The organism is Streptomyces sp. NPDC050388 (assembly GCF_040655635.1).
Classification (GTDB): domain Bacteria; phylum Actinomycetota; class Actinomycetes; order Streptomycetales; family Streptomycetaceae; genus Streptomyces.
In genome coordinates this window covers 1-54,118 of the sequence record NZ_JBFAKH010000056.1, presented here as the reverse complement: position 1 = coordinate 54,118, position 54,118 = coordinate 1, and the positions used below count along the sequence as shown (strand labels likewise).

50 protein-coding genes and 1 pseudogene are annotated in these 54,118 nt (G+C 71.2%); 23 read left to right on the top strand and 28 right to left on the bottom strand.

The genetic code is table 11. The annotated features are described in order from the left end of the window. Nucleotides 1-166: 166 nt before the first annotated feature. Together AB0I73_RS27780 and AB0I73_RS27775 are read right to left on the bottom strand one after the other, a co-directional pair. Nucleotides 167-1,129 (bottom strand): DeoR/GlpR family DNA-binding transcription regulator, encoded by a 963-nt coding sequence (locus AB0I73_RS27780; protein WP_363041755.1) that lies wholly within the window; start codon nt 1,127-1,129, stop codon nt 167-169. Nucleotides 1,130-1,327: 198 nt separating this feature from the next. Further along, complete coding sequence (locus AB0I73_RS27775) at nt 1,328-2,776, bottom strand: NAD(P)H-quinone dehydrogenase (protein WP_363041753.1); 1,449 nt, start codon at nt 2,774-2,776, stop codon at nt 1,328-1,330. A gap of 98 nt (nt 2,777-2,874) precedes the next feature. Here AB0I73_RS27775 and AB0I73_RS27770 point away from each other — a divergent pair, with 98 nt between their 5' ends. The 3 genes from AB0I73_RS27770 (at nt 2,875) to AB0I73_RS27760 (ending at nt 6,436) form a co-directional block, all read left to right on the top strand. After that, entirely contained in the window at nt 2,875-3,366 is a 492-nt protein-coding gene (locus tag AB0I73_RS27770) for a gamma-glutamylcyclotransferase (protein ID WP_363041751.1), read from the top strand. Between the two features lie 482 nt (nt 3,367-3,848). After that, nucleotides 3,849-4,673, top strand: a complete 825-nt coding sequence (locus AB0I73_RS27765; protein WP_363041749.1) for a purine-nucleoside phosphorylase — start codon at nt 3,849-3,851, stop codon at nt 4,671-4,673. 71 nt (nt 4,674-4,744) lie between these two features. Beyond that, nucleotides 4,745-6,436: a phospho-sugar mutase gene (locus AB0I73_RS27760; RefSeq protein WP_363041747.1), complete on the top strand. Its 1,692-nt coding sequence runs from the start codon at nt 4,745-4,747 to the stop codon at nt 6,434-6,436. A 67-nt stretch (nt 6,437-6,503) separates the two neighbouring features. On the opposite strand, the gene AB0I73_RS27755 is transcribed toward AB0I73_RS27760, so the two are convergent. Beyond that, the gene (locus AB0I73_RS27755) at nt 6,504-7,229 is read right to left on the bottom strand and encodes a PH domain-containing protein (protein ID WP_363041745.1); all 726 of its coding nucleotides are present in this window, start codon (nt 7,227-7,229) and stop codon (nt 6,504-6,506) included. Between the two features lie 112 nt (nt 7,230-7,341). On the opposite strand from AB0I73_RS27755, the gene deoC reads away from it, so the two are divergent. Genes deoC through AB0I73_RS27740 form a run of 3 tightly spaced genes read left to right on the top strand, consistent with a single transcriptional unit; the run spans nt 7,342 to nt 10,692 of the window. Further along, nucleotides 7,342-8,295 (top strand): deoxyribose-phosphate aldolase, encoded by a 954-nt coding sequence (deoC, locus tag AB0I73_RS27750; RefSeq protein WP_109377872.1) that lies wholly within the window; start codon nt 7,342-7,344, stop codon nt 8,293-8,295. A 5-nt stretch (nt 8,296-8,300) separates the two neighbouring features. After that, entirely contained in the window at nt 8,301-9,737 is a 1,437-nt protein-coding gene (locus tag AB0I73_RS27745; RefSeq protein WP_363041743.1) for an aldehyde dehydrogenase family protein, read from the top strand. Then, nucleotides 9,730-10,692: an aldehyde dehydrogenase family protein gene (locus AB0I73_RS27740; RefSeq protein ID WP_363041741.1), complete on the top strand. Its 963-nt coding sequence runs from the start codon at nt 9,730-9,732 to the stop codon at nt 10,690-10,692. The genes AB0I73_RS27745 and AB0I73_RS27740 overlap by 8 nt, the downstream gene beginning before the upstream one ends. A gap of 83 nt (nt 10,693-10,775) precedes the next feature. Here AB0I73_RS27740 and AB0I73_RS27735 read toward each other — a convergent pair whose 3' ends face one another. Beyond that, nucleotides 10,776-11,120 (bottom strand): hypothetical protein, encoded by a 345-nt coding sequence (locus AB0I73_RS27735; protein WP_363041739.1) that lies wholly within the window; start codon nt 11,118-11,120, stop codon nt 10,776-10,778. 128 nt (nt 11,121-11,248) lie between these two features. On the opposite strand from AB0I73_RS27735, the gene AB0I73_RS27730 reads away from it, so the two are divergent. After that, a complete protein-coding gene (locus AB0I73_RS27730; RefSeq protein ID WP_363041737.1) occupies nt 11,249-11,938 on the top strand; it encodes a uridine kinase in 690 nt (229 codons plus the stop codon). Between the two features lie 203 nt (nt 11,939-12,141). On the opposite strand, the gene AB0I73_RS27725 is transcribed toward AB0I73_RS27730, so the two are convergent. Next, nucleotides 12,142-12,891: a SigE family RNA polymerase sigma factor gene (locus AB0I73_RS27725; protein ID WP_363041765.1), complete on the bottom strand. Its 750-nt coding sequence runs from the start codon at nt 12,889-12,891 to the stop codon at nt 12,142-12,144. Nucleotides 12,892-13,144: 253 nt separating this feature from the next. On the opposite strand from AB0I73_RS27725, the gene afsQ1 reads away from it, so the two are divergent. The 5 genes from afsQ1 (at nt 13,145) to AB0I73_RS27700 (ending at nt 17,267) form a co-directional block, all read left to right on the top strand. Beyond that, nucleotides 13,145-13,822 (top strand): two-component system response regulator AfsQ1, encoded by a 678-nt coding sequence (afsQ1, locus tag AB0I73_RS27720; RefSeq protein WP_158101933.1) that lies wholly within the window; start codon nt 13,145-13,147, stop codon nt 13,820-13,822. Then, the gene (locus AB0I73_RS27715) at nt 13,819-15,633 is read left to right on the top strand and encodes a HAMP domain-containing sensor histidine kinase (protein WP_363041734.1); all 1,815 of its coding nucleotides are present in this window, start codon (nt 13,819-13,821) and stop codon (nt 15,631-15,633) included. Before afsQ1 ends, AB0I73_RS27715 begins: the two co-directional genes overlap by 4 nt. After that, complete coding sequence (locus tag AB0I73_RS27710) at nt 15,630-16,301, top strand: hypothetical protein (RefSeq protein ID WP_258308308.1); 672 nt, start codon at nt 15,630-15,632, stop codon at nt 16,299-16,301. The genes AB0I73_RS27715 and AB0I73_RS27710 overlap by 4 nt, the downstream gene beginning before the upstream one ends. 113 nt (nt 16,302-16,414) lie before the next feature. Beyond that, nucleotides 16,415-16,984: a VanZ family protein gene (locus AB0I73_RS27705; RefSeq protein WP_363041732.1), complete on the top strand. Its 570-nt coding sequence runs from the start codon at nt 16,415-16,417 to the stop codon at nt 16,982-16,984. Nucleotides 16,985-17,066: 82 nt separating this feature from the next. Continuing rightward, nucleotides 17,067-17,267, top strand: coding sequence for a PspC domain-containing protein (locus AB0I73_RS27700; protein WP_363041730.1), 201 nt, complete (start codon nt 17,067-17,069; stop codon nt 17,265-17,267). A 99-nt stretch (nt 17,268-17,366) separates the two neighbouring features. On the opposite strand, the gene AB0I73_RS27695 is transcribed toward AB0I73_RS27700, so the two are convergent. Both AB0I73_RS27695 and AB0I73_RS27690 read right to left on the bottom strand, forming a co-directional pair. Further along, on the bottom strand, nt 17,367-17,729 hold the full coding sequence (locus AB0I73_RS27695) for an ATP-binding protein (RefSeq protein WP_363041728.1): 363 nt from the start codon (nt 17,727-17,729) through the stop codon (nt 17,367-17,369). Between the two features lie 136 nt (nt 17,730-17,865). Beyond that, nucleotides 17,866-19,023 carry an adenosine deaminase gene (locus AB0I73_RS27690; RefSeq protein WP_363041726.1) on the bottom strand — a complete coding sequence of 386 codons (1,158 nt, stop codon included), beginning with the start codon at nt 19,021-19,023 and terminating at the stop codon, nt 17,866-17,868. Nucleotides 19,024-19,279: 256 nt separating this feature from the next. Here AB0I73_RS27690 and AB0I73_RS27685 point away from each other — a divergent pair, with 256 nt between their 5' ends. After that, entirely contained in the window at nt 19,280-20,041 is a 762-nt protein-coding gene (locus tag AB0I73_RS27685; RefSeq protein WP_363041724.1) for an alpha/beta hydrolase, read from the top strand. A 32-nt stretch (nt 20,042-20,073) separates the two neighbouring features. Here the strand turns inward: AB0I73_RS27685 and AB0I73_RS27680 are convergent, their stop codons facing one another. Beyond that, nucleotides 20,074-21,027 (bottom strand): LysR family transcriptional regulator, encoded by a 954-nt coding sequence (locus AB0I73_RS27680; RefSeq protein WP_363041722.1) that lies wholly within the window; start codon nt 21,025-21,027, stop codon nt 20,074-20,076. A gap of 63 nt (nt 21,028-21,090) precedes the next feature. On the opposite strand from AB0I73_RS27680, the gene AB0I73_RS27675 reads away from it, so the two are divergent. Then, nucleotides 21,091-22,425, top strand: coding sequence for an MFS transporter (locus AB0I73_RS27675; RefSeq protein ID WP_363041720.1), 1,335 nt, complete (start codon nt 21,091-21,093; stop codon nt 22,423-22,425). A 170-nt stretch (nt 22,426-22,595) separates the two neighbouring features. Further along, complete coding sequence (locus AB0I73_RS27670) at nt 22,596-23,612, top strand: sigma-70 family RNA polymerase sigma factor (protein ID WP_363041718.1); 1,017 nt, start codon at nt 22,596-22,598, stop codon at nt 23,610-23,612. Here the strand turns inward: AB0I73_RS27670 and AB0I73_RS27665 are convergent. Beyond that, nucleotides 23,496-23,906 (bottom strand): STAS domain-containing protein, encoded by a 411-nt coding sequence (locus AB0I73_RS27665; RefSeq protein ID WP_363041716.1) that lies wholly within the window; start codon nt 23,904-23,906, stop codon nt 23,496-23,498. The two genes, AB0I73_RS27670 and AB0I73_RS27665, sit on opposite strands and share 117 nt — an antisense overlap. Nucleotides 23,907-24,044: 138 nt before the next feature. Here AB0I73_RS27665 and AB0I73_RS27660 point away from each other — a divergent pair, with 138 nt between their 5' ends. After that, nucleotides 24,045-24,965: an AEC family transporter gene (locus AB0I73_RS27660; RefSeq protein ID WP_363041714.1), complete on the top strand. Its 921-nt coding sequence runs from the start codon at nt 24,045-24,047 to the stop codon at nt 24,963-24,965. A 1-nt stretch (nt 24,966) separates the two neighbouring features. Here the strand turns inward: AB0I73_RS27660 and AB0I73_RS27655 are convergent, their stop codons facing one another. The 9 genes from AB0I73_RS27655 to AB0I73_RS27615 form a co-directional block, all read right to left on the bottom strand. Further along, on the bottom strand, nt 24,967-25,551 hold the full coding sequence (locus AB0I73_RS27655) for a Uma2 family endonuclease (protein ID WP_363041712.1): 585 nt from the start codon (nt 25,549-25,551) through the stop codon (nt 24,967-24,969). A 96-nt stretch (nt 25,552-25,647) separates the two neighbouring features. Beyond that, complete coding sequence (locus AB0I73_RS27650) at nt 25,648-26,925, bottom strand: thymidine phosphorylase (protein WP_363041763.1); 1,278 nt, start codon at nt 26,923-26,925, stop codon at nt 25,648-25,650. A gap of 93 nt (nt 26,926-27,018) precedes the next feature. Beyond that, nucleotides 27,019-27,432: a cytidine deaminase gene (locus AB0I73_RS27645; RefSeq protein ID WP_363041710.1), complete on the bottom strand. Its 414-nt coding sequence runs from the start codon at nt 27,430-27,432 to the stop codon at nt 27,019-27,021. Then, nucleotides 27,429-28,703 (bottom strand): ABC transporter permease, encoded by a 1,275-nt coding sequence (locus tag AB0I73_RS27640; RefSeq protein WP_363041708.1) that lies wholly within the window; start codon nt 28,701-28,703, stop codon nt 27,429-27,431. Before AB0I73_RS27640 ends, AB0I73_RS27645 begins: the two co-directional genes overlap by 4 nt. Then, nucleotides 28,700-29,833 (bottom strand): ABC transporter permease, encoded by a 1,134-nt coding sequence (locus AB0I73_RS27635; protein ID WP_363041706.1) that lies wholly within the window; start codon nt 29,831-29,833, stop codon nt 28,700-28,702. Before AB0I73_RS27635 ends, AB0I73_RS27640 begins: the two co-directional genes overlap by 4 nt. Further along, entirely contained in the window at nt 29,833-31,401 is a 1,569-nt protein-coding gene (locus AB0I73_RS27630) for an ABC transporter ATP-binding protein (RefSeq protein WP_363041704.1), read from the bottom strand. Before AB0I73_RS27630 ends, AB0I73_RS27635 begins: the two co-directional genes overlap by 1 nt. A 207-nt stretch (nt 31,402-31,608) precedes the next feature. After that, nucleotides 31,609-32,658 carry a BMP family ABC transporter substrate-binding protein gene (locus AB0I73_RS27625; RefSeq protein ID WP_363041702.1) on the bottom strand — a complete coding sequence of 350 codons (1,050 nt, stop codon included), beginning with the start codon at nt 32,656-32,658 and terminating at the stop codon, nt 31,609-31,611. 290 nt (nt 32,659-32,948) lie between these two features. Beyond that, nucleotides 32,949-34,010, bottom strand: coding sequence for a BMP family ABC transporter substrate-binding protein (locus tag AB0I73_RS27620; protein WP_363041700.1), 1,062 nt, complete (start codon nt 34,008-34,010; stop codon nt 32,949-32,951). Nucleotides 34,011-34,226: 216 nt separating this feature from the next. Beyond that, nucleotides 34,227-35,504, bottom strand: coding sequence for a M20 family metallopeptidase (locus AB0I73_RS27615; RefSeq protein WP_363041761.1), 1,278 nt, complete (start codon nt 35,502-35,504; stop codon nt 34,227-34,229). 469 nt (nt 35,505-35,973) lie between these two features. On the opposite strand from AB0I73_RS27615, the gene AB0I73_RS27610 reads away from it, so the two are divergent. Together AB0I73_RS27610 and AB0I73_RS27605 are read left to right on the top strand one after the other, a co-directional pair. Beyond that, a complete protein-coding gene (locus AB0I73_RS27610) occupies nt 35,974-36,192 on the top strand; it encodes a type II toxin-antitoxin system HicB family antitoxin (protein WP_363041698.1) in 219 nt (72 codons plus the stop codon). Nucleotides 36,193-36,311: 119 nt separating this feature from the next. Beyond that, a pseudogene (locus AB0I73_RS27605) lies at nt 36,312-36,413 on the top strand (type II toxin-antitoxin system HicA family toxin); the annotation flags it as partial. A gap of 307 nt (nt 36,414-36,720) precedes the next feature. Here AB0I73_RS27605 and AB0I73_RS27600 read toward each other — a convergent pair. Both AB0I73_RS27600 and AB0I73_RS27595 read right to left on the bottom strand, forming a co-directional pair. Further along, the gene (locus tag AB0I73_RS27600) at nt 36,721-37,350 is read right to left on the bottom strand and encodes an MBL fold metallo-hydrolase (protein WP_363041696.1); all 630 of its coding nucleotides are present in this window, start codon (nt 37,348-37,350) and stop codon (nt 36,721-36,723) included. Continuing rightward, a complete protein-coding gene (locus AB0I73_RS27595; protein ID WP_363041694.1) occupies nt 37,347-38,432 on the bottom strand; it encodes an S-(hydroxymethyl)mycothiol dehydrogenase in 1,086 nt (361 codons plus the stop codon). Before AB0I73_RS27595 ends, AB0I73_RS27600 begins: the two co-directional genes overlap by 4 nt. Nucleotides 38,433-38,586: 154 nt before the next feature. Between AB0I73_RS27595 and AB0I73_RS27590 the strand changes: the two genes are divergently transcribed. Beyond that, a complete protein-coding gene (locus tag AB0I73_RS27590; RefSeq protein WP_363041693.1) occupies nt 38,587-39,876 on the top strand; it encodes a helix-turn-helix transcriptional regulator in 1,290 nt (429 codons plus the stop codon). A gap of 17 nt (nt 39,877-39,893) precedes the next feature. Here the strand turns inward: AB0I73_RS27590 and AB0I73_RS27585 are convergent, their stop codons facing one another. The 4 genes from AB0I73_RS27585 to AB0I73_RS27570 are packed head-to-tail and all read right to left on the bottom strand — an operon-like array spanning nt 39,894 to nt 44,611. Next, the gene (locus AB0I73_RS27585) at nt 39,894-40,958 is read right to left on the bottom strand and encodes a hypothetical protein (RefSeq protein ID WP_363041691.1); all 1,065 of its coding nucleotides are present in this window, start codon (nt 40,956-40,958) and stop codon (nt 39,894-39,896) included. 48 nt (nt 40,959-41,006) lie between these two features. Continuing rightward, a complete protein-coding gene (locus AB0I73_RS27580) occupies nt 41,007-41,945 on the bottom strand; it encodes an N-acetylneuraminate synthase family protein (protein WP_363041759.1) in 939 nt (312 codons plus the stop codon). 21 nt (nt 41,946-41,966) lie between these two features. Next, the gene (locus tag AB0I73_RS27575; RefSeq protein ID WP_363041689.1) at nt 41,967-43,235 is read right to left on the bottom strand and encodes an N-acylneuraminate cytidylyltransferase; all 1,269 of its coding nucleotides are present in this window, start codon (nt 43,233-43,235) and stop codon (nt 41,967-41,969) included. A 32-nt stretch (nt 43,236-43,267) separates the two neighbouring features. After that, on the bottom strand, nt 43,268-44,611 hold the full coding sequence (locus tag AB0I73_RS27570) for a DUF6716 putative glycosyltransferase (RefSeq protein WP_363041687.1): 1,344 nt from the start codon (nt 44,609-44,611) through the stop codon (nt 43,268-43,270). Between the two features lie 198 nt (nt 44,612-44,809). Here AB0I73_RS27570 and AB0I73_RS27565 point away from each other — a divergent pair, with 198 nt between their 5' ends. From AB0I73_RS27565 to AB0I73_RS27555, 3 genes are all read left to right on the top strand, one after another. Next, on the top strand, nt 44,810-45,790 hold the full coding sequence (locus AB0I73_RS27565) for a glycosyltransferase family 2 protein (protein ID WP_363041685.1): 981 nt from the start codon (nt 44,810-44,812) through the stop codon (nt 45,788-45,790). Continuing rightward, nucleotides 45,787-47,124, top strand: coding sequence for an alpha-2,8-polysialyltransferase family protein (locus tag AB0I73_RS27560; protein WP_363041683.1), 1,338 nt, complete (start codon nt 45,787-45,789; stop codon nt 47,122-47,124). Before AB0I73_RS27565 ends, AB0I73_RS27560 begins: the two co-directional genes overlap by 4 nt. A gap of 203 nt (nt 47,125-47,327) precedes the next feature. Beyond that, nucleotides 47,328-48,314 (top strand): class I SAM-dependent methyltransferase, encoded by a 987-nt coding sequence (locus tag AB0I73_RS27555; protein WP_363041681.1) that lies wholly within the window; start codon nt 47,328-47,330, stop codon nt 48,312-48,314. Between the two features lie 94 nt (nt 48,315-48,408). On the opposite strand, the gene AB0I73_RS27550 is transcribed toward AB0I73_RS27555, so the two are convergent. Both AB0I73_RS27550 and AB0I73_RS27545 read right to left on the bottom strand, forming a co-directional pair. Further along, nucleotides 48,409-50,742: a glycosyltransferase gene (locus tag AB0I73_RS27550; protein ID WP_363041679.1), complete on the bottom strand. Its 2,334-nt coding sequence runs from the start codon at nt 50,740-50,742 to the stop codon at nt 48,409-48,411. Then, nucleotides 50,739-52,175, bottom strand: coding sequence for a glycosyltransferase family 29 protein (locus AB0I73_RS27545; protein WP_363041677.1), 1,437 nt, complete (start codon nt 52,173-52,175; stop codon nt 50,739-50,741). The genes AB0I73_RS27550 and AB0I73_RS27545 overlap by 4 nt, the downstream gene beginning before the upstream one ends. A gap of 189 nt (nt 52,176-52,364) precedes the next feature. Between AB0I73_RS27545 and AB0I73_RS27540 the strand changes: the two genes are divergently transcribed. After that, entirely contained in the window at nt 52,365-52,583 is a 219-nt protein-coding gene (locus AB0I73_RS27540; protein ID WP_363041675.1) for a hypothetical protein, read from the top strand. A gap of 43 nt (nt 52,584-52,626) precedes the next feature. On the opposite strand, the gene leuE is transcribed toward AB0I73_RS27540, so the two are convergent. Both leuE and AB0I73_RS27530 read right to left on the bottom strand, forming a co-directional pair. Continuing rightward, on the bottom strand, nt 52,627-53,277 hold the full coding sequence (leuE, locus tag AB0I73_RS27535; protein WP_363041673.1) for a leucine efflux protein LeuE: 651 nt from the start codon (nt 53,275-53,277) through the stop codon (nt 52,627-52,629). A gap of 55 nt (nt 53,278-53,332) precedes the next feature. Continuing rightward, nucleotides 53,333-53,905: a Uma2 family endonuclease gene (locus AB0I73_RS27530; RefSeq protein WP_363041757.1), complete on the bottom strand. Its 573-nt coding sequence runs from the start codon at nt 53,903-53,905 to the stop codon at nt 53,333-53,335. Nucleotides 53,906-54,118: the final 213 nt, after the last annotated feature.

The following is a 54,118-nucleotide window of genomic DNA, read 5'->3' as shown; positions in this document are numbered from 1 at the left end:
ACGCGCACCGCTCGGGCACGGTCAAGGGGCTGAACGCCGAGGTGGGCGCGTCGGTCACCTCCGGCGCGGTGATCTGCGAGATCAAGGACTGACGGCCCGACCGACCCGTACGACACCCCCGGGCGCCCGGCGGAGCCTCGAAGGCTCCGCCGGGCGCCCGGCGTCATCACCGTCTGCGCAGGTCCGCGACGCGTGCCCGCTCCGCACTCTGGGCCTGTTCGGCCGCTCCCAGGGCCACGGCCGAACGCAGCCCCGGCCCCTGTCGACGCGGCCCCGGCAGCGGCATGTCCCGGCGTTGCTGCTGACGTGCCGGGGCCGTGTCACCCCCCGAGCCCGCGGCACCTCCCGGCGCCCCGGCCACGGCGATCTGCACGCCCTGGTCGGCGAGCGCCTGCAACTCGGTGCCGGCGCGGTCGTCGTGCGCGGGCGGCTCGTCCGTCACCAGGCGGGTGATGACGTCCGTGGGCACGGTCTGGAACATGGTGTCCATGCCGAGCTTGCTGTGGTCGGCGAGGACCACCACCTCCGCGGCGGCCTGCACCAGCGCCCGGTCGACGGAGGCCGACAGCATGTTGGACGTGGACAACCCCCGCTCGGCGGTCAGCCCGCTCCCGGAGAGGAACGCCCTGGACACCCGCAGCCCCTGGAGGGACTGCTCGGCTCCGCTGCCGACGAGGGCGTAGTTCGAACCGCGGAGCGTACCGCCGGTCATCACGACCTCCACCCGGTTGGCGTGCGCCAGCGCCTGGGCCACGAGCAGGGAGTTGGTGACGACGGTCAGACCGGGCACCCGGGCCAGCCGGCGGGCCAGCTCCTGCGTGGTGGTGCCCGCACCGACCACGACGGCCTCGCCCTCCTCCACGAAGCCGGCGGCGAGGTCGGCGATGGCGGTCTTCTCGGCGGTCGCGAGATGTGACTTCTGCGGGAAGCCGGACTCCCGCGTGAACCCGCCCGGCAGTACCGCACCGCCGTGCCGGCGGTCGAGGAGTCCTTCTGCCTCCAGCGCGCGCACGTCCCGCCGTACGGTCACTTCGGAGGTCTGGACGACGCGGGCGAGCTCACGGAGCGACACGGCCCCGTTCGCTCGCACCATTTCGAGGATCAATTGGCGACGTTCTGCAGCGAACACGAAACTGACAGTAACGCCGGCGACCGTCTGCTTTCAGCACTTTGCGCTGAATAGCAGAAGTTGTTCGCGCACCCGACCGCCGAGTGGTATAAGCCCTAGTCGCCTCGCATATGCCGAACACCCATCCGGCAACTCCCCGTGACCGACGGGGAGTTGCTTTCAGCCGCCGGGCTGCCGGGCCGTCAGGCCGCCGGGCCGTCAGGCCTCTCCCGCCACCTTGCGCGTGTGCAGCTGCCGTGCCACCTCGGCGATCGATCCCGACAGCGAGGGGTACACGGTGAAGGCGTTCGCGATCTGCTCGACCGTCAGGTTGTTGTCGACCGCGAGCGAGATGGGGTGGATGAGTTCCGAGGCGCGCGGCGCCACGACGACGCCGCCCACCACGATCTCGGTGCCCGGCCGGCAGAAGATCTTGACGAAGCCGTCGCGGATGCCCTGCATCTTCGCGCGGGGGTTGCGCAGCAGCGGCAGCTTCACGACCCGCGCGTCGATCTTCCCGGCGTCGACCTCGGCCTGGCTGTAGCCGACGGTGGCGATCTCGGGGTCGGTGAAGACGTTCGACGAGACGGTCTTCAGGTTCAGCGGAGCCACCGCGTCGCCCAGGAAGTGGTACATGGCGATCCGCCCCTGCATCGCCGCCACCGACGCCAGCGCGAAGACGCCGGTGACGTCGCCGGCCGCGTACACGCCCGGAGCGGTGGTCCGGGAGACCCTGTCGGTCCAGATGTGCCCCGACTCGCGCAGCCTGACCCCGGCCTCCTCGAGCCCCATGCCCTCGGAGTTCGGGATGGCGCCGACGGCCATCAGGCAGTGCGACCCGGTGATGACCCGCCCGTCGGCGAGGGTCACCTCCACCCGGTCCCCGACCCGCTTGGCGGACTGCGCGCGCGAACGCGCCATGACGTTCATGCCGCGCCGGCGGAAGACGTCCTCCAGCACCGCGGCGGCGTCCGGGTCCTCACCCGGCAGCACCCGGTCGCGCGACGACACGAGCGTCACCTTCGACCCCAGCGCCTGGTAGGCACCGGCGAACTCGGCACCGGTCACACCGGAGCCGACCACGATGAGCTCCTCGGGAAGCTCGTTCAGGTCGTACACCTGTGTCCAGTTGAGGATGCGCTCGCCGTCGGGCCGCGCGTCGGGCAGCTCGCGGGGGTGGCCACCGGTGGCGATGAGCACCGCGTCGGCGGTCAGCGTCTCCTCGGACCCGTCGGCGGCCCGGACCACGACCTTGCGCGACCCGTCCAGGGCCTGCATGCCCTCGAGCCGCCCCCGCCCGCGCATCACCCGCGCGCCGGCCCGCGTCACGGACGCGGCGATGTCGTGCGACTGGGCCAGGGCCAGCCGCTTCACCCGGCGGTTCACCTTCCCCAGGTCCACGCCCACGACCCGGGCGGCCTGCTCCACGTGCGGGGTGTCGTCGGCCACGATGATGCCGAGTTCCTCGTAGGAGGAGTCGAAGGTGGTCATCACCTCGGCCGTGGCGATCAGGGTCTTCGAGGGCACGCAGTCGGTGAGCACCGACGCCCCGCCCAGACCGTCGCAGTCGACGACGGTCACCTCCGCGCCGAGCTGCGCGGCGACCAGCGCCGCTTCGTAGCCGCCGGGTCCGCCACCGATGATCACGATCCGAGTCACATGCTCCATTGTCCCGCACACTTCACCGTGCGACCGTCCGGGGGCCACCCCCGTGGCCCCCCTGTTACCGGAGTGGCCCGCGGTACGGCTGCCGTACGCTCTCCCATATGTCGCTCTACGCCGCGTACGCCGGCAACCTCGACGCGCGGCTGATGTCCCGCCGCGCCCCGCACTCGCCGCTGCGCGCCACCGGCTGGCTGAACGGGTGGCGGCTGACCTTCGGGGGCGAGAACCTGGGCGTGCACCGGCCGAGCGGGTCCACCGACCCGGCCGAGCCCACCGACCCGGCCGCGGGAGGCGGCGCGCTCGCGACGATCGTCGAGGACCACTTCGCCCAGGTCTTCGTCGCGCTGTACGACATCGCCCCCATGGACGAGGAGTCCCTGGACCACTGGGAGGGCACGGGTCTGGACATCTACCGGCGCATCCGCGTCCGCGTCCACACCCTGGACGGCGAGGAACCCGCCTGGACCTACGTCCTGAACGCCTACGAGGGCGGCCTCCCCTCGGCCCGCTACCTCGGCGAGATCGCCGACGCGGCGGAATCCGCGGGCGCCCCCCACGACTACGTGATGGAACTGCGCAAACGCCCCTGCTGAACCCGCGCCCGAGCCGGGACGTCGAGACCTGCCCGCCCTGGGGCCTGTCCGGCGGATCATGCCGCGGACGCGGGGGCCGGCACGCGCTGCCCGAAGCTCTTCGAGCAGGGGAACCCCCAGCGGCGTTGTCGTCGGTTGCCGACTCCCCGAGCTCTCGACGAGCTCGAGCAGGGAGGACCCCCGTCGCGTCGACGCCCTCCTCCGCCTCGCGGCTCCACGCTCCCCCACTCTCGACTTCTCCCCCACTCTCGACTTCGCTCGAGCGGGAGGGACCTCCATGAGCGGGAGGGACCCCATGAGCGGGAGGGACCCCCATCGCCCCCGCCCACCCGCGCCGACAAGGCGCCGCCGATTCCCTGCGACCTGATCCGCCGGACAGGCCCGAGCCGGCAAGGCATTCCCGGAAACGACAAGACAACGATCGCGGGCCCGTGAGCTTTGATATCTACGCGCGTAGGCGAAGACCGGCTACCCTCATCCGCGTGAACGCTTCTCTTCTTCCGGACGACATCCAGGGCGACCCCCACGCCGCAGCCGACGCCGCAGCCGCGCGCCTGCGCGAGCTCACGGGCGCCGAGACCCACGACGTCGCCCTCGTGATGGGCTCCGGCTGGGCACCGGCCGTGGACGCCCTCGGCACACCCGACGCCGAGTTCCAGGTCACCGAGCTGCCCGGCTTCCCGCCGCCGGCGGTCGAGGGGCACGGAGGCAAGATCCGCTCGTACCGCCTCGGCGCCAAGCGGGTCCTGGTCTTCCTGGGCCGCACCCACTACTACGAGGGCCGCGGCGTGGCCTCCGTCGCCCACGGCGTGCGCACCGCCGTCGCCGCCGGCGCCAAGACGATCGTCCTGACCAACGGCTGCGGCGGCCTGCGCGAGGGCATGCGCCCCGGCCAGCCGGTCCTGATCAGCGACCACATCAACCTCACGGCCACCTCCCCCATCGTCGGCGCCAACTTCGTCGACCTCACCGACCTCTACTCCCCCCGGCTGCGCGCCCTCTGCAAGGAGATCGACGCGACCCTGGAGGAGGGCGTCTACGCCCAGTTCCCCGGCCCGCACTACGAGACCCCGGCGGAGATCCGCATGGCACGGGTGATCGGGGCGGACCTGGTGGGCATGTCGACGGTGCTCGAGGCCATCGCCGCGCGGGAGGCGGGCGCGGAGGTGCTCGGCATCTCCCTGGTCACCAACCTCGCCGCCGGTATGACCGGTGAACCGCTCAACCACGAGGAGGTCCTCCAGGCGGGCCGGGACTCCGCCTCCCGCATGGGCACCCTCCTGACCCAGGTACTGGGCCGCCTGTAACCGCCCGCGGCCCCCGGCGGCGGGGCAGGGGCGGGACGACTCAACCGACCACTCGAGAGGCTGACCGACACGTGCACGACGACCTGACCGCTCGGGCCCGCACCTGGCTCGCCGAGGACCCCGACCCCGAGACCCGTGCGGAACTCGCGGGCCTTCTCGACAAGCTCGACGGGAACGCCACGGACGGCGCCGGCGCCGGCGCCGAACTCGCCGCCCGCTTCAGCGGCACCCTCCAGTTCGGCACCGCCGGTCTCCGCGGCGAACTGGGCGCCGGCCCGATGCGCATGAACCGCGCCGTCGTCATCCGCGCCGCCGCCGGCCTCGCCGCGTACCTCAGGAAGCAGGGGACCCCCCACGGGGACGAGACAGCCGGCCTCGTCGTGATCGGCTACGACGCCCGGCACAAGTCGGCGGACTTCGCCCGCGACACCGCCGCCGTGATGACCGGCGCCGGTCTCCGGGCGGCCGTCCTCCCCCGCCCCCTCCCCACCCCGGTGCTCGCCTTCGCCATCCGGCACCTCGGCGCGGTCGCCGGGGTCGAGGTCACCGCCAGCCACAACCCGCCCCGCGACAACGGCTACAAGGTGTACCTCGGCGACGGGTCCCAGATCGTCCCCCCCGCCGACGCGGAGATCGCCGCCGAGATCGCGGCCGTCAGGTCCCTGCACGACGTGCCCCGTCCCACCAGCGGCTGGCAGACCCTCGACGACTCCGTCCTGGAGGCCTACCTCGCCCGCACGGACGCGGTCCTGGCCGAGGGCTCCCCCCGCAGTGCCCGCACGGTCTACACCGCGATGCACGGCGTCGGCAAGGACGTCCTGCTCGCCGCGTTCGCCCGGGCCGGCTTCCCGGAGCCGATCCTGGTCGCCGAACAGGCCGAGCCCGACCCGGACTTCCCCACCGTCGCGTTCCCCAACCCGGAGGAGCCCGGCGCGATGGACCTGGCCTTCGCGAAGGCCCGCGAGGCCGAGCCCGACCTGGTCATCGCCAACGACCCGGACGCCGACCGCTGCGCCGCGGCCGTCAAGGACGGCGGGGAGGGCACCGGCGACGGGGGCTGGCGCATGCTGCGCGGTGACGAGGTCGGCGCCCTGCTCGCCGCCCACCTGGTCCGGCGCGGCGCGACCGGCACGTTCGCCGAGTCGATCGTGTCCTCGACCCTCCTCGCCCGCATCGCCGAGCAGGCGGGGCTGCCGCACGAGGAGACCCTGACCGGCTTCAAGTGGATCGCCCGGGTCGAGGGCCTGCGCTACGGCTACGAGGAGGCGCTGGGCTACTGCGTCGATCCGGAGGGCGTGCGCGACAAGGACGGCATCACGGCCGCGCTGCTCCTCGCCGAACTGGCCTCCGAGCTGAAGGCGGAGGGCCGTACCCTCCTGGACCTCCTCGACGACCTCGCCGTGACCCACGGCCTGCACGCGACCGACCAGCTGTCGGCCCGCGTCGAGGACCTGTCGCTCATCGCGGACGCCATGCGCCGCCTGCGCGAGAACCCCCCGACCGCACTGGCCGGCCTGCGCATCACCCGGGCCGAGGACCTGACCCGCGGCACGGACACCCTCCCGCCCACCGACGGCCTGCGCTACACCCTTCAGGGTGCCCGCGTCGTCGTCCGCCCGAGCGGTACGGAGCCGAAGCTGAAGTGCTACCTGGAGGTCGTCGTCCCGGTCACCGCCCGGGCCGACCTGCCCGCGGCCCGCGCCAGGGCGGCCGCCCTGCTGACCGCGATCAAGCAGGACCTGAAGGCGGCGGCCGGTATCTGAGCGGTCGAGAACCGGAGGGGTCCGCGGTTCTGCGGACCGCGGGCCCCTCCGGTCGTCGCCCCCGGGCTCAGGCGACGGCCAGCAGGACCGTCAGCAGGACCACCCCGGCGAGCGTCGGGGCCAGGACCTCGTAGGACCAGCGCACGCTCACCTCGCCCTGCGCGCTCCCCGCGGTCTGCCGGTCCTCGTGCAGCTCGCGCAGTTCGTCCATCGCGCGGTCGCTCGGCGCCCGCTCCGGCCCTTCCGATCCGCCCGGCACGGGCGCGGCACTTCCGCGCCGGGACGCGCCGCCCGCCCTCGGGATCTGCCCCGCGGTGCGGACGTCGACGCCCTGCGCCCGCTCGCCCGCGGCCCGCATCTCCCGCCGCGCGGCCCGCTTGCGGGCCCGCAGGGACACGGGCAGGGCCCACAGCTGGTACTTGGTGCCGACGTCGGAGACGACCTCGTTGGTGTAACCGGCGCGCAGTGCGGCGACCCGGCCCCAGGGCAGCACGATCGTGCGGAAGGGATTGCGGACGCGCAGCCGGTCGTCGTCGGCGTACACGGCGGGCAGCAGGGTGTAGGCGACCACCGGGGGCGCGGTCGCCAGCAGCGTGGCGAGCGCCAGCCACGGGGCCCGGCCCTCACCGGTGACCACGGCGTCGACGCAGAGCCAGCCGACGATCGCCAGCAGCAGCACGCCACCGGCGATGCCCGGGGTCGACCGGTACACCCGGTCCTCGGCCTCGGGGCCTTCGGGCCCGTGCCCGCTCTCGGGCTCCGGGGCGGACGGCTGCTGCGCTGGGGTGTTCATGCCTCCGATTCTGCCCGACGGGTCCGCACGCGCCGGTGGGTGGTGGGCGGGTCGGAAACGGGCAGGAGGACTGTACAGCCGCTACGCGCGTAGATATGCTCGGCTGGTGACCATGTCCTCCACTGCACCACACGCTCTCAGCGACGTCACCGCGTCCGACGGCACGCTGCGTCGCTTCCTGCACGGGCTGCCCGGGGTCGACGCGGTCGGCCTGGAGGCGCGTGCCGCCTCGCTCGGCACCCGCTCGATCAAGACGACCGCGAAGGCGTACGCCATCGACCTCGCCATCTCGATGGTCGACCTGACGACGCTGGAAGGCGCGGACACCCCGGGCAAGGTCCGGGCGCTCGGCGCGAAGGCGGTCCGCCCCGACCCGACCGACCGCACGACCCCCGCCACGGCCGCGGTCTGCGTCTACCCCGACATGGTGGCCACGGCGAAGGAGGCCGTCGCCGGCTCCGCGGTCAAGGTCGCCTCCGTCGCGACCGCCTTCCCGGCAGGCCGCGCCCCGCTCGCGGTCAAGCTGGCCGACGTCCGGGAGGCCGTCGCCGCCGGCGCGGACGAGATCGACATGGTCATCGACCGCGGCGCGTTCCTCGCCGGGAACTACCTGAAGGTGTACGACGAGATCACCGCCGTGAAGGAGGCCTGCGGGGCGAGTGCCCGGCTGAAGGTCATCTTCGAGACGGGCGAGCTGTCGACGTACGACAACATCCGCCGGGCGAGTTGGCTCGGCATGCTGGCCGGCGCGGACTTCATCAAGACCTCGACCGGCAAGGTGGCGGTGAACGCCACGCCCGCGAACACCCTCCTGATGCTGGAGGCGGTCCGCGACTTCCGCGCGCAGACCGGCGTCCAGGTCGGGGTGAAGCCGGCCGGCGGCATCCGTACCAGCAAGGACGCGATCAAGTTCCTCGTCCTGGTCAACGAGACCGTCGGCGAGGACTGGCTGGACAACCACTGGTTCCGCTTCGGCGCCTCCTCCTTGCTGAACGACCTGCTGATGCAGCGCCAGAAGCTGGCCACCGGCCGCTACTCCGGCCCCGACTACGTGACGGTGGACTGATCACCATGGCACCTGTTTTCGACTACGCGCCGGCACCCGAGTCCCGCTCGGTCGTCGACATCGCCTCCTCGTACGGCCTGTTCATCGACGGCGAGTTCACCGAGGCGGCCGACGGCAAGGTCTTCAAGACCGTCTCTCCCTCCACCGAGGAGGTCCTCTCCGAGGTCGCCGAGGCCGGTGAGGCGGACGTCGACCGCGCCGTGAAGGCAGCCCGCAAGGCATTCGAGAAGTGGTCGGCGCTCCCGGGCTCGGAGCGTGCGAAGTACCTCTTCCGCATCGCCCGCATCATCCAGGAACGCAGCCGCGAACTCGCCGTCCTCGAAACCCTCGACAACGGCAAGCCGATCAGGGAGACCCGCGACGCGGACATCCCCCTGGTCGCCGCGTACTTCTTCTACTACGCGGGCTGGGCGGACAAGCTCGACCACGCCGGCTACGGCGCGAACCCGAAGCCGCTGGGCGTCGCGGGCCAGGTCATCCCCTGGAACTTCCCCCTCCTCATGCTGGCGTGGAAGATCGCCCCGGCGCTGGCGACCGGCAACACGGTCGTCCTGAAGCCCGCCGAGACCACCCCCCTCTCGGCGCTCTTCTTCGCGGACATCTGCCGCCAGGCCGGTCTCCCCCAGGGCGTCGTCAACATCCTCACCGGCGACGGCCGCGCCGGAGCCGCGCTGGTCGCCCACCCGGACGTCGACAAGGTCGCCTTCACGGGCTCCACCGCCGTCGGCAAGCAGATCGCGCGCACGGTCGCGGGCACCCGCAAGAAGCTCACCCTCGAACTGGGCGGCAAGGGCGCCAACATCGTCTTCGACGACGCCCCGATCGACCAGGCCGTAGAGGGCATCGTCAACGGCATCTTCTTCAACCAGGGCCAGGTCTGCTGCGCGGGCAGCCGCCTGCTCGTCCAGGAGTCCATCCACGACGAGCTGCTGGACTCCCTCAAGCGCAGGCTCTCCACGCTGCGCCTGGGTGACCCGCTGGACAAGAACACCGACATCGGCGCGATCAACTCCGCGCAGCAGCTCGAACGCATCACCTCGCTCGTCGAGCAGGGCGAGGCGGAGGGCGCCGAGCGCTGGTCGGCGGCCTGCGAACTCCCGGAGAACGGCTACTGGTTCGCGCCGACGCTGTTCACGGGCGTCACCCAGGCGCACACGGTCGCCCGCGACGAGATCTTCGGCCCGGTGCTGTCGGTGCTCACCTTCCGCACCCCGGACGAGGCCGTCGCCAAGGCCAACAACACGCCGTACGGCCTGTCGGCGGGCATCTGGACGGAGAAGGGTTCCCGCATCCTGGCGGTGGCGAACAAGCTCCGCGCGGGTGTCGTCTGGTCCAACACGTTCAACAAGTTCGATCCCACCTCGCCGTTCGGCGGCTACAAGGAGTCGGGCTTCGGCCGCGAGGGCGGTCGCCACGGCCTGGAGGCGTACCTCGATGTCTGAGAAGTCCGAGAAGATCGAAAAGGCAGAGAAGGCAGAGAAGGCCGACAAGCCCCGGAAGGGCGAGAGCACCGAACCGCGGCTCTCGGTCTTCAAGACCTACAAGCTGTACGTCGGCGGGAAGTTCCCGCGTTCCGAGAGCGGCCGGGTGTACGAGGTGTCTGACGCGAAGGGCAACTGGCTGGCCAACGCACCGCTCGCCTCCCGCAAGGACGCCCGGGACGCGGTGGTCGCCGCCCGCAAAGCGTTCGGCGCCTGGTCGGGCGCGACGGCGTACAACCGGGGCCAGATCCTCTACCGCGTCGCGGAGATGCTGGAGGGCCGCAGGGACCAGTACGTCCGTGAGGTCGCCGAGGCCGAGGGACTGTCGAAGTCCAGGGCGGCCGAGCAGGTGGACGCGGCGGTCGACCGCTGGGTCTGGTACGCGGGCTGGACCGACAAGATCGCCCAGGTGGTCGGCGGCGGAAACCCGGTCGCGGGCCCGTACTTCAACCTGTCCTCCCCCGAACCGACCGGCGTGGTCGCCGTCCTGGCGCCCCAGGAGTCGTCCTTCCTGGGGCTGGTCTCGGTGGTCGCCCCGGTGATCGCCACCGGCAACACGGCGGTCGTGATCGCGAGCGAGCGGTCCCCGCTGCCCGCCCTCTCCCTGGGCGAGGTCCTGGCCACCTCCGACCTGCCCGGCGGCGTCGTCAACGTCCTCTCCGGCCGTACGGCGGAGATCGCCGCGCCGCTGGCCGCGCACCAGGACGTCAACGCGATCGACCTGGCCGGCGCCGACGAGGCGCTGGCGAAGGAGCTGGAGATCGCGGCGGCGGACAACCTCAAGCGCGTCCTGCGTCCACAGCCTGTGGACGACTGGTCGGCAACTCCCGGCACGGAGCGCATGACGGCCTTCCTGGAGACGAAGACGGTCTGGCACCCGACGGGCTCCCTGGGAGCCTCGGGCTCCGCCTACTGACCGGGCACCCCCTCCGCACCCCGGAGAGCCGCGCCCCCTCCACCCAAGGGGGCGCGGCTCTCCGCCGTCACCCTGCCCCCGGATCAGCCGCCGAGCGCCCCCGCCGCCCGGCCGACCACCGGGACGCCGTCGACCGAAGGGGCCTGGGCGACCGGGTCGGTCACCGTGCGCGAGTCCACCGGCGCGAGGTCGGCGACCTGGGTACGGACGCCGTTGTCGAGGGGGTCGACGCCGGTTCCGGCGAGCGGGTTGGGCTTGAGGCCGGTGACCGGACCGACGGCGTGCCCGGCTGCGCCGGTCAGGGCCGGCGGGGAGCCGGAGTCAGCCGCTGCCGCCGCCGCGCCCACCCCCAGGACCGCTCCCGCGGCCGCGAGCGTGGCCAGGGCGCGCCGGACGGTCGGCTTCTTGGGTGCGTCGTATCGGGCCATTGCTGATGCCACCCTCTGCTTCTCTCGGTAACCGGATCGACGCGCAGCGTAATGGAAGTGTGACGCGTGCATCAAAGCCGGTCCGCACGGTCGTGGAGCACCCGTTCCATGCCTCAGACTGGTGTCCCGTGAGTTCCCAATCGCCCCTGTCCGCGCGAGTCGTGCTGCTCTGCGGCCCCTCCGGCTCCGGCAAGTCCCTCCTCGCGGCCCGCTCCGGCCTTCCGGTGCTGCGTCTCGACGACTTCTACAAGGAGGGCGACGACCCGACGCTGCCCCTGGTGGCGGGCAGCTCCGACATCGACTGGGACCACCCCGGATCGTGGGACGCGGACGCCGCCGTCGCCGCCATCGGCCGGCTGTGCCGCACGGGTCGTACGGACGTGCCCGTGTACGACATCTCCCTCAGCGCCCGGACCGGTGCGGACACGGTCGACATCGGCGGGGCTCCGCTGTTCATCGCGGAGGGCATCTTCGCCGCGGAGATCGTCACGCGCTGCGGCGAACTGGGCCTGCTGGCCGACGCGCTGTGCCTGAACCGCGGCCCGGTGAAGACCTTCCGCCGCCGCTTCCTGCGGGACCTCAGGGAGGGGCGCAAGTCCATACCCTTCCTGCTGCGGCGCGGCTGGCGGCTGATGCGGCTGGAGCGGACGATCGTCGCCCGCCAGACCTCGCTCGGCGCGTACGCCTGCGACCGCGACGAGGCCCTGAGCCGCCTGGCGGCGGCGGGGGTCGGCGTCGGCAGGCAGGGTGGGGCGGACACGCGCACCGAGGACTCGGGCGTGGACTCGGGTGCGAGTGCGACCGTGCGGTCGGCGTAACCGGGGCGAACCCGGGGCGTATGCACGAAAGCGGGACTGGAAAGGCCCCCCCGGCCATCCAGTCCCGCCTCTTCGTGCTCCCCCGTTGTCCCCCGTGTCCCCGGTTCCCCCTGGGATCCCCCGATCCCCTCGGTTCCCCGTTTTCCCCTTCCCCCTGTTCCCCCGTTCCCCCGTTCTCTGTGTCCCCCGTTCCCCCCGTACCTTCAGGCGACCAGTTCGCCGAAGGCGTCCTCCCGGTCACGGCCGAAGCTGAGGACCTCGTCCTCGCGCAGCCGGCGGAGCGACCGCCAGATGCTGGACTTCACCGTGCCGACACTGATGCCGAGGATGTCCGCGATCTCCGGGTCCGTGCGGCCCTCGTAGTAGCGCAGGACCAGCATGGTGCGCTGGAGTTCGGGCAGCCGGGCCAGCGCCTGCCACAGGACCGCGCGCAGCTCGGTGCCGCGCATCGCGTCCGTGTCGCCGACCGTCTCCGGCAGCTCCTCGGTCGGGTACTCGTTCAGCTTGCGGCGGCGCCACGCGCTGATGTGCAGGTTGGTCATGGTGCGGCGGAGGTATCCGCCGACCGCGGCCTTGTCGCTGATCCGGTCCCACGCCCGGTAGGTCGAGAACAGCGCGCTCTGCAGCAGGTCCTCGGCCTCGAAGCGGTCGCCGGTCAGGTGGTAGGCGGTCGCGTACAGGGAGGCACGTCGTTCCTGGACGTAGGCGGTGAACTCCACCTCCGACAGCGAACGGCGCTCCCCCTCTGCCTCCCCGTACCCGCTTCCCCCGTGTGTTTCCCCCGTGTTGGTTTCCCCCGTGGGCGCGTCGATCACCGTCCTGTAGGCGGTGTGACGCCCGACGCCGCGAGCGCACCCCCGTTTGCCCAGGGCACCGGACTTCTCACCGGCTCGGTGCACGTCGTGCAGACGCGTGACAACCGCGCTGGAGCTGGTGCCGTGCAGCGTGTTCATCTCGCGCCCCCCGTCGTGGACTTCCGGTGTCTTCATGTGCTGTTGTGCTGGTGACGAAAATCCTGCCCGGGCGACTTCATGGCCGTGTCCGCCGACTGTCACAGAGCTGTCACAGGGGCCGCCGCGCCGGGCTCCGGTCGTCGACCGCGGCGCCCTGCCGGATGTCGGCGCACATGGCCGTCCGTGTGCGGGTCCCACGTGCTTCTGTCCCCACGGGTCGAACCGGGAGCCCTCCATGGGACAGAATGAGCCCGTGCCTTCCCTGTTGCTGATCGAGGACGACGACGCCATCCGCACGGCCCTGGAGCTCTCACTCACGCGCCAGGGCCACCGCGTGGCGACCGCTGCCAGCGGTGAGGACGGACTGAAGCTGCTGCGCGAGCAACGGCCCGATCTGATCGTGCTGGACGTGATGCTGCCCGGCATCGACGGATTCGAGGTGTGCCGGCGCATCCGGCGCACCGACCAGTTGCCGATCATCCTGCTGACCGCGCGCAACGACGACATCGACGTGGTGGTCGGCCTGGAGTCCGGTGCCGACGACTACGTGGTCAAACCCGTGCAGGGCAGGGTGCTGGACGCCCGGATCCGGGCGGTGCTGCGCCGCGGGGAGCGGGAGTCCAACGACGCGGCGACCTTCGGCAGCCTGGTCATCGACCGCTCGGCGATGACCGTGACGAAGAACGGCGAGGACCTCCAGCTGACCCCGACCGAGCTGCGGCTGCTGCTCGAACTGAGCCGGCGGCCCGGCCAGGCGCTGTCCCGGCAGCAGTTGCTGCGGCTGGTGTGGGAGCACGACTACCTGGGCGACTCGCGTCTGGTGGACGCCTGTGTCCAGCGGCTGCGCGCCAAGGTCGAGGACGTGCCGTCGTCTCCGACCTTGATCCGTACCGTGCGCGGTGTCGGCTACCGACTGGACCCGCCTCAGTGACACAGGAGCACCAGGAGAGTTCCCGCGGCTGGTCCGCGGCGCGCAAGGGGGTCTGGTCGCGGCTGCGCTTCACCAGTCTGCGGCTTCGGCTGGTGGTCGTGTTCGGGCTGGTCGCGCTCACCGCCGCGGTGTCCGCGTCGGGCATCGCGTACTGGCTCAACCGCGAGGCGGTGCTCACCCGCACCCAGGACGCGGTGCTGGGCGACTTCGAGCAGGAGATGCAGAACCGGGCGGGGGCGCTGCCGGAGCATCCGACGCAGGAGGAACTGCAGCACACCGCGGGCCAGATGGCCAACAGCAGCCAGCGGTTCTCGGTGCTGCTGATCGCCGAGAACCCGCAGGGCCGCACGGTGTACGGCAGTTCGGGCGGGCTGAGCGGCTTCTCGACCCAGGACGTGCCGACCTCGCTGCGCAAGGCGGTGAACGAGCGGCAGAAGATCACCTCGACCAACAAGCACCCCTACCGCCTGTACTGGCAGCGGATCGTCCACGGCGGCACCCCCTATCTGGTGGCGGGCACCCGGACGATCGGCGGCGGGCCGACCGGCTACATGCTCAAGTCGCTGGAGCCGGAGGCCAAGGACCTCAACTCGCTGGCCTGGTCGCTGGGTATCGCCACCGGTCTCGCCCTGATCGGCTCCGCACTGCTGGCGCAGGCCGCGGCGACGACCGTGCTGAAGCCGGTGCAGCGGCTCGGGGTCGCCGCCCGGCGACTCGGCGAGGGCAGGCTGGACACCCGGCTGAGGGTGTCGGGGACGGATGAACTGGCCGATCTGTCCCGGACGTTCAACAAGGCGGCCGAGGCGCTGGAGAAACGGGTGGCCGACATGGCCGCGCGGGACGAGGCGTCCCGCAGGTTCGTGGCGGACATGAGTCACGAACTGCGCACTCCGCTGACCGCGATCACGGCGGTGACGGAAGTCCTCGAGGAGGAGCTGGAGTTCGAGGGCGGTGGCATCGACCCGATGATCGAACCCGCCGTACGGCTCGTGGTCAGTGAGACGCGGCGGCTCAACGACCTGGTCGAGAACCTGATGGAGGTCACCCGCTTCGACGCGGGCACCGCCCGTCTCGTCCTCGACGACGTCGACATCGCCGACCAGATCACCGCCTGCATCGACGCCCGCGCCTGGCTGGACGCGGTGGAGTGGGACGCGGAGCGCGGCATCCACGCCCGGATCGACCCGCGTCGGCTGGACGTGATCCTGGCCAACCTCATAGGCAACGCGCTCAAGCACGGCGGCTCGCCGGTACGGGTGTCGGTGCGCGTGGACCGCGAGGAAGGCGGCGACGGCGCGGCTCCTGTGAGCGGTGAGGCCGGTGGGGGCGGTTCGGAGGGCGGGGAGCGCAAGGACGGCGGGGCCCGCGAGGACGGCGCCGGGGAGGGCACCGGGACGGGCGCCGAGGACGGAGGCGCCGTGGTCGGGGGCACCATGGCCGGAGGCGCCGTGGTCATCGAGGTGCGGGACCAGGGGCCGGGCATCCCCGAGGACGTCCTGCCGCATGTCTTCGACCGCTTCTACAAGGCCAGTGCCTCCCGGCCGCGTTCCGAAGGCAGCGGCCTGGGCCTGTCCATCGCACTGGAGAACGCCCATGCCCACGGTGGCGAGATCACCGCGGCCAACTCCCCCGAGGGCGGCGCGGTGTTCACGCTGCGGCTGCCGCGGGACGTATCCGCCCTGACCGAGCGGGACGACGAACCCGCCGACAACGCCGGCAACGCCGGGAACACCGGGAACACCGACAACGCCCGGCGGGACCAGGGCAGCGCCGGCCCTCGGCGGTCGAGCGCCGGAGGGGACGCCCGATGAACATACGCCGGACGGCTCCGCGCCCGACGGGCATACGCGGCATACGCGGTGCACGAGGCACACGACGGCTGCCGGGACTGCTGGCCGTCACCGCGTTCGGTGTCCTGCTCTCCGGGTGCGGGATCCGGGCCACCGAGGTGCCGACCGACTTCGGTCCGGCGCCCTCCCGGGTGCGCTGCTCGCAGGCCGAGGCGGGCGGGGCGGCGCAGCCCGCGCGGGGCCTGCCGGTGCGGGTGTTCCTGCTCTGCGGCTCGTCGCTGATGGCCGTCGACCGGACGGTACGGGTGCCGGAGGGCGCGGCGGACTCCGGGCAGCGGCGCGCCCTGGTGGCGCAGGGCCTGCTGGACCAGCTCTCGGCGCCGCCGACACCCGCCGAGAAGGAGGCCGGGTACACGACGAACGTACGGGGCGGGATGGCCGTGAGCGGTCCGCGGTCCGACGACCCGGAGGACGCGCTGCGCCTGAGCACCGCGCCGGGGAGCCTGACGTCCTACGCGCTCGCGCAGATCGTCTGCACCTTCTCCGACTCGGCGGCGGCCGAGGGGGACGGCTCGGTGGTCCTGGGCGGCCAGGACGACGGGCCGCCGCGCCGCTACCGGTGCACGGACGAGGTCCGGGCCCGCCCGGGCGGTACGGAGCCCCCGTCCACGGCGGTCACCGAGGGGTGATCCCGGACGGCGGGCGCCACGGACCGGGGCCGGCGGGATTGTGGCGCATGCCTCACCCGGCGAACGGGGCATTTCCCGGAACCGATCCCGTCGGGCGTCGCGTCTAGGGTTTCGTGCAGCGTCAAGGCCCCGTCGGCGGCACCGCCGCGTCCCGTGTCCGTGTGACAGGAGGTCTCCTCCTGGCCGCGTACCTCGTGTTCGTCGCCTGGTGCACGCTGCGCCCCCTGAACGTCCCCTGGGTGATGCCCGCCAACCTGCGGCTCTTCGACGGCATCCGGGCCGACTTCGCGCTGGGCTGGGGGGCCGGGGCCCGCCGGGTCGGCGAGGGGCTCGCGCTGCTCGCTCCGCTGGGTGTGCTGCTGCCGATGGCGGGGGGCAGGCTGACCGTCTCGCCACTGGGTTCGCTGCTCCGCACCATGGCCGCGGCGGCACTGCTGTCGCTGGGCATCGAGATGCTGCAGACCGCGGTGCCCGGCAGGGTCGTGGACGTCGACGCGCTGTTGCTGAACACGGTGGGCGCGGCGCTCGCGCATGTCGCCGTGGTGCCGGCGGGCCGCGCCTGGCTGCGCCGCCGGTCCGGCGCCGGACTTCGCCAGGAGGAGCCGGCTCAGGGTCGGACCCCGACGATTCCCAGGGTCGGGATCGCCCCATGGAGTGATGCTTTGCCCCCTTCGTCTCCGTAGCGTGGAGAGCGGTAGAACAGCCGACGGAAGCCGACGCGGCGCCGTGGGTCACTGAACCGCACACACCACGAAGGAGTCCACGATGTCCCGCCTCGCCCGCCCCACCAACAACCGTGTGATCGGCGGCGTGTGCGCCGCACTGGCCCGGCGCTTCGGCACCTCCGCGACCACGATGCGCGTGATCTTCCTGGTCTCGTGCCTGCTCCCCGGGCCGCAGTTCCTGGTCTACATAGCGCTGTGGATCCTGTTCCCGTCGGAGGACAAGGCGCAGACGGCCTGGTGAGTCCGTGTGCCGTTCCGCGCGAACACCGATGGGGCGCGCCCCGGACTCGGGGCGCGCCCCATCGGCCGGGGTCCGCGCGGGTGGATCAGGGTGAGGGGGTCAGCCGAGCGGGATCCCGTTGACGGCGACACCCTCCGTGGGCAGCCCCTTCGCGGGCAGGCCCCCGAGCAGACCGCCGACCTGATCCTGAGGACCCTCGGAGGTCAGTTGCTCGGCGACCGGCCGCGCGGTCGTCATGCCCGTGCCGACCACGTCCTGTCCCGTCTGCAGGGCCCCGTCCGCGCTCGGCGCCACGCGGGAGACGTCCTCCGCCGGAAGGCTCTGAGCGACGGTGTCCAGCGCGGCCCCGGCGTTCGGGACAGCCGGGGCGGCCGGAGCTGCACTTGCGGCACCCGCGCCGACGGCGGCGAAGGCGGCGCCGAGAACGGCGACACCGAGGGTCTTGGCAGCAGACTGCTTCATGAAATGCGTCCTCGAAATGGAATGGGGGGAACGAGCGGTCCTCGACCGTAAACACCCGGCACCACCCGCCGCAAACCTCGAGATGCGGACGATTAGTGAAGGCCGCCCGTCCTCCCGGAATCCGCGGACGTCCCGGTCAGCTTTCTTCAGTCACAGAACCGCTGGTGGAGGCGGTTTGCCGAAACAGCCATTCGGATTTCAGCTCGGCATATCCGGGCTTGATGACGTCATTGATCATGGCCAGTCGTTCATCGAAAGGAATGAACGCCGACTTCATCGCATTGACGGAAAACCATTGCATGTCGTCGAGCGTGTAACCGAACGCATCGACCAGGTGCTCGAATTCCTGGCTCATGTCGGTGTGCGACATGAGGCGGTTGTCGGTGTTCACCGTGACCCGGAAGTGCAGTCGGCGCAGCAGGCCGATGGGGTGCTCGGCGTACGAGGCCGCCGCCCCGGTCTGCAGGTTGGAGCTGGGGCACAGCTCCAGCGGGATGCGCTTGTCCCGGACGTAGGAGGCGAGCCGGCCGAGTTCGACCGAGCCGTCGTCGTGGACCTGGATGTCGTCGATGATGCGCACCCCGTGTCCGAGCCGGTCGGCGCCGCACCACTGGAGGGCCTGCCAGATGGACGGCAGCCCGAAGGCCTCACCTGCGTGGATGGTGAAGTGGTTGTTCTCCCGCTTGAGGTACTCGAAGGCGTCGAGGTGCCGGGTGGGCGGGTAACCGGCCTCGGCTCCCGCGATGTCGAAGCCGACGACGCCCAGGTCCCGGTAGCGGTTGGCGAGTTCGGCGATCTCCAGGGACCGCGCGGCGTGCCGCATCGCGGTGAGCAGCGCGCCGACGCGGATGCGGTTTCCGTCCTCCCGCGCCCGCCGCTCCCCTTGCCGGAAGCCCTCGTTGACCGCCTCGACGACTTCTTCGAGGGTCAGCCCGCCTTCGAGGTGCTGCTCGGGGGCGTAACGCACCTCGGCGTAGACGACACCGTCCGCGGCGAGGTCCTCGGCGCACTCGGCGGCGACCCGCACCAGGGCGTCACGGGTCTGCATGACCCCGACGGTGTGCGAGAACGTCTCCAGGTACCGCTCCAGGGAACCGGAGTCGGCGGCCTCCCGGAACCAGAGGCCGAGCTTGCCGGGGTCGCTCTGGGGCAGTCCGGAGTAGCCGGCCTCGCGGGCCAGGTCGACGACGGTGCCGGGGCGCAGGCCGCCGTCGAGGTGGTCGTGCAGCAGCACCTTGGGCGCCCGGCGGATCTGGTCCGGGGTCGGGGTGTTCGCAGTGGTCTGGCTCGTCATTTCGGCACTCTAGGGCCTGTCCGGCGGATCAGGTCGCAGGAAGTCGACGGCACCTTGTCGGCGCGGGTGAGCGGCGCGAGGGGGTCCCGCTGCTCGAAGAGCTCGGAAAGGGCGTGTCGGCCCCGCGTCTGCGGCATGGTCCGCCGGGCGGGCTCCAGCACCTACGCGCGTAGACCACCAGGTGCGAATCCGTCGATACGTAACGGTGACCGCACGCGAGGGTGGCGTACACCGGGGCTTCTGACACTCTGCTGCCATGTCACAGCAAGCGACGCCGGCGCGCACGGCCCGGCTGGGGAGGGCGCTCGGCCCGAAGCCGAAAGCGGTGAGCGGCGCGGTGCTGCTGCTCCCCGGCGGCGAGCCGGTCTCCAGCCGCAGGCCCTCCCCCGTGGTGGCGGCCGCCTCCGTACGCGCCCTGGGACACCGTCTCGGCCGTGCGGGCCGGGCCGAGGGTCTCGCCGTCCATGTCGTCCACTACCGCTACCGGGGCTGGAACGGCAGTGAGGCGCATCTCGCGCGTGACGCCACCTGGGCCGTGAGCGAGATCGTGCGGCTCTACGGGGATGTTCCCGTGTGCCTGGCCGGTCTCGGCATGGGCGGCCGGGCGGCGCTGCGCGCGGGCGGCCACGAGGCCGTCAGCTCCGTGCTGGCGCTGGCTCCCTGGCTGCCCGAGGAGGACGTGGCCGCGGTCCCCGAACCGGTGAAGCAGCTGGCCGGGCGGCAGGTGCTGATCGTGCACGGCACCCGTGACGCGCGGGCCGACCCGGAACTGTCCTTCCGGCTGGCGGCGCGGGTCAAAAAGGCGAACCGGAACGTGTGCCGCTTCGAAGTGCACGCCGACGGGCACGGGTTGAACCAGTACCGGGACGAAGTGCTGGCGCTGTGCGAGGACTTCATGATGGGGACGCTGTTCGGGCGGGCGTTCTCCCGTCCGGTGCAGGATGCCCTGGCGGCGCCCCCGCCCCTGGGGCTGCGGATGCCGCTGGCCTCGGGGTTCGGCGCGTCGTTACGCCGGTAGACGGCGGGCGGCGGCTCGCGGACGGCCGTCGTTCAGTCCGGGAGCAGGTGGCCCCTCCTCGACAGCAGGAACTTCTTGAAGGCCGCCACCGGCGGGGTGTCCGGGTGGCCGGCCAGCCAGGCGACGCCGATCTCGCGGGCCGCCCGCGGGGAGGTGACGGTCAGTTCCACCACCCCGGGGCGCGGCACGGCCGGCGGGGGCAGCAGGGCGACGCCCAGACCGGCGGCCACCAGGCCCCGCAGGGTCTCCGCCTCCTCGCCCTCGAAGGCGACCCGGGGCCGGAAACCGGCCTGCGCGCAGAGGTCGTCGGTGATGCGGCGCAGGCCGTATCCGGGCTCCAGGGTCACGAACGTCTCGTCGGCGGCCTCGGCGAGGCGGACACGGCGCCGGCCGGCGAGCCGGTGGTCGGCGGGGACGACCAGGCGCAGTTTCTGCTCGTCCAGGCGGCGGGCGACGAGGTCGGGGGCGTCCGGGACCGGGGAGGTCAGGCACAGGTCCAGCTCGCCCGCACGGAGGCGCTCCAGCATGGCCTCGCCGTAGTTCTGGACGAGGCTGAAGCGGATGCGCGGGTGGTCGGCGCGGAAGGCGTGCAGCAGGCCGGGCACGGTCTCGGCGCCCATGGTGTGCAGGAACCCGAAGGCGACCTTGCCCGTGGCCGGGTCGGCGTCGGCGCGCACCTCGTCGGCGGCCCGCTCGACCTCGGCGAGGGCGCGTTCGACGGAGGCGAGGAAGGTGCGGCCGGCGGGGGTCAGCGAGAGGGTGCGGCCGTGCCGGGCGAACAGGTCGACGCCCAGGTCGTGTTCGAGGCGGACCATGGACCGGGAAAGCGTGGACTGCGGCACCTGCATCTCCTGGGCGGCACGGGTGACGTGCTCCGTGCGGGCGACGCCGGCGAAGTGAACGAGACGTGGCGCGAGCAGCGCGACGATGTCTTCTGTGTCACCGGACGGTGACAGCTGCCTCTGTGACCTCTGCTGATGCACCATGGGAACGATTATCTCGATTTCGTGCATTGGACGGATGAGCGGGGCCGTCCGTAGGTTCGAGGCATGTCTTCCGTCAGTACCGGGGCGTCCACGCGGGTGGACGCCGGCCCGTCCGTCACTTCCTCTCCCTCACCTTCTCCCTCGCCTCCCGCCACGGCGTCCGCCGCCCCGGCCTCCCCGGGCGGCCCCGACTCCCGGATGTCCCCCGGCGGTCCCGGTTACCGGCGGATGAGCCTCGCCCTCTTCCTGGCGGGTGTCGCGACCTTCGCGCTGCTGTACTCCACCCAGGCCCTGCTGCCGCTGATCTCCGGAGACCTCGGGGTGACCGCGGGCGACGCGAGTGGGACGGTGGCGGCGGCCACCGGTGGTCTGGCGCTGTTCGTGCTGCCGATGAGCGCGCTGTCGGAACGCTACGGACGCCGTACGGTCATGACGGCCTCCCTGGCCGTCGCGGTGACCGTCGGGCTGCTGGTCCCCTTCGCCCCGTCACTGGGCGCCCTGGTGGCGCTGCGGGCGCTCCAGGGGGCGGCCCTGGCCGGGGTGCCCGCGTCGGCGACCGCGTACCTCGCGGAGGAGGTCAGGCCCAGGGCACTGGTGACCGCGATCGGACTGTTCGTCGCGGGCAACAGCGTCGGCGGGATGAGCGGCCGGGTCGTCACCGGATGGGTGGCGCAGGAGTGGGGCTGGCGGGTCGCCGTCGGCGTGGTCGGGGTGCTCGCGGTGGCGTGCGCGGTGGCGTTCCGGCTGCTGCTGCCGGCGCCGAGGCACTTCCGGCCGGGTTCGCTGCGCCCGCGCGTGCTGGTCGGCGCGGTCCGGGGCCACCTCGCCAACCCGCTGCTGCGGCGCCTGTACGCGATCGGCGCGCTGTTCATGACGGTGTTCGGCGGGGTCTACACCGTGATCGGCTACCGCCTGAGCGAGGCGCCCTTCTCACTCCCCCAGGGCCTCGTCGGCTCGATCTTCCTGGTCTACCTGGTCGGCACGGTGTCGGCGTCGGCGGCGGGTCGGCTGGTGAACCGGCTGGGCCGTCGGGGCGCGCTGTACGCGGCGGGCGGGACCACCGCGGCGGGTCTGCTGCTGTCCCTGGCCGGCTCGCTGTCCCTGATCCTGCTGGGCCTGGTGCTGATCACCGGGGGCTTCTTCGCGGGCCACGCGGTCGCGTCCTCGGCGGTCGGACGGACGGCCACCGAGGGCCGCGCCCAGGCGTCGGCGCTGTACCAGTCCGCCTACTACATCGGCTCCAGCGTGGGCAGCACGGCCGGCGCGCTCGCCTTCCACTCGGGGGGCTGGGCCGGGACGGTGGGGGTCGGCCTGGTGGCGGTGGCCGGCGTCGTGACCATCACGGTGCTGGGCACCCGGGCGGCCCGGGTGGAGCGGCGGCGGCTCGCCCCCGCGTGAGGCCGCGCACGCCCGGCCCGGCGGGCGGGAAATTTCGTTCCGCCCGTTGAAATCGCCTCTCCGACCTGCACGTTCGTCCACTCGGAGGGCCGTTGTCAGTGGCCTGCGGTAGCTTCCGAAGTGCCGGGTGCGAAGGCGCACCGCAGACAGGCCACAGGGGTGGGTGGACGATGACGAACGGCACGGCGGCGACGACCGATCTCGACGCCAGGCTCGAGGCGCACCGCGTCGAGCTGACCGGGTACTGCTACCGGATGCTCGGTTCCTCCTTCGAGGCGGAGGACGCGGTGCAGGACACGATGATCCGCGCCTGGCGCGGCTTCGACACGTTCGAGGGCCGTTCCAGTCTGCGCTCCTGGCTGTACCGCATCGCGACCAACGTCTGCCTGGACATGCTGACGGCGGGCAACAAGCGCGCCCGGCCGATGGATCTGACGGAGTCGACCCCGCTGGCCCGGGCGGCCCTCTCGCCGCGGCCGGACCACACCTGGCTGGAGCCGATGCCGGACTCCCGGGTGCTGCCCACCGTCGAGGACCCGGCGGAGGCGGCGGTCGCCAAGGAGTCCGTGCGGCTCGCCTTCATGGCCGCGCTCCAGCAGCTGCCGCCCAAGCAGCGGGCGGTGCTGCTGCTGCGGGAGGTGCTGGCCTGGCGGGCGAGCGAGGTGGCCGAGCTGCTCGACACCTCGATGGCGTCCGTCAACAGCGCGTTGCAGCGGGCGCGGGCGACGCTCGCGGAGCGGCGCCGGCCGGGCGCCGACGCGTCCGTCTCCGACCCGCTGGACGAGGAGCAGCAGAAGCTCCTGGAGCGCTATGTGGCGGCGTTCGAGGGGTACGACATGTCGGCGCTGACGGCGTTGCTGCACGAGGACGCCAGCATGACGATGCCGCCGTTCGACCTGTGGCTGACCGGCACCGCCGACATCACGGGCTTCATGACGACGCTGGGCGCCTCCTGCGCGGGTTCGCGGCTGCTGCCTCTCCAGGCCAACGGCCTGCCCGGGTTCGCCCAGTACAAGCCGGACCCGGAGGCGGGTGGTTTCACCCCGTGGGCGGTCCAGGTGCTGGAGATCTCAGAGGGCCGGATCACCGGGTTCCACTGCTTCCTCGACACCGCGCGCTGGTTCCCGCTGTTCGGGCTGCCCCTCCACCTCGAAACGGAGGCCGACCAGGTCGAGCAGGGAGCATAGGGCGGGGTCGGGGTCGCGCAGCCGTATCCGGCCCCCGGTCCGACGGGCCAGGAGCTGGAGACGGGCGAGCAGGTTCACGGCGGCGAGCCCCGGCGGCCCCAGCCCTCCCACGTCACAGACGACGATTCCGTCGTCCGGACCGCCCCCGCCGGCCCCGCCGCCGTCGTCCAGCAGTGCCCGCAGCACTTCGCTCGGTCCGCTCACCCCGTCCCGGGTGACGGGGCCGCGCAGCACGAGTACGGGCGGTGTCTTGGCGTCCACGAGCGGTAGACCGGGCACGGGCGCGTAATTCATCGCGGTCTCTCGCCGGCGTGCGGGCACCGGGAAGATCACATTGACCCGGACATGACTTCCCTCGAGAGTTGGGTGTATGCACCACATACCCTCCCCGTCCGCGATGCCCGGTGCCCGCCGCTCCGGCGAGGAGCCGCTGTGCAGGGGGTGCTGAGCGGTTTCGCGGTGATCGCGGTGGTCATCGGCGTCGGCTATGGGGTCGGCCGCCGGGGGTATCTGGGCCGGCAGGCCCACGAGGTGCTGACGAAGCTCGCCTTCCACGTGGCCTCGCCGGCCCTGCTGTTCACCCTTCTCGCCGAGGCGGACCTCTCGGTGGTCTTCTCCGGCCGGCTGCTGGTCACCGCGCTGAGCACGGCCGCGGTGGCCGGCGTCTTCGTCGCGGTGGGCGTGGCACGCCGTTGGGGCGTGGGCCGCACCACCATCGGCGCCCTGTGCTCCAGCTACGTCAACTCCGGCAACCTCGGCATACCGATCGCCGTGTACGTCCTCGGCGACGCCTCACTGGTGGCGCCGGTGCTGCTGTTCCAGCTCGTGATGGTCACCCCGGTCGCGCTGACGGTCCTGGACCTGGCGACCGCCGGGGAGAAGCTGCCGCTGTGGCAGCGGCTGCTCACACCACTGCGGAACCCGGTCGCGCTGGGCTCGCTGGCGGGGGTGGCGGTGTCGGCGTCCGGCCTGGAGATCCCCGGCCCGGTCATGGACCCGGTGACGCTGATCGGCAACATGGCGGTTCCGGCGGTCCTGCTCGCGTTCGGCATCTCGCTGCGCGGCAGCGCCCTGCCCCTGCGGGGCGGTGAGCGCGGTGCGGTGCTGCTCGCCGTGGCGCTGAAGTCGGCGGGTCAGCCGGTGGTCGCCTGGGCGCTGGCGGTGGGGGTCTTCGGGCTGCGCGGGGCGCAACTGCTCGACGTGGTGGTGACCTCGGCGCTCCCGGCCGCGCAGAACATCTTCACGTACGCGAGCAGCTACCGCGTCGGCGAGACCCTGGCCCGGGAGGCGATCCTGGTGTCGACCCTGCTGTCGGTACCGGTGCTGGTGGTGGCGGCGGCGCTGCTGGGGTGACTCAGCTCTCGGGGAACTCGCCGGTGTCGATGACGAGGTCGAACGGAGCGGGGAGCTTGATGGGCTCACCGAACTTCACGGAGTCCAGGGGACGGTAGACATCACCGTGCGGCTCGCCGAAGAGCGTCACGGTCGGGCCGTCGGGGGCCCAGCGGTCGACGAGGAGGTACAGCGGGATGCCCGCGGTGGCATAGGCGGCGAGCTTACTGACTCGGTCGTGGCGCGCGTTGGACTTGGAGGTCACCTCGACGACGAATTCGGCGAGGGCTGCGGGCATGTGGTTGTCCGTCTCCGAGTCGTCCCGAACCGGGGCCACCAGAAGGTCCGGAATGAACATCCCCAGACGTGAGGGCACGGCGATTTCCTGGGTCTGGAAGATTTCCCAGTGCTCGGGAATCACAGAGTAAAGACGCCGCTGAATGCGGGCCGCGATCACGTTGTGACGGTACGCGGGAGCAGGTGACACGGTGATGATCCCCTCAATGATCTCCACCTTGCTGCCCTCGGGCCATTCCATCTCCTCCCAGAACCGGACGAGGTCGTCCCAGCTCTGCTCGGGGTCCTGGCTCACGGCGAGTGCGCTCATGGCGGTTTCTCCTATCGGTGCGTCACCGACTACAGCATGCCGAACGGGACCGGTGGCGGTCCACCGATCCCGTTCACCCGAAAGAGGAACCGCAGGTCAGGCGATGCGTTCCCGCACCACCGGCGTGGCCTTGAAGGCGGTACCGGGGGCCGCGATGTCGTACGAGCCCGACACCGCCTCGAGGGCGTGGTCGAAGCGGTCCGGGGCGTCCGTGTGGAGGGTGAGGAGGGGCTGGCCCTCGGTGACCGTGTCGCCGGGCTTGGCGTGCAGTTCGACGCCGGCGCCCGCCTGCACCGGATCCTCCTTGCGGGCGCGGCCCGCGCCGAGGCGCCAGGCGGCGACGCCGATGTCGTAGGCGTCCAGGCGGGTGAGGACGCCGGAGGCGGTCGCCGTCACCACGTGCTGTTCGCGCGCCGTCGGCAGGGCTGCGTCCGGGTCGCCGCCCTGCGCCGCGATCATGCGGCGCCAGACGTCCATCGCGGAGCCGTCGGCCAGGGCCTTCGCCGGGTCGGCGTCCTCGAGACCGGCCGCGTCCAGCATCTCGCGGGCCAGGGCGAGGGTCAGTTCGACCACGTCCGCGGGGCCGCCGCCCGCCAGGACCTCCACCGACTCGCGGACCTCCAGGGCGTTGCCCGCGGTCAGGCCGAGCGGGGTCGACATGTCGGTGAGCAGGGCGACGGTCCGCACGCCGTGGTCGGTGCCGAGGCCGACCATCGTGGACGCCAGTTCGCGGGCGTCCTCCAGGGTCTTCATGAAGGCGCCGCTGCCCACCTTCACGTCCAGGACCAGCGCGCCCGTTCCCTCAGCGATCTTCTTCGACATGATCGAGGAGGCGATCAGCGGGATCGCCTCGACGGTGCCGGTCACGTCGCGCAGGGCGTAGAGCTTCTTGTCGGCGGGGGCCAGGCCGTCGCCGGCCGCGCAGACGACGGCCCCCACGCCGTCCAGGACGGACAGCATCTCGTCGTTGGACAGCAGCGCGCGCCAGCCCGGGATCGCCTCCAGCTTGTCCAGGGTGCCGCCGGTGTGGCCGAGGCCCCTGCCGGACAGCTGGGGGACGGCCGCACCGCAGGCCGCGACCAGCGGGGCCAGCGGCAGGGTGATCTTGTCGCCGACACCGCCGGTGGAGTGCTTGTCGGTGGTGGGGCGGGACAGCGAGGAGAAGTCCATGCGCTCGCCGGAGGCGATCATCGCGGCCGTCCAGCGGGCGATCTCGGCCCGGTTCATGCCGTTGAGCAGGATCGCCATCGCGAGGGCCGACATCTGCTCGTCGGCCACCTCCCCGCGGGTGTACGCGTCGACGACCCAGTCGATCTGCTCGTCGCTGAGTTCGCCGCGGTCCCGCTTGGTGCGGATGACGGAGATGACGTCCATGGCCATGGCTGGCATTCCTTCCGAGAGCGAAGAGTGCGGCGCGGCCCCTCCGGACGACGGTGGCGGCAGTCGACCGGAGGGGCCGCAGGGGAGTTACTTGGCGAGGTGCTGCGGGCCGAAGGCCTGGGGCAGCATCTCCGACAGCGGCAGGATGCCCGCCGGGGTCTCCAGCAGCAGCTCGGGGCCGCCGAACTCGTACAGCAACTGCCGGCACCGGCCGCACGGGACGAGGATCCCGCCGCTGCCGTCCACGCAGGTGAAGTGCGTGAGCCGGCCGCCGCCGGTGCGGTGCAGCTCCGAGACCAGCCCGCACTCGGCGCACAGGCCGAGCCCGTAGCTGGCGTTCTCGACGTTGCAGCCGGAGACCGTGCGTCCGTCGTCGACCAGGGCGGCGACACCGACCGGGTAGCCCGAGTAGGGGACGTACGCGTGGGTCATGGCCTCGCGCGCGACCGCGCGCAGGGCCTCCCAGTCGATGTCGGCCGTGGTGGCCTCGGGCGGGGTCATCCGCCCTGCCCCTTCCGGTAGGGCAGTCCGTCCGCCTTCGGCATGCGCAGCCGCTGTGCGGACAGCGCGAGGACCACCAGGGTGATGACGTACGGCGTGGCGGAGACCACCTGGTTGGGGACCTCGTTGGTGCCGGCGTACCAGGCGTAGACGAGGGCGCCGACGACCAGGGTGACGAGCGCGTGCACGTACTTCTTGCGGACCACCAGCCAGATCGCGCCGATGACCAGCAGCAGCGCGCCGAGCAGCAGCAGCGCGTGCACGTTGGCGGAACCGCCGCGCAGGTTGAGGCTGTCGGTGTAGCCGAAGAGGCCGGCGCCGATGGCGAGGCCGCCCGGCATCCAGTTGCCGAAGATCATCGCGGCGAGGCCGATGTAGCCGCGCCCGCTGACCTGGCCCTCCAGGTAGAAGGGGTTGGCGACGATGGACAGGAAGACACCGCCGAGGCCGGCCAGGGCGCCGGAGATGACCACGGCGACGTACTTGTACTTGTAGACGTTGACGCCGAGGGACTCGGCGGCGACCGGGTTCTCGCCGCAGGAGCGCAGCCGCAGGCCGAAGGCGGTGCGCCACAGGATCCACCAGGTCGCGGGGACGAGCGCGATGGCGACGAGGGTCAGCCAGGAGACGTTGGTGACCAGTCCGCCGAGCAGGCCGGCTATGTCGGAGACGAAGAACCAGCCCTTCTCGTTGAGGTCGCGCAGTCCGTCGGACAGCCCCGGCACGGTGAAGTGGCCGAGCGACTCGACCGCCGGGGACTGCTTGGCGGAGCCGCCCTGGTGGCCCTCGAAGGCCAGCGGGGCGAGGTAGCGGGTGGCGCCGAGGGCGAGGATGTTGATGGCCACACCGGAGACGATGTGGTTGACGTTGAAGGTGACGGTGACGAAGGCGTGCAGCAGGCCGCCGAGGGCGCCGCCGATGAGGCCGACGAGGACGCCGGTCCACGGGCCCCACTGGAATCCGGCCCAGGCGCCGAACCAGGTGCCGAGGATCATCATGCCCTCGAGACCGATGTTGACGACGCCCGCGCGCTCGGCCCACAGGCCGCCGAGTCCGGCGAGGCCGATGGGCACCGCCAGCTGGAGGGCGGTGGACATCTGGCTGACGTTGGTGATGCCGTCCGCGCCGGTGATGATGCGGACGATCGAGACCAGGGCCAGGGCGCCGGCGATGACCAGCAGCAGCACGGGCCACGACATGCGGCGGCCGGTGGGTGCCGCGGGCTGCAGCGAGGGCTGGTTGACGTCGGTCGCTGTGGTCGGGGCGGTCATCGGCCGGCCACCTCCTTCGTGGAGTTGTTGTCGGCGCCGAGGCCGCCGAGAAGACGGCCCGCGGCGAGTTCCGCGCCGACCCGGCGCTGCTGGCGGCGCAGGCCCCACTCACGGACGGCCTCGTAGGAGACGACGACCGAGAGCACGATCAGGCCCTGCATGATGACCGCGATCTCCTTGTCGTAGCCGTGGAAGTCCAACTCGGGCGAGGCCTTGTCGAGCCAGGCCCACAGCAGGGCGGCGAAGGCGATGCCGACCGGGCTGTTGCGGCCGAGCAGGGCGATGCCGATGCCGAGGAAGCCGATGCCGGTCGGGAAGTTCAGGCTGTAGGTGTGGGTGTCGCCGAGCAGGATGGGCAGGCCCGCGAGGCCCGCGAGACCGCCGGAGATCAGCATGGCGCTGAGCACCATGCGCTTGGGGCTGACCCCGCTGGCCGCGGCGGCGGTCTGCGAGGCGCCGGAGGCGCGCAGGTCGAAACCGAAGCGGGTGCGGTTGAGGACGACCCAGTAGCCGATGCCGAGCAGCGCGGCGAGGACGACCAGGCCGTAGACCTCACCGGCCTCGCCCATGTCGATGCCGGGGACCCAGCCGGACTCGTGCATCACGCCGGTGGTGTTGTTGTTGCCGACCTTGACGCCGAAGACGGTCGGCAACCACAGGTAGCCGATCACGGAGGTCGCGATCGCGTTGAGCATGATCGTGGCGACGACCTCGCTGACCCCGCGGGTGACCTTGAGGACACCGGCGATGCCCGCCCAGAAGGCGCCGGTGAGGACGGCGGTGAGGAGCAGCAGCGGGATCTGCAGGGCGGCCGGCAGGGCGGCGTGGGCGCCGACGACGGCGGCCATCATGGCGGCGAGCTGGTACTGGCCGTCGACACCGATGTTGAAGAGGTTCATCCGGAAGCCGATGGCCACCGCGAGGGCCGCGATGTAGTACATCGAGGCCTGGTTGACGATCAGCACCTGGATGTCGGAGAACGTCGCCTGCTCGAACATCAGGGCGAACGGCTCGACCGGGCTCTTGCCCGAGGCGAGCAGCACGATCGCGCTGAGCACGAAGGCCACGGCGAGCGCGATGACCGGGCCGGCCACCGCGAGGAGCACGCGCTCCTTGTCGAACTTCTTCATCAGCGGGCCTCGTCTTCCGGAGACTCGGGGGCGTCGGCCCGGGTCTCGGGGGTCTCTTCGTGTTCGAGGTGTCCGGTGGCCGCACCCGTCATGGCGGTGCCGAGCTCTTCCGGGGTGATGGTCGTGGGGTCGGCGTCCGCGACCAGCTTGCCGTCGTAGATCACCCGGAGGGTGTCGGACAGACCGATCAGCTCGTCCAGGTCGGCGGAGATCAGGAGAACGGCGAGGCCCTCGCGGCGCGCTTCCCGGATGTGGTCCCAGATCGCGGCCTGCGCGCCGACGTCCACACCGCGGGTGGGGTGGGAGGCGATCAGGAAGCGGGGCCGGTGGCTCATCTCGCGGCCGATGATCAGCTTCTGCTGGTTGCCGCCGGAGAGGGAGGCGGCGGTGACGTCGATGCCGGGGGTGCGGACGTCGTACTTCTCGACGATGCGGCGGGTGTCCTGCTGGGCGGCCTTCAGGTCCAGCCACACGCCCTTGGCGTTGGGCTTCTCCGTGACGTGGCCGAGGATGCGGTTCTCCCAGAGGGGGGATTCGAGGAGCAGCCCGTGGCGGTGCCGGTCCTCGGGGATGTAGCCGATGCCCTCTTCGCGCCGCCGGCGGGTGGGCCAGCTGGTGATCTCCTCGTCGGCCAGCCGGATGACGCCGGAGTCGGCGGTCCGCAGGCCTATGAGCGCGTCGACCAGTTCGGTCTGGCCGTTGCCCTCGACGCCGGCGATGCCGAGGATCTCGCCCTCGTGGATGGTGAAGCTGATGTCGTCGAGCAGGGCCTTGCCGCCGGGGGCCGCCAGGCGCAGCTGGTCGACGGTGAGCACCGCGCGGTCGGTGACCGTGGACTCGGCGGTCTGGGGCGTCGGCAGTTCGCTGCCGACCATCATCTCGGCGAGCTCGCGCGGGGTGGTCTCGGCGGGTACGGCGGTGCCGACGGTGGTGCCGCGGCGGATGACGGTGATGTCGTCGGCCACGGAGAGGACCTCACCCAGCTTGTGGGAGATGAAGATGACCGACAGGCCCTCCGCCTTGAGCTCGCGCAGGTTGTCGAAGAGCGCGTCGACCTCCTGCGGGACCAGGACGGCGGTGGGCTCGTCGAGGATCAGCGTGGTGGCGCCGCGGTAGAGGACCTTGAGGATCTCCACGCGCTGACGGGCGGCGACACCGAGTTCCTCGACCAGCAGGTCGGGGCGTACGCCGAGGCCGTAGCGGTCGGAGATCTCCTTGATCCTGCGCCGGGCCTTCGCGCCGATGCCGTACAGCTTCTCGCTGCCGAGCACCACGTTCTCGAGGACCGTGAGGTTGTCGGCGAGCATGAAGTGCTGGTGGACCATGCCGATGCCGCGGGCGATGGCGTCGGCCGGCGAGGAGAAGGCGACCTGTTCGCCGTGGATCGCGATGGTGCCCTCGTCCGGCTTCTGCATGCCGTAGAGGATCTTCATCAGCGTCGACTTGCCGGCCCCGTTCTCACCGACGAGGGCGTGCACGGTGCCTTTGCGGACCGTGAGGTGGATGTCGTGGTTGGCCACGACGCCCGGGAAACGCTTCGTGATCCCGGCGAGTTCGACGGCGGTCACCGATTCGTTGACCGCAGCTCCGGCCGGAGGGCTGCTGGACGCGTTGATGGCGCACTCCTGGGGACGGGGGTCGTCTACGCGCGTAGCGCCCCGACGGCATCAAAGGGGGGCGGCACACCGAACCGACGGGGTGCGGGGAGCTTACTCCCCGCACCCCGTCGAGCGGTCGCGACCCCGTGGGTCACACATTGCTCAGGACTTGCGGGCTCAGCTCGACTTGACCTTGATCTCGCCGCTGATGATCTTCTTCTTGGCCGTCTCGATGACGTCCTGGAGCTTGGCGTTGTCCGCGAACTTCGGGTTCGAGTTCGACAGGCTCACCTCACCCGCCTTCAGATCGCCCCTGAGGATACCGGTCCGCGGGCTGCGGTCCTCGACCGACTGGGCGAGCTTGTACACGGACTTGGCGACGTCCTTCATCGCCGAGGTGAGGATCCAGTCCTTGTACTCGGCCAGGGCTTCGTGCTTGTACTGGTCGGAGTCCACACCGATCGCCCACACCTTGTTGGCGGCGGCGGCCTGGATGACACCCTGACCCGACAGACCGGCCGCCGCGTAGACGACGTCGGCCTTCTTCTCGATCTGGCCCTCGGCGGCGGCCTTGCCCTTGTCCGGGCTGGTGAAGCCACCCTCCTCCGCGGTCTGCGTGAGGAACTGCGAGATGACCTTGACGTCCGGGTTCGTGTCCTTGACACCCTGCTCGAAGCCGGCCCGGAACTTGTGGATCAGCGGGATGTCCACGCCGCCCACGAAGCCCACGACATCGGTCTTGGTGGTCTCGGCGGCGGCGACACCGGCCAGGTAGGAGGCCTCCTCCTCGGCGAAGACCAGGTCGGCCACGTTGTCGGCCTCGACCGTGGCGTCGTCCACGATGGCGAAGGTGGTGTCCGGGTACTTCTCCGCGGCGGCCTTCACCGCGGAGGCGTAGAGGTAGCCGACACCGACGACCGGGTCGTACCCCTGCTTGGCCAGCGAGGTCAGCCGCTGCTCCTTGTCCGCGTCGGTCTCACCGTCGGTGGGCTCGACGTCGGTGGTCTTGTAGCCGAACTGCTTCTCCGCCTGCTTCAGGCCGGCGTAAGCGGCGTCGTTGAAGGACTGGTCACCCCGGCCGCCGACGTCGTACGCGATGGCGATGCCCTTGTCGCCCTTGGATTCCGACGAACCGGAAGAGGTCGAGGTACCGCCGCAGGCGGAGAGCGTGAGGGCCAGAGAGGCGGTCGCTGCGCCTGCGACCGTGATCCGGGAAAACCGGCGCATGTGTGGTGCTCCTTCGTACAAGCGCCGGAAGATTCGGCTACGGCGCTGCTCGCCGCAGATTAACGCGCGTAGACCTCCCGGGAAAACCCTTCTGTCCACCTTGTTATAGGCCCGTGGCCAATCCCACCTTCCCACCGTTTCGCAACGTTGCCGATCGCGAACGGAGGGTGGCCGTGCACGGCGCGGGAGATGACGCACAGGGGCGGGCACCCGCTCGGGTGCCCGCCCCTGTGCTCGACGTGACGGCCGACGCTCTCGTACGGCCGGCCGGTGTCACCGGCTCCTGCCGACTACTCCGACTTGACCTTGATGGAGCCGTTGACGATGCCTTCCCTGGCCTTGGCCACGGCGTCCGTCAGGCCCTCGATCTCGGCCATCTTCGGGTTGCTCTCGGAGAGGCCGACGCCGTCCACCTTCAGGTCGAAGACCTGGGTGCCGGTCCGCGGCTTGCCCTCCTCGACGGACTTGGCGAGGGCGTACACCGAACCATCGACCTCCTTGGTGGCGGAGGTGAGGATGAAGTCCTTGTAGCCGGCGAGGGCTTCCTGCTGGTACTGGTCGGAGTCGACGCCGATCGCCCAGACCTTCGCCTTGGCGGCGGCCTCGATCACGCCCTGCCCGGAGAGACCGGCCGCCTGGTAGACGACGTCGGCCTTCTTCTCGATCTGGCCCTCGGCGGCGGCCTTGCCCTTGTCCGGGCTGGAGAAGCCGCCCTCCTCCGCGGTCTGCGTGAGGAACTGCGAGATGACCTTGACCTTCGGATCGGTTTCCTTGACGCCCTGCTCGAAGCCGGCCCGGAACTTGTGGATCAGCGGGATGTCCACACCGCCCACGAAGCCGACCGTCTTCGTCTTGGTGGCCTTGGCGGCGGCGACGCCGGCCAGGTAGGAGGCCTCGTGCTCGGCGAAGACGAGGGAGGCGACGTTCTCGCCCTCGACCACGGAGTCGACGATGCCGAAGGTGGTGTCGGGGTACTTCGCGGCCACGGCCTCCATCGCCGGTCCGTAGGCGAAGCCGACGCCGATGACGGGGTTGTAGCCCTGCTTGGCGAGCGAGGACAGGCGCTGCTCCTTGTCCGCGTCGGTCTCGCCCTCGGTGGGCTCGATGTCGGCGGTCTTGTAGCCGAACTCCTTCTTCGCCTGCTCCAGGCCCGCGTACGCGGCGTCGTTGAAGGACTGGTCGCCCTTGCCACCGATGTCGTAGGCGATGGCGAGACCGAGGTCTTCCTTCTTGGTGCCGCCACTGGCGCCACTGCCGCCGCTGTCACTGCTGGTGCCGCCGCAGGCCGTGGCGGCGAGTGCGAGCGACGCGACGCCCACCGCGACGCGAGTCAGTCTGGATATCCGACGCATCTGAAGTTCCCCATTCCGCAAAGCCCCCCATCGGGTGCTCGGTTCGGCGCAGATTAACGCGCGTAGACACTCCTGGGAACGGGGGACCGCGGGGCTGTTATCCATTCGTGCCGCCAATGCGACACGCGCACCACGCCGCCCCTCCCCCGACGCACGCACGAACGGAGCGCAGGGGGAACGCAAGGGGGAGCTCAAGTGGAGGAAAACCAGGGGAAGTTACCGCAGGGCGCCCAGCAGGGCGGCGGCGGTGAACAGTTCGACGCCGACGGTGATGGCGTGCTCGTCGACGTCGAAGTCGCCCTGGTGCAGATCGCGCACGGTGCGCTCGCCCGGGGGGCGGACCCCGAGACGGGCCATGGCCCCGGGGACCCGCTCCAGGTACCAGGAGAAGTCCTCGCCGCCGAGGCTCTGTTCGGTGTTCTCCACGGACTCCGAGCCGCGCCGGGCGATCATGGCGTCCCGCAGGAGCTCGGTGACGCCGTCCTCGTTGACCACCGGGGGGACCCCGCGCACGTAGTTGATCTCCGACTTGGCGCCGTGCAGGTTGGCCACCTCGTCGATCGCGGCGACCACGAGGTCGGGGGCCAGCCGCCAGGTGTCCAGGTCGAGGCAGCGCACGGTACCGGAGAGTTCGGCGTGCTGCGGGATGACGTTGGGCGCGTGGCCCGACTCGATCCTGCCCCAGGTCACGGCGAGCCCGCTGCGGCTGTCGACCCGTCGGCCCACCAGGGCGGGCACGTCGGTGACGACCCGGGCGGCGGCGGTGACCAGGTCGGTGGTCAGATGCGGCCGGGCGGTGTGGCCGCCGGGGCCGTCGAGGGCGATCTCCAGGCGGTCGCAGGCGGAGGTGATGGGGCCCTGGCGCAGCCCGATCCGCCCGGCGTCGACCCGGGGGTCGCAGTGCACGGCGATGATCCGCCCGACCCCGTCGAGCGCGCCGTCCACGATGGCCTCGGAGGCACCGCCGGGCAGCACCTCCTCCGCGGGCTGGAAGATCAGCCGCACCGGACGGGGCAGCAGGCCCTGGCGGTGCAGTTCGGCGAGGACCAGCCCGGCGCCCAGCACCACGGTGGTGTGCACGTCGTGGCCGCAGGCGTGCGCGCGGTCGGGCACGGTGGAGCGGTACGGGCACCCGGTCTTCGTGTCGGGGATGGGCAGGCCGTCGATGTCGGCGCGCAGGGCGAGTATGCCCGTGTCCGTGCCGATGCCGGTGTCCGTGTCGATGTCCGCGGGCGCGTCGGCGGCGATGCCGGTGTCGTCCGTCACCCCGATGTCACAGATGACGCCGGTTCCGCTGGAGAGGACGCGGGGCGCGAGACCGGCCCGCTCGAGCCGTTCCTTGATCGCCGCAGTGGTGCGGAACTCCTGGTTGCCCAGCTCGGGGTGCATGTGCAGGTCGCGCCGGAACGCGATGAGCTCGGTGCGCAGCATCTCGGGGAGGGCGCCCGGGAGCACCGCCCCTCCGGGCAGATCGACCTCGGACTCCGGTGACATCAGTTGCTTCACCCTTTGAAGGGTAGGACGCCGGGACGGTCCGCTGCTGCCCGATCAAGAAAAATCAGCCCGTCAGGGGAAGAAAAACCGGCGGCCCCGCGCATAACCGTGCGTCGGGACGGGTAAACTCGCCGCTCTTTCAGGGGAGTGCGAGGCCGCCCGGCCACCGGCGCGTGATGTCTGCCACAGCGGCTGTTCCGCTGTGGTCCCGTCCGCGTTCCACCGTTCTCCGACACCCGTTTCACCGCGCTTCACCTCTCCTCGGTGTACCACGCATCGCCCGACGTACGCAGGCCGGTTCAGGTGACGGACGCGGAGCCCGCGTCACCGTCGTCCACGCGTACGGGTGAAAGCGTCTTCGGGGCCCCCGGTTCCGCCGATAGGGTGCAAGGCCATACGTGTCGCCCCGGCGGGTGATGTCGCGCGAAAGCCGCCGGTTTCACCGGGCGGTGCGTGCCAGACTGGCGACATGACCACTGAAGTACTGCACCTGACCGCAGCGATCACCCACGAGGGCGAGTGGTACGTGGCACGTTGCCTCCAGGTCGAGGTCACCTCGCAGGGAGAGACCATCGAGGAGTCCCTGGAGAACCTCCGCGAGGCACTGGAGCTGTACTTCGAGGACGCACCTGCCCCCGAGGTCACCGCCGTGATCACCGCTCCCGTCGAAGTCCGGCGTGCCGCGTGAGCCCAACCGTCCCCACCGGCCTCTCTGGCACTGCTGTCGCGAAGGCCTTCGAGCGAGGCGGGTTCGAGCACATCTCCCCTCGTGGCAGCCACGCCAAATAGCGCAGCGGCGAGCGGACCGTCATCGTCCCCCTCCACCGCTGCCTCGCACCCGGTACCCTCCGCTCCGTCCTCCGCCAGGCCGACTGGACCGTCGAAGATCTTGAGGAGCACCTGAAGTAGTTCACTCACCGGGCCCGAGCAGCCGCGCTGAGCTGATCGAGGATCACGAGATCGTGGCCGAGTGCGTCCAGGTTCGTGGCCTGCTCCGGGCCTTCGCCATCCACCGCACCGGGTACAGGTTCTGACTCAGCAGGGAGCAACCGAGTACGAGATGCGCGGGCGGCGTCGGAGGTTCCCTCGCAGGCGCCCCGTACCTGCTTCCATGCCGAGTGGCTTCCGCTCGGTGGTGTGCCGGGCGATGCTGCCGGGCGGGCCGGGGAAGCAGGCGAAAACGCTGTCGCCGGTCGTTCCCCGGCCCGGGGTCGGCTCAGTGGCCGCGTGCGATCCATTCGGCCAGGTACGGCGCCTCGGCGCCGATCGTGGTGCCGTCGCCGTGTCCGGTGTGGACACGGGTTTCTTCCGGCAGTGTGAACAGCCTGTCGCGGATGGACCCGATGATGGTGGGGAAGTCGGAGAACGAACGGCCCGTGGCTCCGGGGCCGCCCGAGAACAGCGTGTCTCCGGTGAACAGCACCTTGGCTTCGGGCAGGTGCAGGCAGACCGACCCGGGAGAGTGTCCCGGAGTGTGGATCACCTCGAGTGCCGTGCCCGCCACGTCGACGCGTTGCGTGTCGCTCACGTGCCCGAAGGCCTGGCCGGGGTGGGTCATCTCCCACAACTCCCGGTCGCCGGGATGCAGCAGGATCGGCGCCTGGAGCTCACGGGACAGGTGCGGCGCGACGGTGACGTGGTCGTTGTGGCCGTGCGTGCACACGACGGCCACCACGTTCCGGTCCCCCACCGCCTTGATGATCGCTTGCTCGTCGTGCGCCGCGTCGACGATCACCACCTCGTCGTCGTCGCCGACGAGCCAGACGTTGTTGTCGACGTCCCACGTGCCTCCGTCGAGGGCGAAGACCCCGGAGGTGACCACGCGTTCGACACGCAGACCGCTCACAGGACCACCACCGAACGCAGCACCTCGCCGGCGTGCATGGTGTGGAAGGCCTTCTCGACCTCTTCGAGCGCGATGCGCTCGGAGACGAACTTCTCCAGCGGCAGCCTGCCTTGCAGGTGCAGGTCGACGAGCATCGGGAAGTCGCGCTCCGGCAGGCAGTCGCCGTACCAGGACGACTTCAGGGAGCCGCCGCGGCCGAACACGTCGAGGAGCGGCAGTTCGAGCTTCATCTCCGGCGTGGGCACGCCCACCAGCACGACGGTGCCCGCGAGATCGCGCGCGTAGAACGCCTGCTTCCACGTCTCGGGTCGGCCGACCGCGTCGATGACGACATCGGCGCCGAACCCACCGGTCAGCTCGGCAATCGCGGCGACGACGTCGGTCTCGCCGGCGTTGACCGTGTGGGTGGCGCCCAGGTCGGCCGCCCAGGTCAGCTTCTTCTCGTCCCGGTCCACCGCGATGATCTTCGATGCGCCCGCCAGCCGCGCCCCGACGACGGCCGCGTCGCCCACGCCGCCGCAGCCGATGACGGCCACCGAGTCCCCGCGGCTCACCCCGCCGGTGTTGACGGCGGCACCCAGGCCGGCCATGACACCGCAGCCGAGCAGACCCGCGACGGCGGGGTCCACGGACGGGTCCACCTTGGTGCACTGTCCGGCGTGGACCAGGGTCTTGTCCGCGAAAGCGCCGATGCCGAGCGCCGGGGTGAGTTCCGTCCCGTCGGTCAGGGTCATCTTCTGGCTCGCGTTGAACGTGTCGAAGCAGTACTGGGAACGCCCGCGCTTGCAGGCCCGGCACCACCCGCACACGGCACGCCAGTTCAGGACGACGAAGTCGCCGGGTTGCACCGACTCGACACCTTCGCCGACACTCTCCACGGTGCCGGCGGCCTCGTGTCCGAGGAGGAACGGGAAGTCGTCGTTGATACCGCCTTCGCGGTAGGTCAGATCGGTGTGGCACACGCCGCACGCGGCGACCGCGACAACGACCTCACCCGGTCCCGGATCGGGAATCACGATGTCGGTGAGCTCGACCGGAGCTCCCTTGGAACGGGCGATCACACCGCGGACCTGCTGTGGCATCTGAGCTGGTTCCTTCATCAGTCGTTCAAAAACGCATGCGCACCGGCGCATGTCCTCCACGACGTTAGCTCCGGACCGAGGACGGGCGACCTGTGCGACGGACCAGTGGAACCTCGACCTTCGGCCGGCGGCCGGACCGGCTATGGTGCGTGGAATGCTCGACACGAAGGCACCGCCGGAGACGGACCTTCTCGCACTGCGAGAGGTCATCGAGGGTCCGCTGCACGAGATCGCGCGCCGGTTCTCCCGCTTTCTGTCGGACCGGTGGCCGCACACCGCGCTCATCATCTTCACCAGGGAGTGCACCGGCCGGCCACGGAAGGTCGCAGGCGCGACCGAAATGATCAACAAGGTCACGATCGACGAACTCGAGCAGCTGAAGGCCCTCGTCGAGCCCGGCCGGCCGCTCAGCACCACGGCGGCGATCGGCGGGGCCACCCGCACCGTCTGGGCCGTCCGTGACCCGGTCGGCACGCTGCTCGTCCTCGTGCCGCGTGCCTCCCGCAAGGGGCTCCCGCAGCCCGTCGCCCTGTCGGCCCTCTTCGGGATCGTCGCAACCTCGATCAGCCAACAGGTCGCGCAGGCGAGCCCGGACTACCTTGCCGAGTCGCGCGCGGCCTCCAGTGAGCGGGCCCGCACCATCACCGAGATGGCGACGGCGCATGAGAGCGCGCTGGTGACCGTCCTGAACACGCTGCGCGCCACCGCACTCGACGATCACCGTGCCCGTGTGGCCGCGACCGAGTCCGCTTCCCTCGCGCTGGTGGCGTTGCGCTCCGCCCAGAAGTCCGACTTGGCACTGAGCGAGGAACCGGCCCCGGCCGCGTTCACGAAGCTGCGCAGGGACATTCGCCACATGCTCAAGCATCACGAAGTACGCGTCGAATTCGTGCCGCCGGCCAAGGCGGCGCGGCCGTTGCCCGGAGAAGTCGCCTACGCCGCCCGTGCGATGACACGGACCGCGGTGCTGGCCTTCACCGCGCAACCGGGTCCGTCGCGCCTGCGCGTCGCCTGGACCTGTGACGGCACGTCGCTGCGGATCGACGTGCGGGAGCAGGAATCCGGGAGCGTGGACGTGCGCGCGCTGTCACAGCAGCTCGAAGGCCGCGCACGCACGCTCGGTGCCACGGTCAGCCTCGACGCCGTGCCGGGCTGGGGGAGCCGGGCCGGCATCACCCTTCCCTTCGACCCGCCGACCGTTCGAACAGGGGAGACCAGGCTGTCGAGCCTCAACGCACGGGAACGGGAGGTTCTGCACCTTCTTGCGCAAGGAAAGCGGAACAAGGCCATCGCGGACGAACTCGGAATCACCGAGAGCACTGTCAAGTTCCACGTCACCGGAGTACTGAGGAAACTCGAAGTCAGCTCACGGGGTGAGGCCGCGGCACTGGCCCTGAACGGGTACGAGCAGGGACCGGTGGCCGGGGGCCGGGAAGGGCAGTGACCGTCGCCGGCGTCCGTTCACGCCGTCGCCACCGCCGACAGGCGGTGGACGTCGCGGGCGGTGCCGGTGACGCCGGAGAGGAAGCCCTGGGCGCGGGGGGAGGCGTTCTCGGTGAGCCAGGCGGGGTTGATGTCGCAGACCGCGATGCGCACCTCCGTGCCGGACAGGGCGAGGGGGAGGGTGTGGACGACGGTCGACGGGAAGCTGAGGACGGTGCCGCCGATGGGGCCCCGGCGGGCGATCAGCTCCAGGGGGAGTTCGGGGCGGACGATCTCGAGGCCCGTCTCGACCGCGAGCCGGTGGAGTTTCTCGGTGCTCTCCCGGCGGTGGGCGAAGTAGCGGGTCGCGCCGTGGGTCTTGGCGAGGGAGCGGACGGCCTCCAGGTAGGCGTCGGCGTCCACCACGCCGGTCTCCACCAGGGAGGTGCCCACCATGTCGGCGGTCCTGGTGATGCGGGGCGGGCCGAACCGGGCCCGGGTCCAGGCGAAGGCGTTGGCGCTGACGGTGACTCCGGGCGGGATGTCCGTCACCGGCATCGAGGAGAAGACCTCCACCCGGCGCCGTCCGCCCGGGGTGAGCCTGCGCCGGGCGACGCCGGACACCGGGGCGAGGAGCAGGTCCCGGGGGCCGCGTCGGCCGCCCTTGCGGTGCCAGCGCACCAGGCGTTCGCCGCGCGCGAGTTGGCCGACGAACTCCATGGTCGCCGTGCCGTCGTCGACGACGACGAGGTCGCGGGCCCGGGTGATCGTCAGCAGGAGCTGTACGTACCGGGAGAAGGGGTCCCCGAGGATGACGCGGTCGGCCCGGCGCAGCGGGCCGGCCAGGCCGGCGACGGTCCGGAAGGGTGCGGCGGCTCCGCCGCGCGCCTCCTCCCAGCGGACCTCGTGGCCCTCCTCCCGGGCCAGTTCGGACATGCGGCGCAACTGGCCGCGGGTCATGGGGTCGACGGGGGACAGCACCACGAGGGTGAGCTCCGCGCCGGGCGCATGCGCGTGCGCCCACTCCAGCACGTTCAGCAGCTGTACCGGGCTCTCGACGAAGGCGAGAGTGTGGGAGCCGGCGTTCCCGGCGCGGGGGCTCATCGACGTAGGACCGTTCCCGTCGTCAAGGGGATGGTGGGTGGGGGAAGGTCAGACGGTCAGCGGCTCGCCGGCGGCCGCGGCGATCTCCGCCTCGGCGACGACGCCGGGGACCCGGCGGAGCTTCTTCATCGGGCCCAGCTCGGACTCGTAGACCTTCTTGACGCCGTCGCCGAGGGAGGCCTCGATGGTGCGGATGTCGCGGACGAGGCGGCTCAGGCCCTGCGGCTCGACGGACGCGGCCTGGTCGGAGCCCCACATGGCGCGGTCCAGGGTGATGTGGCGCTCGACGAAGGTGGCGCCGAGGGCGACCGCGGCCAGGGTGGTCTGCAGGCCGGTCTCGTGGCCGGAGTAGCCGATCGGGACGTTCGGGAACTCCTGCTGGAGGGTGTCGATCATCCGCAGGTTCAGCTCCTCCGCCTTCGCCGGGTAGGTGGAGGTGGCGTGGCAGAGCAGGATGTTCTCGCTGCCCAGGACCTCGACCGCGTGGCGGATCTGCTTCGGGGTGGACATGCCGGTGGAGAGGATGACCGTGCGGCCGGTGGCGCGCAGGGCGCGCAGCAGCTCGTCGTCGGTGAGGGAGGCCGAGGCGACCTTGTGGGCCGGGACGTCGAACTTCTCCAGGAAGGCGACGGCCTCGGTGTCCCACGGGGAGGCGAACCAGTCGATGCCCTTCTTCTTGCAGTAGGCGTCGATCTGGCCGTACTCCTCCTCGCCGAACTCCACGCGGTGGCGGTAGTCGATGTACGTCATCCGGCCCCAGGGGGTGTCGCGCTCGATGTCCCACTGGTCGCGCGGGGTGCAGATCTCGGGCGTGCGCTTCTGGAACTTGACGGCGTCGCAGCCGGCTTCGGCGGCGGCGTCGATCAGCTTGAACGCGTTCTCGATGTCGCCGTTGTGGTTGATGCCGATCTCACCGGTGACGTACACGGGGCGGCCGGGGCCGGCCTCGCGGGTACCGAAGCGGCGGATGCGGGAGCTGGGGTTCACGGTGCTCATGACGGTGTTTCCTTACTTGGGGAGGGAATCGAGAGAGGGGCCGAGGATCCAGCTGGCGATCTCCCGGATCGCGCCGTCGCCACCGGGGAGGGTGGTGACCGCGCGTGCGGCGCCGCGCACGACGTCGTGGGCGCTCGCGACCGCCACGGGCCAGCCCACGAGGGCGAAGCACGGGAGGTCATTGACGTCGTTGCCGACGTAGAGCACGCGCTCGGGCGCGATGCCCTGTTCCTCGCACCACTGCTTCAGTGCGAGGTCCTTGCGGTCGATGCCGTGCAGCACGGGGAGCTTGAGCTTGCGTGCGCGGGCGGCGACGACCGGGTTCTGTTCCGTGGACAGGATCAGCATCTTCAGGCCCGACCTGCGCAGGGCTCCGATGCCGAGTCCGTCGCCGCGGTGCACGGCGACGAATTCCCGTCCGTCGGCGTCGATCAGCACCCTGTCGTCGGTCTGGGTGCCGTCGAAGTCGAGGACGACCGCGTCGATGTCCTCCGCGGTCGGGAGGGCGTCCGGCCGACCCGCGTCGAAGAGCGGGGCCAGGGCGCGGGCGCGGGCGAGGTCGTGCGGGTCGTCGATCTCCAGGACCCGCGCGGGGTCGGTGCGGACGAGTTCGGTCCGGCCGAAGAAGCGGTGCTTGTGCTCGCGGAAGCCCGCCGCGTCCATCGCGTAGGCGGCGCCGGTCTCCAGGAGGTCCTGGGGCCGGTCCTGGCGGCGGGGGCGGAACGACTTGTCGTGGTTGACGCCGAAGCCTCCGCCCGCGCCGTCCGGCTGAGTGTCCGCCGTCGTCGCGTCCGTCGAGTCCGTCGCGTCCCGCCAGACGAAGCCGTGGAAGGGAGCCACGGTCACCGCCGTGTCGGCGCCCTGCTCGGCGACCGCGCCGGCCACCCCGTCGACGTCCTCGCGGACCAGGAAGGGGCTGGTGCACTGGACGAGCAGGACGACGTCCACCGGGGCGCCGTGCAGGGCTTCGTGGGCGTCCATGGCGTGCAGGACGGCGGCCTCGGAGGTGGCGAGGTCGCCCGCGATGGCGGCGGGGCGCAGCACGATCTCGGCGCCGGCCTGCCGGGCGGCGGCGGCGATGGCCTGGTCGTCGGTGGAGACGACGACGTCCGTGACGTGGCGCGCGGCCCGGCACTCGCGGACGGCTCGGGTCACCAGGGGTACGCCGCCGACCGGCGCGAGGTTCTTCGCGGGCACGCCCTTGGAGCCGCCGCGTGCGGGGATCACGGCGAGTACTCGTCTCACCGGCGCACCGCCCCGGTCCGCTTGCGGTTCGGTCATGGGATCAGCTCCTCGAGCAGGAAGGGAGGCGGTCACAGTTCGCCCATCCGACGGATCACCGGGGCCACCCGCTGGACGCCGTGCCGGTAGGCGCCGCGCGCCGCGCGGCGCACGATCTGCCGGACCGGTCCGGGCTCCTTGTCGGCGGCGGGGGCGCCGGGCAGCGGGGTGCCGTCCGGGCCGAGGTGGTGGCGGGCGAGCAGGCCGGGCAGGTAGCCGGGCGCGGTGACGGGCGTGTAGTAGGGGGCCAGCGGCGGCAGGCCGCCGGGGCGGTCGAGCAGTTCGGCGACGCGTGCGCGGGCGGCGTCGAAGGCGGTGGCGTACGAACCTCCCCCAGAGGGGGCACCCCCAGTCGCGACGCCCTGCCGGGACACCCACTCCTCGTCCGGCACGGGCCGGTGCCCGGCGTCGAGCTGGTCCCAGGAGGCCAGGCAGCCGGAGCCGACGAAGTGGTGGTTGCCGAGCACCTCGCGCACCCCGAGGTCGGTGAGGACGACGGTCGGGATGCGCCGGTGCAGGGACTCCAGGGCGGCCGTGGAGCTGATCGTGACCAGCAGGTCGGTGCGGTCCAGCACCTCGCCCATGTGCCCGTACACCAGGCGGAAGTTGGACGGCGGGTCGAACCGCTGGACCAGCTTCTGGTACGGCAGTTCCTCGATGTGCGTGGTGTGCTCGCCCGGCTTGGAGCGCAGCTTGAGCAGCACCTCGCGCTCGGGGTGCCGGCGGGCGTGCTCGATCAGCCGGTTCAGCAGGTAGGTGCGGTCCTTGCGGCTCTCCGGTACGGAGGGCTGGGCGGCGAAGACGACCGTGTAGGGGTCGTGTTCGCCGGTGTGGGCGGCGCCGCCGAGGAAGGGCAGCGCGACCTCGGTCACCGAGCCGGCGTCGGCGCCCACTCCTTCGTACACGGCGCGGAAACGGTCCGCGTCCTGGCGGGAGTTGGCGAGGACGAGGTCGGCGCCGTGGCGCAGCAGCAGGCCGTCGGCGAGCTTCTCGTAGACGACGCCCACGTATCCGGTGACCACGACGGGCCGCTTCGGCCGGCCGGCGGGGCCGTCCCCCCAGACGCGTCCGAGTCCGTGCAGCATCGCCTGGACCCCGCCGCCGACCAGTGCGAGGACCAGGACGTCGTACGGCTCCTCCCGCACGGCGTGCAGGAACTGGACCGCGGTCACCTCGTGGAGGGCGTCCGCCTGGACGCCGACCTCTTCGAGCTGACGGGCGGTGGGAGTCGCACGGCCCCGCAGGAGATAACCGTCCAGCCGGATGTCCGACTCCTCCGGGGCGATGCGGTTCGCGGTGAGCGCGCCCCATTTCCACCGGGTGTCGGAATCCGCGAGGACGGCGACTCGCAGGGTCTTCGTTGCACTTACTGGCACGACGGAGACGCTAGGAAGCAATTTCTAGTAGCGGCCCAACCCGAATCCAACAAATGGTTAACAGAAGATCGCCGAATACCGAATCGGCCCGTCCGACGTCCGGAAAAATGTCTGCTTCACTGCTTCGACACGCGTCGTTCACCGCACATCAAGGTGAGGGTAAAGACGGATGACGGGCCGCCGCCTAACGTCGGCGACGTGCTCAAGCTCTCCGTCATCGTGCCGTTCTACAACGTGCGCCCATACGTCCCCGATGCCCTGCGAAGTCTGCGCGCCAACGCGCGGGACGACTTCGAATTCATTCTCGTCGACGACTGTTCGACCGACGGGACCGCGGATCTCCTCGCGCGCGCGGAGCGTGAAATGCCGGGGGCGGTGCTGGTCAGACACGAACAGAACGGCGGTCTCGCGACCGCCCGCAACACCGGCATCGACCGGGCCCGGGGCGAGTACCTGACCTTCCTGGACGGCGACGACTGGCTGGCACCCGGCCACTGCGCCCGGTTGGTCTCCGCGATCGAGGAGCTGGACTGCGACTTCGTCCGCACCGACCATGTGCAGTGCACGGCGCGGGCCCGCACCGTGCAACGCGTCCCGCACGGCCGGCGCAACGTGTCGCTCGACCCGCGCGACGCGATCCTCCCGGCCCACCGGACCACCTCCGTCGACTACGCCTACGCCTGGGCGGGCATCTACCACCGCAGGCTCGTCGAACGGGGCCTGCTGCACTTCACCGACGGGCTGCGCACCGCCGAGGACCGGCCCTGGATCTGGAAGCTGCACCGGGAGGCGGAGTCCTTCGCGGTGACCAGCCTGCTCGGGGTGTTCTACCGGCGCGGTGTCTCCTCGTCGCTGACCCAGATCGGCGACGCCCGGCAGCTCGATTTCATTCGCGCGTTCGACCAGGTGATCGAGGAGACCGCGCGGGACGCGGATGCGGCGACCCTGCTGCCGAAAGCCGTGCGCACCTACTGCGCCATCATTTCCCACCACCTGGGATCCATCGAGAGGTTCGAGCCGTCCGTGGCCCGGAGACTGAAGGAGATGAGCACCGCCGCGCTGCGGCGCATGCCGCAGGACGTGCTCGACGACGCCCTCGGCTCGATGGACACCGAGCGCGCCGGCCGGCTGCGCCGGCTGCGCCGCCGTCCGGTGCCGACCTCGGAGGCCGCCGCGTGACCACTCAGATCTTCATGGCGTCGACCCTCTACGGAGCGGCCACCCTCGCCGCCGCCCTGGACTCGGGCTGCTTCGCCCCGGCCGACCGGCGGATCCTGCTGGTCTCCAACAACGCGACGACGCCCGAGACGACACCCGCCGTGGACGAGATGCCCGGGTTCGAGCACCTGCGGTCCCGGTTCGACGACGTGCGGTCGTGGAACGAGGCGATCTTCCCGTTCCATCCCGGCGGCTGGGAACCGCGCCTGGACGACGTACCCATGTGGGAACGGTACCTGCGCCTCGCCTGGGGAATCGGCGACGACGACGTGGCACTCGCCGTGGAGTCCATCCAGGTCCACCCGGCGCTCGGAGTGGCGCAGATCTTCACCGACGCGCCCGTCACCGTCTACGCGGACGGTCTGATGAGCTACGGCCCCACCCGCAACAAGATCGACCCACTGGTCGGCACCCGGGTGGAGCGGCTGCTCCACCTCGACCTGGTGCCGGGGCTCGAGCCGCTGCTGCTCACCGAGTTCGGGGTGGCGCCGGAGGTGGTGGCGACCCCGGCGTTCACCAAGGTGCTGGCCGAACTGGTCGACACCGGAGCCGAGTTGCCCGACGTGACGGAGCCCGCGCTGCTGCTGGGCCAGTACCTCTCCGCGCTGAGCATCCTCTCCGCCGAGGAGGAGGAGAACCTGCACGTGCGGATGCTGAAGGGCGCGGTGCACCTCGGTCACAGCCGGGTGGTGTTCAAGCCGCACCCCACGGCCCCGGCGCGCTTCACCCGCACCCTGGAGGAGGAGGCCGAGCTGCTCGGCGTCGACCTCACGGTGGTGGACACCCCGGTCCTGGCCGAGGTGCTGTACCAGCGGATGCGCCCGGCCCTGGTCGTCGGCTGCTTCTCCACGGCCCTGCTGACCGCGTCCGCCCTGTACGGCCTGCCGGTCGCCCGGGTCGGCACGGACACCCTGCTGGACCGGCTGACGCCCTACGAGAACAGCAACCGGATCCCGGTCACCATCGTCGACGCGCTGCTGCCGGCACCGACGGACACGGCGGCGGTCGCCGAGCGGCACGGGACCATGGACACCGACGCGCTCGGCGACCTGGTCCGCACCGTCGGCTTCACCATGCAGCCGAAGATCCTGCCGGGGCTGCGCCCCGAGGCGGAGCGGTACCTGTCGACGCGGCTGGACCACGGCACCTGGCGGTACTTCAAGAAGAAGCGGCTGACGTCCCTCGGGCTGCCCGGTGGGGTGCCGCCCCAGCTGGGGTTCCTGCCGCGCAACGCCACGGTCCGGAAGGTCGCGCGCAGGGCGCGCAGGCTGCGCCGGGCGATGGCCCGCCGCTGAGCACGCGTACGCACACCCGAGCGCCCGCCCGATGAGCCGGGTGGGCGCGCCGTCCTTCCCCGAGTGAACGGCGAACGAAGAGCGATGAAAGCTCGAGCGACAACCAGCTAGCTCCATGGATTCCATGGTGAACTGGCGTTCACGCCCATAGGATCATGCAGCTTGCCGCCCCTCTCCGGCGTCACCCAACCCGTGAGGCATCCATGACGAACCTCGGCCGGCTCTACCCGCTCCTCGACGACGTCCGGCTGCCGGACACCCTCCCCTACTCCCAGGTCAGCACCTGGGAACTGCGGTTCCTCTATCTGCTGGGACGCCATCACCTCACGGGCGAGGACCGACTGGTCGAACTGGGGTCAGGTGGCGGCGGTTCCACCTACGCCCTCGCGCTCGGGCTGCGCGAGAGCCCCGTCTTCGACGAGCGCCGGGGACGACTGCACGCGTACGACTTCTTCCGCGTCGGCAAGGGCACCTTCGCGACGGAGAAGTTCTTCACCTCCGGCGCCAAACCGGCCGACGGCAACTCCTTCCTGGACGACTTCCGCGGACGCCTCGAGCCGTTCCTGCCGTTCCTGGAGGTCCACGCCGGGGACCTGTGGCAGACCTTCGATCCGGAGGACACCAGCCCCGTCGAGTTCCTGCACATCGACATCGCCAAGACCGCCCGCGTGTTCCGCTGCGTGACGGAGCGGTTCCTGACCCGGCTGCGGCCCGGCTCGGTCGTCCTGCACCAGGACTTCGCCGGCCCCTGGCTGCCGTGGCTGCACCACAGCACGGGCGCACTGCTGCCGTACATCGAGATCGCCGGGCCGCCGATCCGCTCCACGCTCGCCTTCGAGGTGGTCCGGCCGATCCCCGGGGACGTGCTGAAGTCCATCGCGGAGGACACCTGCTCCGTCGACGAGAAGCTGGCGCTGATCTCCGCCGTCCAGGACCGGATCGACCGCGACCACACCGGCGGCATCCCCTTCAAGTCGGTCCTGGAGCTCTCCAAGGCCTACGTCGCCCACTACGCCGGCGACCACCGGCGGGCCTGGTCGCTGGCCAAGCGGCTGACCTCCGACGAGTACCTCAGCCGTACCCGCTCCGACCACTTCGAGCAGCTGCGCAAGGCCCACGAGGAGGACCGGGCGAAGAACCGCGGCGGCTCCCGGCTGTCCCGGCTGGTGAAGAAGGCCCTGAACCGCTGAGTCCGCGGGCCCGGACACGCAGCGCACAGTGCGCGTGGGCCCCCGCGGTCCGTCCCGGAGCGTCCTGGGACCGGCCGCGGGGGCCCACCCCGTTTCACCTGCCGAGGATCACCCGCAGGTCGGCCGCGTTCGCCTCGGTGACCTTCCACAGCGTCTGCTGACGCTCGTGGACGTCGGCCACGGTCGCCGCGTGGGCGTCCAGGATGCCGATCGCCCGCTCGGTGAGCACCGCGCCCAGGTTCCGGTCGTGCACGGAGACACCCCACTCGGGTCGCTCGATGTCGGCCAGGAAGTACGCCATCTTCGGGTGCGAGATCAGGCTGATGATCGGCGTGCCCACACCGAAGGGGATCATCCCGGCGTGCCCGCGCATGCCGATGACCAGTCGGGTCCTCGCGTACAGGTCCCGGATGGCGTCGTTGTCGAAGTCGTACATCGGGATCACCGGCAGCGAGATGCCGTGCTCGCGGCGCAGGTCGAAGGCGATCCGCTCGTCGTCCAGCGAGTGCGCCACGCACCGGACCTCGGCGTGTGCGCCGATGCCCCGCACGGCCTTGGCGATCTCCGCGAGGAAGTGCCCGTAGTCGTGGCCGAAGCGCAGGCCGGCCCGGTCGTAGGCGGCGTTCAGCAGGACGGTGTCCTCACGCTCGGCCGGGTCGGTCCAGCCGGGCACCAGCTGGCGGCTGACCGTGGTGGGGCAGGGCTGGAAGCGGACCTTGTCGTGCAGGTGGTCCGGGAGCATGGCCCGTACCTTCGCGATGGAGCCGTGGTTGCGCAGCCCGAAGAACGCGGACTTCTCCACCAGCAGCCGGAGGCTTTCCCGGAATCGACCGGCCCGGTAGGACTGGCCGTCGAAGGCGTTGAAGCCGACCGCGTACACCATGATCGGCACGTCGATGCCGCGCAGGTGCTCGTCGGGCACGTTCCACTGCCAGGCGCTGTTGCCGTTGGGCATGGTGTCCGGGATGAACAGTCCGCCACCTCCGATGACCAGGCCGCGCCGGGCGTTGACCCGCTCCAGGGCGGCCTTGTCGAACAGCCGGTGGGCGTGCACGGAGTGCCAGCGGCGGGAGGTGGTGTCCGGGCCGAAGCCGAGACGCACGGTCTCCGGCAGCAGCTTGTCACCGGCGTTGCCCTGGCGGTCCATGTAGAAGGCGACGTGCGCCAGTTGGTCCTCGGCGCTGCCCAGATCCTGCGGGGGTACGGTCCCCGCGCGCTGCGCCCACAGCCTGCTCGAACGGTGGGTGGGGTCGACGGAGATGCCGGCGGTGGCGTGCCGCAGCGACTCGGTGTTGTCGCCGTGCACCCAGGCCATCTGGGCGAGCCGGGCGTAGGCGGTGGCAGCCCTGTTGGGAGCGGCGGCGGCGAGCAGCAGCTGGGCCTCGGCCTCCTCGTAGCGCGAGACGCTCATCAGGGCGTGCCCGAGCACCTCGTGCGGCCAGGCAGCGTCGAGCGGAATGTCCACGCTGCTCAGGATGTCGACGGCGTCCTGGTAGTCGCCCGCCGCGATGTGCGCGGCGGCCACCTTGCGCGCGCTCTCGACGTCACCGGTGCGCGCGACGTGCGGGGTGCCCAGGTGCACCAGCAGGTCGTGGTGGAGGGTGCCGGGCCGGGCCAGGTAGGCGGCCTGGAAGTCGGCGTCGGACAGCTCGAACTCGCGCCAGCGCTCCTCCGCCTGGCCGTATCCGGCCTCGCCGCCCTGCCAGGGCTTGTGGCGGCCGGTGAAGTGCAGGATCGCGGTGTCGTCGGGGACCGGCAGGTCACCGGAGAGGCGCCGCTTGACGAAGTTGTAGCGGGCGTCGAGGCGGACGAAGTCGCCGTCCAGGACCGCGTTGAGGATGCCCTGGTCGTGCTTGTCGAGCTCGTAGTCGCCGCTGCGTCCGGTCGCGTCGAGCTCGGCGCAGAACGCGTCGCTGAGGTACTCGCGCTGGATGACCAGCAGCCCGGAGTTCAGCTTGTGCTGCCCGTAGAAGAACTGCGGGACGGCCGCCAGGCCCTCACGCAGCCGCAGCAGTTCACCGAGGTCGCCGAGGACGACCATGTCGGTGTCGAGCGTGATGATCGTGTCGTACTCACGCAGCCGGAAGACGTCGAGAATGAAGTACGCCTTGCGGACCAGGTAGTTGTCCTGGTCGCCCTTCTTGTACGAGTCGTAGTGCTCGGCGTTCACCCGGCGCAGCACGATCCGCGGGTGCAGGGCGCGGATCCGGGCGATGGAGCCGGGGCGCAGGTCGTCGTGGAGCACGACGAAGTCCTCGCACACACCCGGGTTGGACAGGGCGAGGCTGCGCAGCAGGGCGAGGAAGCCGGGCAGGTAGTTCTCGTCGACGTAGGAGGCGAAGGCGACACGGCGCTTGCCGGTGAGCGCGTCCGACGAGAGGGCCGGTGCCGGGGGGGCCGTGGTCGCGGCCCCGGGGGTGGTGGTCATCGCAGGGATATCCTCATGTCGGTCACTCGCTGGGCCCGCTGCATGACCCATTCCTTCTCGCTGGTGTACTCGTGCACAGAGGTGATCGGCATCTTCATGGCTTCCGGCACGCGGTAGGCGCCGCTCTCGTAGAAGTCGAAGCCGATCAGGTCGAGGGTCGGGCTGACGTCCAGGAAGTCCAGCAGGAACAGCATGTTGAAGCCGGTGGTCGGGATGCCCGACCAGGCGTCGGCGCCGAGCCTGCCGATGTTGCGCACGGGCCAGCGCAGCGACTCGTCGCCGAGGAACTGCTGGGCGCCGGGCACCAGGCGGTTGCGCAGGGAGTACTTCCAGTCACCGGAGACGCCGCCGAACACGAGCCGCGTGGTGACCTGCTGGTCCCAGTTGAACCCGTGCTTGTGGATGGTGGCGTGGATGTCGGTGCGCCCGCCGGTGTGCTCGGCGTCGATCCGGTACGAGTTGAAGCGGACCACCAGGTCGTAGGCGTCGATCTCGGCGCCCATGGAACTGGACCCGACCCGGCCGGAGTTGGCGATGAGGCAGACGGACTTGCCGGCCACCTGGTTGCGGAACTCGCCGAGGCTGAGCCACTGCACGCCGCCGATGGTGGGGTCGGCGACGGGGCCGCGCATCCGGTTGCGGCGCTGCTCGGCGTAGAGGGCGAAGACCTCGGTGAGCGCGGGCAGGTCGACATCGCTGCGCGCGGCACGCAACTCCAGGTACTGGCCGAGCAGTTCCTGCCGGTCGGCGACCGGAGCCCGCTCGGCGGCCAGCGCCAGGAGCGCTCCCACCATGCGCGGCTCGGCCTCGGACCAGTCCCCCACGGCGTGCGCGGCCAGGCCCTCGGCCCATACGTCGGTGGCGGGGCCGCGGGCGAACTCCTCGGCACGCGGGCACTGGCGCCGCAGCAGAGCCAGCAGCTCCTGGTCCCTCTCTCCGGCTATGCGCAGTCCGGCGATCTTCGCGGCGACACCGAACCCGTCGTCGTCGGTGAGGCCCAGGTAGCGCTCGTAGGCGGGTACGGCCTCGGTCTCGTCGCCGAGGGCCTCCATCAGCCGGGCGCGCAGCCGCCAACCGGCGCGGGAGTTCTTGCGCTGGGCGAGGACGGTGTCGCTGATGATCAGCGCGAGGTCCAGCTCGTCGTCGTAGCCGCACTCCAGGGCTTTGTTGGCGACGGCGAGCAGGGCGTCCAGCACGTTGTTGGGGATGCCGGAGGCCGGGGTCGACGCACCCTTGACGACCCGCTTGAGACGGGCGGCGGCACCGCTCGGCGCGGCCGGCGCGTCGGTGGTGTCGGAACCGGTCGTGACCACGACGAGCAACTTGCGGAGCTGCTCGGCAAGTTCGATTCTACGGCGGTCCACACTGCCGACGATCTTGCCGCTGTGCACCGCACAGGCACGCAGGCAGTCGTCCAGCTCCCCTCCACTCACACGTGCCCGTCTTTTCTGAACCGTCGTCATGGCACTCCTGTTTTGCCGAACCAGCTGCTCGCGCACTGTGCGACAGCATTGGCTGCTTTTCTTCCCCGTAGGGAAGATGTTGGGAGAATCTAGAAATCCAAAACGACATCCAGGTGAACTCGCCTCTACCGGACGGGGAATCGTTGGCTTGGCGCCCGGTTGCCCTCCGTCCCTCGGACCAGCGTCCTGGGCTGGGTGGTCATCCACGGCCTGCACCGCAGCCTGGGCATCGGCTCGGCGGAGACCTTCGCCCTCCCGATCGCCGCGATGCTGGCACTGGCCTGGCTGCTGAACCGGTACGTGGAGGAGACCCTGACCCCGAGGATCCGGACACGACTGTCCCGGCCGTCCACCGGGCCGCTGCCCGAGGCGGCCTGAGCCCCGGACGGCCGTCTGCCCGCCGACCGGGGCAGGCGCGGCCCTACGCGCTCGCCAGCGAAAGCTTCACCGCGAAGCCCAGGAACAGGGCGCCCGCCGCCGAGGTCGCCCCCGCCGACAGGCTCCGGCGGCGGCGGAAGGCGTCGGCGAGCCGGGTGCCGCCGAATATCAGGGCGCTGAGGTAGAGGCCGCTGGCGAGTTGGAGCATGGCGCCGAGGATCACGAAGGACAGTGCGGGATAGGCGTAGCCCGGGTCGACGAACTGCACGAAGAAGGCGACGACGAACAGGATCGCCTTCGGGTTGAAGAGGCTGATGACGAACGCCTGGCGGAAGGGCCGCTCCGCGGCGGTGGCGGCGGCCGGGGCCCCGGCCGGGTCGCTCTCCCGGCGCGTGCGCCACATCTTCCAGGCGGCGCGGAGCATGCCGATGGCGAGCCAGGTCAGATATCCGGCGCCCAGCAGCTTCACGATCCCGAACAGGAAGGCGTTCGCCTGGAGCAGCGAGGCGGCTCCGGCGGCCGACAGCGTCATCAGCACGGCGTCCCCGCACCAAACCCCGGCCGCGGCGGTGTACCCGGCCCGCACGCCCTGGCGGGCGGCGACGGACAGCACGTACAGGGAGTTGGGGCCGGGCAGCAGCACGATGAGGATCAGGCCCGCGAGGTAGGTGGGAAGATCGATGACACCGAACATGAAAAAGAGTGTCGCACGGAGGTACGACACTCCGATCCGGCTGTCCGGAGTCCGGTCAGCTGTCGCCGTCGAGGAGTGTGTCGACGGAGAGGTCGAGCGTGATCCCGACGGACTCCGGGACGGGGACGGACTGGCCCCGCTTGAAGCGCTGGGGGTCGGGGTACTTGCCGTCGGCCGGGTTGGTGTAGAGCAGGACCTCGTTGTGGTGGCGGTCCGCGATGAGGTAGGCCGGGATGCCTGCCTTGGCGTATGTCCCGACCTTGATGGCCGTGTCGTTGGACCAGTTGGTGGAGGTCACCTCCACCACCAGGCGGAAAACGTGCGGCGCACAGCAGTTCTTCTCCACGAGCGCGTCCCTGTAGTCGTCATCGACCACGGAGAAGTCGGGGACCGCGTAGTCGTCGGGTCCCGTCGGCAGCCACAACCCGATGCCACCGATGTGTCTGAGACCCGCCTGCCTGGCTCCGATCCGCGAGAACTCCTCGATGAGCCAGGTCAACGACTCCTGGTGCGGACCGTCCGGCGGCGGTGTCACGACGATGCTCCCGTTGAGGATCTCTACCCGGTGGCCGGGCAGCTCCTCCCAGAGATGGTCAGCAGCATCGGCGAGCGACGACTCGTGCAGCATCACAGCCACGGCACCCTCCTTACGGGAACACCCTCCACGAGCGTAACCGGGGACGTGCGGCTTTCGCCCCCGATCACCCATTCGGGGTAATTACCCGGATCAGAAGGCGTCGCTCGGTACGTACGTCCCCCAGATCTCCCGCAGCGCGTTGCACACCTCGCCCACCGTCGCCCGCGCCCGCAGCGCCTCGCGCATCGGGTACAGGACGTTGTC

Coding starts and splice junctions, on each gene's coding strand:
- AB0I73_RS27775 (WP_363041753.1), bottom strand. CDS start 2,776: ATGGAGCATGTGACTCGGATCGTGATCATCGGTGGCGGACCCGGCGGC.
- AB0I73_RS27770 (WP_363041751.1), top strand. CDS start 2,875: ATGTCGCTCTACGCCGCGTACGCCGGCAACCTCGACGCGCGGCTGATG.
- AB0I73_RS27755 (WP_363041745.1), bottom strand. CDS start 7,229: ATGAACACCCCAGCGCAGCAGCCGTCCGCCCCGGAGCCCGAGAGCGGG.
- deoC (WP_109377872.1), top strand. CDS start 7,342: ATGTCCTCCACTGCACCACACGCTCTCAGCGACGTCACCGCGTCCGAC.
- AB0I73_RS27745 (WP_363041743.1), top strand. CDS start 8,301: ATGGCACCTGTTTTCGACTACGCGCCGGCACCCGAGTCCCGCTCGGTC.
- AB0I73_RS27740 (WP_363041741.1), top strand. CDS start 9,730: ATGTCTGAGAAGTCCGAGAAGATCGAAAAGGCAGAGAAGGCAGAGAAG.
- AB0I73_RS27735 (WP_363041739.1), bottom strand. CDS start 11,120: ATGGCCCGATACGACGCACCCAAGAAGCCGACCGTCCGGCGCGCCCTG.
- AB0I73_RS27725 (WP_363041765.1), bottom strand. CDS start 12,891: ATGAACACGCTGCACGGCACCAGCTCCAGCGCGGTTGTCACGCGTCTG.
- AB0I73_RS27710 (WP_258308308.1), top strand. CDS start 15,630: ATGAACATACGCCGGACGGCTCCGCGCCCGACGGGCATACGCGGCATA.
- AB0I73_RS27700 (WP_363041730.1), top strand. CDS start 17,067: ATGTCCCGCCTCGCCCGCCCCACCAACAACCGTGTGATCGGCGGCGTG.
- AB0I73_RS27695 (WP_363041728.1), bottom strand. CDS start 17,729: ATGAAGCAGTCTGCTGCCAAGACCCTCGGTGTCGCCGTTCTCGGCGCC.
- AB0I73_RS27690 (WP_363041726.1), bottom strand. CDS start 19,023: ATGACGAGCCAGACCACTGCGAACACCCCGACCCCGGACCAGATCCGC.
- AB0I73_RS27685 (WP_363041724.1), top strand. CDS start 19,280: ATGTCACAGCAAGCGACGCCGGCGCGCACGGCCCGGCTGGGGAGGGCG.
- AB0I73_RS27680 (WP_363041722.1), bottom strand. CDS start 21,027: ATGGTGCATCAGCAGAGGTCACAGAGGCAGCTGTCACCGTCCGGTGAC.
- AB0I73_RS27675 (WP_363041720.1), top strand. CDS start 21,091: ATGTCTTCCGTCAGTACCGGGGCGTCCACGCGGGTGGACGCCGGCCCG.
- AB0I73_RS27670 (WP_363041718.1), top strand. CDS start 22,596: ATGACGAACGGCACGGCGGCGACGACCGATCTCGACGCCAGGCTCGAG.
- AB0I73_RS27665 (WP_363041716.1), bottom strand. CDS start 23,906: ATGAATTACGCGCCCGTGCCCGGTCTACCGCTCGTGGACGCCAAGACA.
- AB0I73_RS27655 (WP_363041712.1), bottom strand. CDS start 25,551: ATGAGCGCACTCGCCGTGAGCCAGGACCCCGAGCAGAGCTGGGACGAC.
- AB0I73_RS27650 (WP_363041763.1), bottom strand. CDS start 26,925: ATGGACGTCATCTCCGTCATCCGCACCAAGCGGGACCGCGGCGAACTC.
- AB0I73_RS27645 (WP_363041710.1), bottom strand. CDS start 27,432: ATGACCCCGCCCGAGGCCACCACGGCCGACATCGACTGGGAGGCCCTG.
- AB0I73_RS27640 (WP_363041708.1), bottom strand. CDS start 28,703: ATGACCGCCCCGACCACAGCGACCGACGTCAACCAGCCCTCGCTGCAG.
- AB0I73_RS27635 (WP_363041706.1), bottom strand. CDS start 29,833: ATGAAGAAGTTCGACAAGGAGCGCGTGCTCCTCGCGGTGGCCGGCCCG.
- AB0I73_RS27625 (WP_363041702.1), bottom strand. CDS start 32,658: ATGCGCCGGTTTTCCCGGATCACGGTCGCAGGCGCAGCGACCGCCTCT.
- AB0I73_RS27620 (WP_363041700.1), bottom strand. CDS start 34,010: ATGCGTCGGATATCCAGACTGACTCGCGTCGCGGTGGGCGTCGCGTCG.
- AB0I73_RS27615 (WP_363041761.1), bottom strand. CDS start 35,504: ATGTCACCGGAGTCCGAGGTCGATCTGCCCGGAGGGGCGGTGCTCCCG.
- AB0I73_RS27610 (WP_363041698.1), top strand. CDS start 35,974: ATGACCACTGAAGTACTGCACCTGACCGCAGCGATCACCCACGAGGGC.
- AB0I73_RS27595 (WP_363041694.1), bottom strand. CDS start 38,432: ATGCCACAGCAGGTCCGCGGTGTGATCGCCCGTTCCAAGGGAGCTCCG.
- AB0I73_RS27590 (WP_363041693.1), top strand. CDS start 38,587: ATGCTCGACACGAAGGCACCGCCGGAGACGGACCTTCTCGCACTGCGA.
- AB0I73_RS27585 (WP_363041691.1), bottom strand. CDS start 40,958: ATGAGCCCCCGCGCCGGGAACGCCGGCTCCCACACTCTCGCCTTCGTC.
- AB0I73_RS27575 (WP_363041689.1), bottom strand. CDS start 43,235: ATGACCGAACCGCAAGCGGACCGGGGCGGTGCGCCGGTGAGACGAGTA.
- AB0I73_RS27555 (WP_363041681.1), top strand. CDS start 47,328: ATGACGAACCTCGGCCGGCTCTACCCGCTCCTCGACGACGTCCGGCTG.
- AB0I73_RS27550 (WP_363041679.1), bottom strand. CDS start 50,742: ATGACCACCACCCCCGGGGCCGCGACCACGGCCCCCCCGGCACCGGCC.
- leuE (WP_363041673.1), bottom strand. CDS start 53,277: ATGTTCGGTGTCATCGATCTTCCCACCTACCTCGCGGGCCTGATCCTC.
- AB0I73_RS27530 (WP_363041757.1), bottom strand. CDS start 53,905: ATGCTGCACGAGTCGTCGCTCGCCGATGCTGCTGACCATCTCTGGGAG.